Source organism: Synechococcus sp. N5 (genome assembly GCF_900473925.1).
Lineage (GTDB): Bacteria > Cyanobacteriota > Cyanobacteriia > PCC-6307 > Cyanobiaceae > Parasynechococcus.
Map to the genome: position 1 here is coordinate 52,401 of NZ_UCNI01000013.1, position 52,457 is coordinate 104,857.

Genomic DNA, 52,457 nt, shown 5'->3' on the forward strand with positions numbered 1-52,457 from the left:
AGCCACCCACAACGATCAAGACGGTGACCAGGCGGCCTGGAGGTGAAAGCGGGGCGACTTCTCCAAAACCGATGGTGCTGATGGTGATCAGCACCATCCAGAGGCAATCGCCCCAGTCCCATCTCTCCGTGATCCGATAACCGAGAGCACCCGCGAAGATCACAGCACTGAGGGCAGTGATGGGCCCCCGCCATGGAGCCGTGATCAGCTTCAGCTGTCCCCTGGCTCGGCGCCGCCTCATCGGACGTCTCCTCAGAAACCGAGGGCCGTCAGCACATCACTGCTCTGCAGCGTGGCGAGCTCCTGCGGGCGGCTGAGGCAGCGGATCTCCTGGCGCTCGGGAAGGTCTGCGGACTCGGCTCCGAGGGCAACAAGGGGGGTGCCGCAATAGATCGCCAGGCGCTGGGACACCGGGCAGCTGCTGAGCACGACATCGGCATTGGCCACCAAAGCCGCCCGTTTGGTCAGGCTGAGCTCGGCTGGCAGCACCATGCTGCGTAGCGCCGGTAGGCGGCTTTTGATCGTCTCAGGCAGCTGGTGCCATTCCGCTGCAGGCCAGTCATTCCCCTGGCCGGATGGCGACAGCAGCAGCAGGGGGCCGTCACCGCTGGGCAGTGCTTCACGGGCTTCCTCAAGCGCCTCTGCCGCCAGGGACAGGCGGAACTGATCGGCCTTGAGATCAAGGCCCAGGGCTTGAAGAAAGGGGTTGAGACGCTGCGCCGTCCAGCCGGGACCGACGCTGACCTGGTCGGTGCAGGCAAATCCCTCAACCGCCAACCGTTTGGGGATATGGCTCATCGACAGCATCAGGTTCACTTGCTGCCCTTCAGCGAAGTTGATGCAGATCTGAAAGTCGGGTTCGCGCACACAACCGAGCAGGTTTGCCCAGTCCGCAAGGGTGGGGTTGGCCTCGAAGCTGAACGGCAACAGCTTGTCCAGGCACGGCAGAAGCTTCCATGGAGCTGCCTGCTGGGGGTCACAGGCCACCTGCAGGCTGGCGTTGAGCTTCTGGCAGATGTCGGCCAGAGCCGGTAGACGGTCCAGCTGGTCTTCGAGCGAACCCGGGCTCAGGGCAAGAACTCGCATGCAGCGCCGCCATCCATGGTGCGAGCTGATTGTATGGAGGTCGTTTACGCCTGTCTGGGGCAGGAGTCGATTGTGCATCTGTTGATTGCTGCGGCGGGAAGCGGTCGGCGCATGGGTGCGGATCGCAACAAGCTGCTGCTGCCGTTGGCCGGACGCCCCGTCATTGCCTGGACCCTGGAGGCGGCCCTGCGTTCCGAGCGGATCGAATGGATCGGGATCGTCGGCCAGGAGGTCGATCGAGAGGCCATCCTTGCGGTGCTGGATGCACCCAGCAAGCCGGTGCACTGGATCCAGGGCGGCAGCACGCGGCAGGAGTCGGTGCTTTGTGGTCTTGCGGGGTTGCCGGAGCAGGCTCGGCACGTCTTGATTCATGACGGCGCCCGCTGTTTGGCTGAACCGGAGTTGTTTGATCGCTGTGCAGCTGTGGTGGAGGCCGGCACGGCGCTGATTGCTGCAACGCCGGTGAGCGACACGATCAAGCGCGTGGGATCTGATGGTGTGATTCGCGATACGCCGGATCGATCGGAGCTTTGGGCTGCGCAGACGCCGCAGGGCTTTGCCGTTGATCAGCTGCGTCGCGGCCACGCTGAGGCGGTTGCCCAAGGCTGGACGGTCACCGACGATGCGTCGTTGTACGAGCGTCTGGGGTGGCCTGTGCAGGTCTTGGATGCCGGTCCCTCCAACATCAAGGTCACCACACCGTTTGACCTCACCGTGGCGGAATCCGTGCTCGCCCTCAGGTCAGCAGGCTGAGCCGGCCGTTTTCGCCGTCCAGGCGTGCCATCGCCCCCATGGGCAGGGCTGCGTTTCCGGATCGGTGACCAACGGGCAGGTCCATCACCCTGGGAATGCCGAGATCGGCCGTGCGTTCCTCAAGAACCTGCTCAAGGTTGAAGCTTTCGGAGGCGTCTCTGGTTTCATCGGCGCACCCTTCGAAATTGCCAAATGCCAGGCCCGCCAGGCCCTGCAAGCTGCCATTCAGCCTCCACTGAGTCAGCATCCGATCAATGCGGTAAGGCGCTTCACCCACGTCCTCCAGCACCAGAACGGCTCCCTTAAGGGGGGGCACGAAACGGCTTCCCAACAGGTGGGTGGCCACGGTCAGATTGGCCACGAGCAGGGGACCGCTTCCCACCCCGCCGCCACCACCCCGACCTTGCAGGTCAGGAATGGTGTTGCCGAAGAGCAGGTTGCGCAAGCGGTCACGGCTCCATTGTGGTTCCTCCGCAAGTGTTGTGAGCAAGGGGCCATGGATGCCCCCCATAAACCCTGCTGCCTGGCGGGCCCAGAGCAGAGCTGTCACGTCGGAAAAGCCCAACAGCCAGCCACTCTGCCAGCGGATGGGCTGCTCCAGCAGCCGAGCAGCCCCCCATCCACCGCGGGCACAGGCGAGCAGCGCTGCCGGTTCTGCCGGATGCAGATCGGCATGACGCGTGTCATCGCGCCCTGCGAAGTAGCCCCAACGTCGGCTGGCCAAGGTCTGGGGTTGAACATCGAGGCCCCAGCTCTGCAGGACCGCAATGCCCTCCTGCAGCTTGATGTCGTCCTGCAGGGCTGAACTGGCGGCCACACAGGCCACACGGTCTCCAGTGCGGAGTGGAGGAGCCGGGGTGATGCGCATCAGGCTCCCCATCCCCTGGCCAGAACCAGGCCGAGCAAGAGCAGCGTCCCGGCCTGCACCTGCTGGGTAAAGTGCTTCCCGTAGGTGCCCATTGAGGCATCCTGTTTGTTCAAGGGGTTGCAGCTGAGCTGCATGAAGACGGCGGCAAGCAACCAGAGAGGCCAGAACGGTGCTGGGATCTGAGCCGAACGTGCCGCTATGGCAAGGGTGATGGCTGTCACGAGGTAACAGCCCCGAACCACAGGAACCACGCGGGATCCGAGGGTCAGGGCGCTGCTGCGCAGGCCGAGGCTGGCATCGTCACGTCGGTCGGCCATGGCATAGACCGTGTCGAAGCCGAAGGTCCAGACCACGGTTGCCAGCCAACTGCACACCAGGGCAGGACTCACGCTCAAGGAGGCCGTTGCTGCGGCCCAGGGGATCAGCACCGCGAAGCCCCAGCACAGCGCCAAGATCGCCTGGGGGAAGGCGAACCACCGCTTTGCCGATGGATAGCCGAGGATTGGCAGCACGGCCGTGCAGGCCAAGGCGAGACAGATCCCGAGGCTGGCGGCCGGCAGACTCAGCACAACAGCCAGGCTGAGGCCCAGCAAGATCAGCAGCAGAGCGAAGGCTGGCCCTCGCTGCAGCGCACCTCTGGCCAGAGGCCGATGTTGTGTGCGTTCCACCTGGCCGTCGAAGCGCTGGTCCCAGAGGTCATTGGCGATGCAGCCTGCTCCGCTCACCGCCAGGCCCCCCAGCAGGATCTGCAGGATCAGCACAACACTGGGCGGAGCGCTTGGATTCAGCCAGAGGGCCCAGCCTGCTGGGATCAGCAGAATCAGCCGGCCGGTGGGTTTGTTCCAGCGGAGCAGTTCGATCCAGGGCTGAAGACGTGCAGAGCTGCTGATCACAATCAACGGGATTTGAAGAACCCTAGTCAGGGCCTGATGGCCTCGGCTGTCAGTGTCAGAGTGGGTTTCATTGCCGCTCTGACGTTGATGCTGGATGCCAAGGCCCCAGCCCAGCCAACGGAACAGAACAACGGCGCGTCGCAGGCAGTGAACGCTGATCAGCGTCGGATCGCCGCCATCGATATCGGAACCAATTCCTTTCATCTTCTGGTGGCAGCCGTTGATCCGAAGCTGCGCACGTTTCGGATCATCCAGGCCGAAAAGGCCACCACGCGTCTGGGGGAGCGTGATCCCGAGACCGGTGAGCTGACCGCGGCGGCGATGCAACGGGGGCTGGACACCCTTCGCCAGTTCAGAGATCTCGCCGCCAGTCACCGGGTTGAGCAGATCGTCACAGCGGCGACGAGTGCCGTTCGAGAAGCACCCAATGGTCGCGATTTCCTCCAGAGCATCCTGGACGATCTGGGGATGGAGGTGGATTTGGTCAGCGGCCCCGAGGAGGCCCGGTTGATCTATCTGGGCGTCCTCTCAGGAATGCCGTTTGGAGACCGTCCGCATCTTCTGCTCGACATCGGCGGTGGCTCTACGGAACTGATCCTTGCCGATGGTCGTGATGCCCGCGCCCTGACCAGCACCCGTGTGGGGGCTGTGCGACTCCAGCGGGACTTTGTTCGGGATGATCCGATGCCCCCTCAACGTCGATCGTTCCTGCAGGCCTTCATCCAGGGGTCGCTTGAACCTGCGGTCGACAAAGTGCGCCGCAGGATCAAACCCGGTGAAACCCCTGTTTTGGTGGCCACCAGCGGCACGGCGATGGCGATTGGCTCCCTTGCAGCGAGTGAAGAGGAGCGCCCACCCCGCAAATTGCATGGGTATTGCGTCACCCGGCAGAGCCTGAACAAGGTGGTTGATCAATTGATCACGATGACCCCTGCGCAGCGACGGGAGTTGGCTCCCATCAACGATCGTCGGGCCGAAATCATCGTTCCCGGTGCGCTGATCCTGCAAACCACCATGAAGATGCTGGGTGTGAAGGAGTTCGTGCTCAGTGAGCGGGCGCTCAGGGAAGGTTTGATCGTTGATTGGATGCTTCGCCAGGGTCTTCTGGAAGACCGCTTCAGCTTTCAGAGCAGCATTCGGCAGCGCACTGTGCTCCATCAGGTGCAGCGCTTTGCGGTGAACCAGAGCAGGGCTGAACGGGTTGCCAGCCATGCCCTCAGCCTCTACGACGCCACGCGAGGCGTGATGCATGACGACAGTGGCGAAGGGCGTGAACTGCTTTGGGCTGCTGCCATGCTCCACACCTGTGGCCAGCACATCAACATCAGCGCTTACCACAAGCACACCTGGTACTTGATTCGTCATGGTGAGCTGCTGGGCTATTCCGAGGCGGAGCACTTGATGGTGGCGGCCATTGCCCGCTATCACCGCCGCAGCCTGCCGAAGAAACGCCATGAGTCCTGGCAGCTTGTGGCCACCCGAGACAACCGTCGTTGTGTTCATCAGATGGCCCTGCTGCTGCGCTTGGCCGCGGCTCTGGATCGCAGGCCTGAGCCGGTGATCTCAGCACTCCGCATTCATGCGGTGAAGGGAAGTCTGGATCTGGAGATCGTCCCTGAGCGGGTCAACCAGAACGTCAGCCTTGAACAGTGGAGCTTGGAAGGCTGCGCTGAGGTGGTGAAGGAGGCGGTTGGCGTGAATCTGAGCGTCAGGGTGCAGGGCTGAGCGGGATCCAGCGGATGTCATCCACAGCGCCAAGAGTGCGTGTCTCGGCATCCGGAGAACTCAGCTGCACCAGATCAGGCCGGCCGGCGTAGATCTCCACCAGGTCAGGATTGTCAATCCTGCGCTCACCGTTCAGCAGCCCTTCGAATTCCACAACTCCCTCACGCCGTAGGGCGATCCAGCTGGGTTCGCTGCTGCTGATCGTGAGGCCCAGGTCTGCCGTTGGTGGCGCTGGAACGATGAGGGCATCGCGCTCATCTGCAACCTTGGTCACCTCCAGATCGGTTTCGCTTGGCTCAAGGGTTGGATTGGCAGGCTTCAACCCCTGGGCGAAGCGCGTCAACTCGGAGGCGTTGCTCCACACAACAAAACCAAGGCCAGCAAGCCCGGCGAGGGCCACGAGGGGAAGTGGATTGAATGTTCTCCGGTTCTGAGGAGCGATGCCCCGCGTTGTTGCCCCGGGAGTCGACCGTTTGGGCGGTCTGGTGGTGAGGGGGCCGAGGGTCTGAACCATGGCGTCAGCATCCACACCCAGATGCGAACTGATCCGGCGCACCATGGCCTTGATGAACACGGGTTCAGGCAGTTCGGTTTGATCGCCCCGTTCCAGTGCTGCCAGTTGCTCCTCGCCCATGTGCAGCTGGCCGGCGAGCTGGTTCTGGCTCAGGCCCGCAGCAGCCCGCGCTTCGGCCAACTGTCGCCCTGCTTCAACCAGGCCCGTGGCTTTGCCTTGGTCGTCCGCAGGACTCCGCTCGTTCATCAATGGGTCGATCGACCTCGTTCAAAGCTGAACTTAGGCCGATCCAACAGTGCAGAAAGCACCAAAAGGATTAAATCCCACCAAAAAATATGGGCGATACTGGATTCGAACCAGTGACCCCTTCCGTGTGAAGGAAGTGCGCTACCACTGTGCTAATCGCCCGCACAAATCGATCTTAAACCACCGCCTATTGGGGTTTCGGACGGAACAGGTGGTCGTGGTCAGGCGAGTAAAGCCGTGAGCGCTGGGGACCACCGGCAAGGGCTGGACTCACCACATAAAGCGTTGTGCGAATCAGATTGCGTTCTCGACTCACCGCAGCCATCTCCCTGAGAGGGACAACGGTGAGCATCTGATCAGGCCAGCTCACCCGATGTCCTATGGCCACGGGCGTGTCGGCGGGGTAGTGCTCCAGAAGGGTGGTTTGCACCTCTTCAACGTGTCGTGCACTCAGATAGATGCAAAGGCTGGCGCGCAGGGCGGCCAGCCGATCCAGCTGTTCCCGTTCCGGCACGCCGGTGCGACCCCCAGCGCGACTGAGAACAATGGTTTGCACCACGCCTGGAAGGGTGAGTTCGCTGGCGAGTCCGGCGGCTGCCGCTTGGTAAGCGCTGATCCCGGGGATCACTTCCACAGGGATGTCGGCGTCACTCAGGGCGCAGATCTGTTCATTGATAGCGCTGTAGAGCGCCGTGTCTCCATCGTGGAGCCGCACCACCCGTTTGCCCTGGCGCTGCCGGTCGATGAGTAGCGGGATCAGCTCTTCGAGTGTGGTCGTGCTGGTGCGGATGCGTTCGCAATCCGCCGGCGCCAGATCGGCGATGGCTGGACAGACCAGGGAATCCGTCCAGATCAGCACGTCGGCTTTGTTCAGACGGTCAGCCGCGCGAAGAGTGAGCAGGTCTGGAGCACCGGGGCCTGCGCCGACGAAACTGACAACGTGACTCAACTGCGTTGGCCTGATGGATCAGGCAGGGGTCGCTTCCGTTGATATAGCCACCAAAGTCCCAGTACGCCGAGCGCGACCAGGGTGCAACTCATCAATTGGGCGATGCGGATTCCCCCGTCGCAAGCCGGTGGAAGCGAACCGATGCAGAGAGGATCAATCCGCAGACCTTCGATCCAAACACGGCCAAGGCTGTAGCCCACCAAGTACACACAACTCATGGCGCCCGATGGGAGCATCCCAGGAGCTTTGAGTCCGCGGCGAAAGAGCAGCATCAACAGTCCGAAGAGCAGCAGGTTCCAGATCGATTCGTAGAGGAACGTCGGGTGGAAAAATTCCGACGTGCTGTACATCACAGGGCGGCTCTGCGCCGGGATGAACAGCTTCCACGGCAGGTCAGTTGGAACCCCGAAGGCCTCGGAATTGAAGAAATTCCCCCAGCGACCGATGGCCTGTCCCAAGGCCACGGAGGGAACCAACACATCCAGCACATCCCAGAAGGGTTGCCGGCGCCAGCGGCAGAACAGGATCAGCGTGATTGTTCCCGCCAGCAAAGCACCGTGGATGGCGATCCCTCCTTCCCAGATGGCCAGGGCCTTGAGCGGGTTGGAGGCGTAGTTGTGCCACTCGAAGGCCACGTAGTAAATCCGTGCTCCGATCACGGCAAACAGCACGAGCACCGGCAGGAGATCGCTGACCAGGCCGTTCTCCAGCTGTCGAAGCTTGGCCAGTCGGCTGGAGAGGTTCAGTCCAATCAAGACGGCTGTTGCAATCAGCAGCCCGTACCAACGCAGGGGAAGGAACCAGTTTTGGGTGTGAGGCAAAAATTCCCCTGGCGACTGGAAGGTCGCCAGGGGAAACAGGGCTTCAACAGCCATAGCGATCAGACGCCCTCAGCAGCCTGAACTTTTTCGATCTGCTTCTTCTTCAGCACCAACATGATCTGGGCTAGAGCCACAGCCGCGAAGAAGGCGAGCAAGCCGTAGATCCGAACGGGGTTCTGCAGAACAATTTCTGCGTCCACCTGGCCGAAGCCGCCCACGTTGGGGTCGTTGGTCAGGGCAGCACCGGCTTCGATGCTGTCGCCAACGCTGACCAGAACTTCAGGACCAACCGGAATGGTCTCGCTCACGCTGCTGCCGTCAGCAGCCTTGATGCTGACCACGCTGGCGCCGTTGTCACCAGGTTCGATGGAGGCAATGGTGCCGCTGGCAGGAGCCGTATAGACGGTGTTGTTGCTCTTCTCGCCGGTGGGATAAACCTGGCCGCGGCCGCGGTTGCCACCCACGTGGATCTGGTATTTGCCGAAGTGGATGTTGCTGTCGGTGGCGGGATCAGGGGACAGCACAGGGAAGACGATCTCTTGGTGCTCATCACCAGGAATCGGACCCACCAGCAGGATGTTGGGCTGCTTGTCGCTGTATTGGGTGAAATAAACGCCTTCTGTTTCTTCCTTGATCTCGTCGGTCCAGCGGTCCTGAGGAGCCAGGGTGAAGCCGTCAGGAAGCATCACAACAGCGCCCACCTGCAGGCCCACATCGCTGCCGTCGGCACCGATCTCCTGGAGGCCATTTTCGTAAGGAACCTTGACGCTGGCGGTGAAGACGCTGTCGGGGAGGACCGATTGGGGCACTTCAGCCTGGGTCAGCTTTTTGGCCAGGTGGCAGTTGGCGCAAACAATCTTGCCGGTGGCTTCCCTGGGGCTGTCGTAATTCTGTTGAGCCCAGAAGGGATAGGCCCAGCTGGCAGCCGGAGCAATCAACAGAGCCAGTCCGATGACCAGCGATCCAAGGAAAAGCGAGAGGTGACGACGCATGGGACGGTGAGGGGGATGCAGGCGTAGGGAAGGGAAAAATCAGGCCCACCAGGGCTTATCACCAGTTCGGAAGTCGGTCTCGGTCCACTGGCTCACGAACACGTTGTCGTTCTCCACGCTGACGTTCGCCAGGGCCAGGGAGAGAGGGGCAGGGCCACGGACCACTTTGCCGGTGGCGTCGTACTGACTGCCGTGACAGGGGCACATGAATTTGTTGGCGCCGCTGTTCCAGGGAACAACGCAACCGAGGTGGGTGCAGATGGCGTTGATGCCGTAGCTGCCGATGGCGTCTTCGCCTTCAACGATCAAATAGGTGGGATCGCCTTTGAGGCCCTGCACCAGGCTGCGATCGCCCTCGGGATGGCTGGAGAGCCAGCCGCTGGCTGTGATCGGGTTGCCCAGCTCATCCTTGGCGCTGGTGCCACCGCCACTGCCCGCGGCCTTGGGGGGGATGAAGTAATTCGCCACCGGGTAGAGGGCTCCCAGGGCCACACCGGTGACGGAGCCGAACGTCAGCAGATTCATGAACTGCCGACGACCCATTCCGGGCACATCGCTCGAGGAGAGTTGGGTCATGGCGGACGTTCATCCAGCTCAGAATGGCGTCCATTATGGATGCTTAAGTGCCTGTCAAGCTTTGCAACGACAGGCGTCTACCTGCCCCTGCCGCCCCTGCTTCTGTGCTTTATATCGCCAAGGCCGTGCCCGAGCCGCCGCTCAGTGTTGACGAGGTGATGGCCTGCTTACGCCAGCGCTGGCGGGCGACTTACGACCTTCAGCTGGTGGTTCGACGCCGTCGTTTGTACCTCCAGGTGATGTGGGCCTATCTCGAGCAACAGTCGTTCCCGATGGACCTTGAGGCCTATCGGCAGCATCTCGGTGAGGTGCTGGATGTTGTGAATCGTCTTGGTTTGGCGGGTGAGGTGCGCCAATGGCTCGGTTCCACCCGCGACAAACCCCGTCTTGGTAAGGCGTTGAGTCTTCCGCTGGAGGCGACAGGGCCGGAAGCGGAAACGCTGATCAAGGAGTTTCTGGTCTGAAGGATTCGGTCAGGGCCACCAGGCCGACGCCGATCAGGAACAGTGCCGTGATCGCTCCAGCCAGCAGCAGCATCGTGATCGGATCGGTGGATGGCGTCAGCACAGCTCCAGCCAGGGCTGAACCCAGCACAACCCAGCGCCAGGCCCCAAGCATCGGCCGCCAGCGCACCAGCCCCAGGGCCCCGAGGAGCAATTGCAGAACAGGGAGCTGAAACGCCAGCCCGGTGGCCAGCATCAGCAGCAGAACAAAATCCAGATAACGCTCGATCGACCAGAGCGGCTCCACCACATCGGCGCCGTAGCTCACCAGAAAACGAAGGGCGGCTGGTACCAGGGCCCACCAGGCAAAGGCCAGGCCCGCCATGAACAGAACCGCGGAGCCAGCGACGGCAGGGGCGATCAGGCGTCGTTCGCGGATCGTCAGGCCCGGCAGCACAAAGGCCAGGATCTGAAACAGCACATAGGGCAGGGCCAGGGTGAGGCCGGCGTAGCCGGCTACCTTCAGCGAGACGAATAAAAACTCTCCCGGTGCCAGTTGAAGGAAATGAATTCCGCTGGCTGGCGCTTCCAGCAGGCGCACCAGAGGTTTAACCCCCAGCAGGCAGGTCAGCGCTGCAACAACAACGGCCAGCAAGCTGCGCAGAACCCGTTGACGCAGTTCCTCCAGGTGATCCACCAGAGGCATCTCCACCTCATTGGGCAGATCTGCATCGCCAGGTGCCCTCCCAATGCGAATGGGCGGTGGTGGCTGCAGAGCTGGGGGACCTTCGGGGCGCTCAGACACGGACGCAGGACGGGCGGCGCAACAGGTCAGCCCGAATGTGGGCTCAGGCTAGGGGCAAGCAGCCGCTCTTCCGCGCCCTGGGGATCCCCCCAGCGGATTTCAGCTTGTCCATGGCGCACGGTGCCCGGGCTGGCACCGGGAATGCGCTGCAGCTGATCGGTGGGCACCATCACCACCGCCACCCGCGTGTTGCCCCGCGCGCGGCTGAAATAGGCCGCCAGATCCGTTGCCATCGCCAGGTCGGATTCCTCGGCCAGCCCGTTGGAGCTCTTCAACACCACGTGACTGCCTGGGCATTCCTGGGCGTGAAACCAGAGGTCACCACTGCGGGCCTGGCGCAGCGAAATCCAGTCGTTCTGGCGGTGATTCCGCCCCACCTGCACCTTGAGACCTCCGGGAGTGTTCAGTTCCAGCGGCTTCGGCTGGTCCCGTTGACGCTGCTGACGCATGCTGCGACGGCGTTCCTTGGGCTGCAACAGCTCATCGAGTTCCTCCCGTAGATCATTCAGGGCGGCCAGGCGCGCCGGGCCGTCCTGCCAGATGGCACTCAGTTGATCTTCGATGAAGGTTTCGCTCGCGCTGATCAGCTCCAGCCGTTGCTGATGGTGCTCCAGCCGCTGCTCAAGGATCGGGCGCGATCTCCGCAGTTTTTTGGCCATGCGATAGAGCGACTGGGCTTCATCGACCTGGTCGCGGCTTGGGTTGCCAAGGCAGAGGAGAGCGTCCGCCTGACGTTGAAGAGCCTCGTGCCCTTCGGTGGCCTTCAGGCGCTGGTGTTGGTCCTGCTGGGCTGCCTGTTCTTTGCTGCGCCAACGCTCCAGGCGTTGACGCAGGTCTTGGCTGACCCGTGCCAGGGCCCGTTGCTCTTGGCATTGCTGGTGCAGGGATCCCAGGGTGAGCGCCAGAGCGGGCTGTGGATGCACTTCACCCCGGAGAGCCCCCCAGACCCGGTAACGACCGTCGTTTTCCACCACCAGGGTGAACTGCTCACGCTCGAGCTGGTCCAACCAGAGCGACCAGCGTTCAAACAGGTGGCACCAGTGGCGTGCATCCAGGCTGTCCACCGGGGTGTTCAGATGGTCGCCGGCGAGCTGTAGAGCAAGGGCTGGGCTGATCCCCTGATAGGTCTGCTGCAGGGCCTTGCGCAGGGGGACCGGCACGAGAGAGAGCCGCTCCTTCCAGCGCTCAAAGCCCTCCGTTGGATCCGGTGCCAACCCCTGCAGCATCGGGGGTGGGCTGTAGGAATCACCGGTGGAGAGAGGGCGCACGCGGGACTGATGGTCCCGGACCTGTCGCCCCAGGGCAATGATCCGGCGCTGCTCATCCAGCAGCAGCAGGTTGCTGTGCCGTCCCATCAGCTCCAGCACGAGCACCCGCTGGATCGGTTCCCCAGGGCGTTGGGCAAACCGGAATTCCACCACCCGTTCAAAACCGCTCTGGTGGAGCTCCACCAGAGCCAGCTGGCGGAGGCTGTGTTGCAACTGCTGGGCGAAGGTGCTGCCGCTGCCGCTGCGCGGGGGAGGGTTGACCTCCACCAGCCGAGGGGCTTCGGCTTGCCAGCTCAGTTCCAGCCACACCATCCCCTTGAGGCTGCGGCATCCCAGCTGAATCGTTGCCGAATCCGGTTGTTGGGCCTTCTCGAAGCGGCTGGGCACCAGCTTTGGGCGCAGATCCCAGAGCACCGCGCGCAGCGTGGTGAGATCCATTGGCTGCAGGCTGGTGGAGGCGATCACCTGGAGCAGAGGGCGAGGCATCGGGGCTTCCTACTCTGCTGACCCACGCAGACGCCGCGATGTCCACCAGTGGAAAGCTCACCTTGATCACCGGCCCCAGTGGAGTCGGCAAGGGAACGCTGGTGAACCAGCTGCTGGAACGGCATCCCCAGATCTGGCTGTCGGTGTCGGCCACCACCCGTTCTCCGCGCCAGGGGGAGCAGAACGGCATCAACTACTTCTTCCACAGCCGTGCGGGTTTTGAGGCCTTGGTGGAGCAGGGAGGTTTTCTCGAGTGGGCGGAATTCGCGGGGAATTGCTACGGCACCCCCCGAGGTCCTGTGGAAGAACAGATGGCGGCAGGGCGCCCCGTGCTTCTGGAGATTGAGTTGGAAGGTGCCCGCCAGGTGCGTCGCAGTTTCCCGGACGGTTTTCAGATTTTTCTGGCTCCCCCAAGCTTTGAAGAATTGGAGCGCCGGATCCGTGGGCGCGGAACCGATGCGGAGGACGCCATTCAGCGCCGCTTGATTCGCGCTCGCGAGGAGCTCGAGGCCCAACAGGAATTCGACGCTGTCGTGATCAATGACGATCTCAAAGCAGCGTTGAACCAGGTGGAGACGCTGATGGGGCTGGGATGACGCGGAGCTGCTTTTTGCAACGCTGATCGTCGCAACCAGGACTTTCGCAACCCTGACTTTCGCAACGGGGGCAGACACAAAAAAGGGAACCCGAAGGTTCCCTTGCTTCTAGAAAATCAAACCAGATTCACATCGGGTGGAAGAGAAGATCGGGGAAGAAGCGGTTCCACTCGATCAGGATTCCGGCGGTGGCAGTGAACCAAATGGCTGCAACTACTGGAGCTGCGGTCAGAAACTTGTTCATTATTGAGGGGGCAATGTTTGAAGTCCTTTGAATCAGCGTGGTGAAACAGTCACCTTGCTGTCGTCTTCGAGCAGCTTGCCGCTGGTGAATTCACCGAAAGCAGCCAGAGGCCAGGTGGCAGCAGCTAGAAGGCTCTTGATGGCGATGCTGCGATCGATGAAGATCTCGTACTGGGCAGCATTCTTGCCGCGAGTTGCTTTCAGGTACTCACGACCGGCCCAGCCGATGCAGCCGGCGACGTACAAGAACATGATCCCGGGATAGACAAAATCACCGGCGTGGCTCCAGCGGCCATCAACGATCAGGTGGGGAAGGCCATCCTCACCACAGGAGGCCTGGCTGTACATCTCGAAGCGAGCTTTGGCCTGAGGCGTGGTGGCAGCGGCAGCACGCTGCTGGAAGCGAGCGCTTTCTGAGCAGGGTGTGAGGCCAGCCACATCCGCCTTGGCGACGGGGGCGAAGCCGAACACCAGGAGTGCTGAAAGCACGACGGCGAAGAGACGACGCATCGGAACAATTCCTCTGAACGGTGCCCCGAAAGGGCAAGATGTCACAAGTCGGACAGTAGGGGAGGCGCATCGCTTCGATGCACGCAGTGCTTGCCCTCGAAACAAGTTGTGACGAGTCCGCTGCAGCGGTCCTGCGCCGTCACGCGGATGGACGAATCGACGTTCTGGCGTCGCGGATTGCATCTCAGGTTGAGGAGCATGCCCGTTGGGGTGGTGTTGTGCCCGAAATCGCTTCGCGCCGCCACGTTGAGGCCCTGCCGGGGCTGGTGGAGGCCGTGGTTGACGAGGCGGGTGTCGCTCTGGGGCAGCTGGATGCCATCGCGGCCACGATCACTCCAGGTCTGGCCGGGGCTCTGATGGTGGCCTCGGTGACGGGTCGCACCCTTGCTGCGCTGCATCAGCGCCCCTTTCTCGGCGTTCATCACCTGGAGGGCCATCTGGCCTCGGTGATGCTTGGAGATGCCCCACCGCAGGCTCCTTATCTGGTGTTGCTTGTGAGCGGGGGCCACACGGAGCTGATCCTGGTGGCTAACGACGGCGGGATGACGCGGCTCGGCCGAAGCCATGACGATGCCGCTGGAGAGGCTTTCGACAAGGTGGCCCGCCTGCTTGGTCTGGGATACCCCGGAGGTCCTGCCATCCAGGCTGTAGCCGAAACGGGTGATGCAACGTGCTTTCGCCTGCCCAAAGGGCGGATTTCATTGCCGGGCGGCGGTTTTCACCCCTACGACTTTTCCTTCAGTGGTCTGAAGACCGCCATGCTCCGCACTGTGGAAACTTTGCGGCAAAACACCGATCCGCTGCCTCTTGCCGACCTGGCCGCCAGTTTCGAACAGGTGGTGGCCGATGTTCTGGTGCAGCGCAGTCTTCGCTGTGCTGAAGACCACGGTGTTCAGCAACTTGTGATGGTTGGAGGCGTCGCAGCGAACCGTCGCTTGCGCCAGAGCATGCTCGAACAGGGGAAGCAGCGGGGCATAGCGGTCTCCATCGCTCCCCTGGCCTTCTGCACCGACAACGCCGCCATGATCGGAGCTGCGGCCTTGCTGCGTCTGGGCCAGAACGCGGCTTGCACGTCTCTTGAATCCGGCGTAGCCGCCCGCTGGCCCTTGGATCAGGCCAATGCGCTTTACACACCAGACCCACCCTTTTAGGAAAGCCTTTTAGGCTTGAAGGCACTGTTCGGTCTATGCGTCGTGGACCAACCGGAAACCAGATCAGATGCACCGGAGCCCGTGGAGGCTGATGAGCTGAACGCTTGGAAGCGTGGCTTCACTCCACAAGCCGAAATCTGGAACGGCCGTCTGGCGATGATCGGCCTCTCCGCAGGCATTGCCGTCGTTCTTTTGGTGCGTGTGTTCAGCGGTGGCTGATCAGCTTCGGCCCCGCAGGGCCTGAGCCAGCTCGTTGGGTTTGAGGCTGACGGCAACCAGCTTGATCGCCATCAATGCGACCTGCCTCCACCAGTGCCAGCAGCGATTGATTGGTGGTCACCATCCCATCGAATCCGCTGCGCTCCATGATGTCCTCCACCTCATCGAGCGCCCCCCGCTGGATGTAGTCCTTGCAGGCGTCGGTGTTGATCAGGATGTCGTGATAGGCCGTCCGTTTTGCATCTGTTGTCTTGATCAATCCCTGGGCGATCACCCCCAGCAGCGACTCGGACAACGAACGGCGCACATTCTCCTGCTCTTCAGGTGGATACATGCTGAGGACCCTTTCCACGGTCTTCACCGCTGAATTGGTGTGCAGCGTTCCGAACACCAGGTGGCCGGTCTGGGCCGCTTCCAGGGCTGTGGACAGGGTTTCCTGATCCTGGATTTCGCCGACCAGAATCGCATCGGGGTCTTCCCTCAGGGCGTTGTGGAATCTGAGGGTGTGCAACCCCACTTTCCGGTGCCGGATGAGGGACTTGCGGCTCTCGTGGACGAACTCGACGGGATCTTCGATCGTGAGGATGTGGCGTGCCTCGTTGCGGTTGATCCAATCGATCATGGCCGCCAGGGTTGTGCTTTTGCCGGACCCTGTCGGACCGGTCACCAGGATCAGTCCCTTCGGACGGGCCGCGAGGCTCTCCAGCACGCTGGGGAGATTCAGCTGCTCCATGGTGAGGATCGTCTGCGGAATCAGGCGTAGCACCATCGCCGGGCCCCGCAGTGAATCCATCAGGTTGATGCGAACGCGCACGAAGGGGAAGGCATGGGAGCCGTCAAATTCCTTGTCGCGGTTGAAGCCATCGATCTGCTGTGGCGTCAGGATTTCCTGGAGCCATCCCTGAAAGACTTCGGCGCGGGGGACTGGCCAATCCGTGCCCTGCATGTCTCCCCGGGCCCGGTAGCGCGGCACTTCCCCAACCCCCAGGTGGACATCGGAATGGCCGGCATCATGGGCGATGCGCACGATCTCCTCGAGGCTTGGAGAGCCATCTGCAGCGGATCGGGGCGCCGGGTTGTGAACCTCCCGAAGTCCTTCTGAACTACGGGAGGCGGCTGGGCGCGGCGGGAAGCTGGGGGGGAAACCGGCTGAGCCACGTTGATGGCGAGGGATCTGTATTCAGGATCGTCTCGATGCCGGAACTGGCAAGGATTTCTCACTGTTCTCTCCGGGTTAACGCCCGTAAACTCCAGCGGTCCGTCCGGATGGAATGGCTGAACAGCCCCGCGTCACGATCGTTCTGGGAACGCGTCCGGAGGCGATCAAGCTGGCTCCGGTCATCCGGACGTTTCAATCCTGTGATGCATTGCAGACCCGTGTCGTCCTGACCGGTCAGCACCGCGAAATGGTGGGCCAGGTGATGGATCTGTTCCATCTCCAGGCGGATCAGGATCTCAATCTGATGGCACCCCGTCAGACCCTGACCCATGTCACCTGTGCTGCGCTGCAAGGGCTGCGGGAAGACTTTCAGGCCTACCCCCCGCAGTTGGTTCTGGTGCAGGGCGACACCACCACGGCGTTTGCCGCTGGTTTGGCTGCGTTTTACGAGCAGATCCCGGTTGGTCATGTGGAGGCCGGCCTGCGCACTGACAATCTTTTGGATCCCTTCCCAGAAGAAGCCAACCGTCGGCTCCTTTCTCAGATCGCAACCCTTCATTTCGCTCCGACGCTCAAGGCTGAATCCAACCTGAAAGCATCCGGGGTGGTCGGGGAGATCGCCGTGACCGGCAACACCGTGATCGATGCCTTGTTGTTGATGGCGGAATCGGCGCCGGATGTTCAGTTCGATGGCCTCAACTGGGATCAACAGAGGGTGATCCTCGCCACGGTGCATCGCCGTGAAAACTGGGGTGAGCGGCTGCACGACATCGCTGCAGGAATGCTGCAGGTGCTTGAGCGCTACCCCGATACGGCGCTGCTGCTGCCGATGCACCGCAACCCGACGGTGCGTGAACCGCTGCAGGCCCTGCTTGGAAGCCATCCCCGAGTCGTTCTGACCGAACCTTTGGACTACGACCGTCTCGTTGCAGCGATGAAAGGTTGCTGCCTGTTGCTAACCGATTCCGGTGGTCTCCAGGAGGAGGCCCCTGCGCTCGGCAAACCCGTGCTGGTTCTGCGGCGAACCACAGAGCGGCCGGAGGCCGTTGATGCGGGCACTGCCCGGCTGGTGGGCACCGATCCCGATGTGATCCTGGAGGAGACCTCGCGGCTGCTTGGGGATGCCACGGCCTATCAAGAGATGTCCCGCGCCGTTAACCCCTTCGGCGATGGTCACGCCAGCGAACGCATCCTTGAACGCTGTCGGCGACAGCTCGGGGTCTGAAGCGTCCTTCAGCAGCGATGGCTGTTACCGCTGGTGGCTGCGGCGATGCCTGGGTGCCGGCGAAGGGTGCCTCCTTTTCGTGGGTCTGAATCCCTCGAGAGCTGATGGCCAGCGTGATGATCCGACCCTGCGCCGTTTGATCGGCTTCGCCAGGCAATGGGGATATCGGGAGTTGCTGGTGCTGAATCTGTTCGCCCGGATGTCGCCGTCTCCGGCGGCGTTGCTGCGGGTGAAGGACCCCATCGGTGAGCAGAACGACGCGATCTTGAACCGCTGGTTCAACCACTGGTCCCGAACATCTGGGGTTGATCTCTGGTGTGGGTGGGGGGCGAATGGGGCGCGATGGGACCGGACTCAGCTGGTTCTTGGAACCATTCAGCATTTGCTGCCGCACCGCCGACGCTCCGTTCCCGACTCGCCGCATCCTCTGATGCTCGGGCAGACGGCCTCGGGGCAACCGCGCCATCCGCTTTATGCCCCGCGTAACGCCTGTCTTCGCCCTCTTCTCTGGGCAGACCCGGAACCGATCCGTCATCCTGTGGGGACCGTGATGGATGTCTTTCCGCGCTGATGTCCCGTACGCCCCGTCGCTACGCCGTCCATCTCCACCTTGTGGGAGGGCAAACCGAACGGGTGTTTTTTCCGAAACTCGAGACCTTCCAGGAGTGGTACCAAGGGGTGGTCAATGCCGAGAACCAGGGCGGTTTCGTCAACGTTCCCCTCAGTGACCTGGAGGGCGAGTATCTGGTCGTACGCCCCCAAGCGGTGATCGGCGTGCGCGTGGAACCTCAGTTCTCCTCTGTCGATGACGCCTGAGCGTCTGGGCCTCCTCTGGGGCGTCACGGTTTCCTCGGGTGCTGCAGCCCGTTTTCTGGCGGCCAAGTCGGAATTTCCTGGGGTGGTGTTGCTGCTCCTGTCGGGGCTGCTGATCGGTCGCTCTGGTCTGGGTTGGGTGGAACCCCTTGATCTCGGCTCCGGGCTTGGAACCGTGGTGGGTCTTCTTGTCAGCCTGGTGCTGTTCGATGGCGGACTGAATCTGCGTCTGCCTGGAGACACGATCAAGGCCACGGTGCAGCGCATCGCAGCCCTGCGTCTGTTGATCTCCCTGGGAGGCGGTCTGTTGGCGGCCCATTGGCTTGCTGGCCTCAGCTGGTCGCTTGCGGCTGTGTTCAGTGCCATCGTGCTGGCCACGGGGCCAACGGTGGTCACACCCCTGGTGCGTCAAATTCGGCTCGCACCTCCTCTGGGCGAAGTCCTGGAGGCTGAGGGACTGTTGCTTGAGCCCATCGGCGCCGTTTTAGCCCTGCTGCTGTTGGAGCTTGTCCTTGGCAACCTGCATGGCTGGCGGGAGGTGATGCTCGGCCTGCTGTATCGATTGGGCGGTGGTGTGCTGATTGGCGCGAGCGTCGGCTGGCTGCTGTCAGAACTGCTGCGACGGCTCAAACCCGATCAGTTGAAGGGGCTCCCGCTTCAGCTCAGTCTGGGTTTGCTGTTTCTGATGTATGGCGTCAGTGAGTGGCTTCTGCCGGAATCCGCCCTGCCTGCTTCGGTGGCGGCGGGCATCGTTGTCGGTCGACGTCCAGGCCCCCACACCGCTGAATTGGATGGTTTGATTCAGGAACTGGCGCAGTTGGCGATCACGATGCTGTTTCCGCTGCTGGCTGCTGACGTCTCCTGGGCTGAACTCAGTCCGCTGGGTTGGGGCGGCATCCTCTGTGTGCTGTCGTTGATGCTCGTGGTGCGTCCGATCGGCGTAGGTCTGGCCACCATCGGGTTGCCCTACAAGCTTGAACAACGGCTGTTTCTGGGTTGGCTCGCTCCTCGAGGCATCGTCACCGCAGCGGTGGCCTCTCTCTTCGCGATTCGCTTGGAGCAGGCCGGCATCCTGGGGGCAGGACGCCTTCAGGGGTTGGTGTTCCTCACCATCCTGATGACCGTTGGCTTACAGGGCCTCACGGCTCAGCCGTTGGCTCAGGCTCTTGGCCTAGTTAAAGCCGAGGATGACGAGCCTGCCTCAGCCGAGGCAGCGGCGCAGACGCGGCAGGTCCTCACCGATTCGGGCCAGCAATGACCAGGTGGTGATCAGATCGGGGCCTTGAAGACGCCCCAGCAGAGCGGCGCGCAGTGACTTCATCACAACCCCTTTCTTCACACCGGCTGCTTTGGCGGCATCCCCCAGCCAAGTCTTGGCTTGATCGACGTCGCTGCCGTCCCAAGGGTTGTTCTCGAGCCGCTGAAGCAGGTCCGCAATGGCTGCCTTGGCTCCTTCGATCGCGAGTTGCTCGAGGGCATCGTCCTGGAGCTCCGGACGATCAAAGAACGGTTCCGCCTGATCGACGCCATCTTTGAGCAAGGTGAGGGATGGCCCCAGCAAGGCGCAGAGGTCCAGGCACCAGCTCTTGTCGCTCGGAGGGGTCCAACCGCGTTCGGTCCACAGAGGCGTCAGTTCATCCAGAAGATGGTCCGCCGTCCAGCCATGCAGAACCTGGGCATTCAGCCAGTTGAGCTTGTCCCAGTCGAAACGCGCCCCGGCTTTGTTGACGCGGTCGAAACCAAAAACGGCTGCGGCCTCACGCAAGCTGAACCGTTCCTCCATGCCCTCCGGTACGGACCACCCCAACAAGGTCATGTAGTTGGCGATGGCGTCAGGGGTGTAGCCCATGGCGCGGAAGTCGTTGATGGAGGTCACCCCATCCCGTTTTGAGAGCTTGCGTCCCTCGGCATTGAGGATTAGAGGAGCGTGGGCAAAGGTCGGCAAGGGCAGGCCCAGCGCTTCGTAGAGGAGCAGTTGCTTGGCGGTGTTGGCAATGTGATCTTCACCGCGGATCACATGGGTGATGTCCATCGCGGCGTCATCCACCACCACAACAAGGTTGTAGAGGGGGTCGCCGATTTGATCCGCCGGGGCGCGACGGGCAATCACCATGTCTCCGCCAAGGTCTGAGCCTCGCCAGCTCATGGCGCCACGCACCAGATCATTCCAGCGAATTTCGGCAGCGTCATCGATGCGAAAACGAATCACCGCTTCACGGCCTTCTGCCTGAAACGCCTGCTCCTGCTCGGGGGTCAGACACCTGTGGCGGTTGTCGTAGCGCGGGGCTTGATTGGCCGCTTTCTGCGCATCGCGCATGGCCGTGAGTTCCGTTTCGCTGGCGTAACAGCGGTAGGCCAGTCCCCGATCGAGCAGGGTCTGTATGGCATCACGGTGCTGCCCCACCCGTTCGCTCTGGATGACGGGTTCCTCGTCCCAGTCGATCCCGAGCCACTGCAAGCCTTCGAGAATGTTCTGGGTGTACTCGGGCTTGGACCGCTCCTTGTCGGTGTCTTCAATGCGCAGCACGAACGCGCCTTGCTCGTGCTTGGCGTAGAGCCAATTGAAAACAGCGGTTCGCGCCGTTCCAATATGGAGCGTGCCCGTCGGGCTGGGGGCCAATCGAACGCGCACCATCGTGGCTCTTGGTGGTGAGAACGGGACCGACGGGATTCGAACCCGCAACTTCCGCCGTGACAGGGCGGTGCTCTAACCGGTTGAACTACGGTCCCAGATCTGATTCAGAACTCGCGAGACGCGCTCCGAAGAATCTGATCTGTGTCGCTTGCGCGACCTAATCAGTATCAACTGTCGCCCTGCCCTCCGTCAACAACTGAGCCATGGATCAGCCTGGATTTGTCATGCTGGCGCCACCACAAAAAAATCCCGACGACAGAGTCGCCGGGACATGAGGGAAAACATCAGCTCAACGCTCAATAACCAACAATTCAGGGACGGAATCCTGCAGGTTCGATGAGCCGAACCTGATTGCCGCGGGCTGTGAATTCACGCCCTTGATCACTCTGAACGACCACACGGCCGCCGGACTTGACGCGTATCACTCGGGCACGGACCCAGCCGAGGGCGGCTGACTCCAACACCTTCACAACATCACCAGGTTGAAGATCCAACTCCATGCTCAGAACCGGGAAACTGCACGAGGGGAACATCGGACGCGCCGTGGAGGACTCGAACCCCCGACATCAGGTTTTGGAGACCTGCGTTCTACCAACTGAACTAACGGCGCAAGGCGATGTACCCCTCAGCCAACGTTGAAGTTGGCAACTGATTGAACGAGGTCGAAACCTCAGCGATCGAAGCGCTGCTTCACGCGGGTGGCCTTGCCCACCCGTTCCCGCAGATAGAAAAGCTTCGCCCTGCGTACTTTACCGCGCCGTTCCACCTTGATGGAAGCCACCTGGGGGCTGTGCAGCATGAACACCCGCTCAACGCCGATGCCCTGGAAAATCCGGCGCACGGTGATGGTCTGGTTAAGGCCACCATGGCGCTTGGAAATCACCACGCCTTCGTAGGGCTGAACACGCTCCTTGTTGCCCTCGCTGATGCGAACACCAACGCGCACGGTGTCGCCCACGTAGATCTCAGGGAGATCATCCTTCTGCTGAGCCGACTCAAAGGAGCGAATCAGAGCTTCAGGACTCAGTTTCTTGGCAGGGGCACCGGAAGCATTGCTGGCCTTCGCCGCTGCCTTAGGTGCTGTTTCCACAGCCGTTTCGGTGTTGTCGTCGGTCACCGCTGTGTCCTTCGAATCGGCTGCCATCCCAGCTCCGCGTTGAATCGCCAAACTATGAGTGTACCTTTCGACGCCATCGCTCCATTAGGAGCCCTATGCCTGTGATCAGCATCCACAGCAGGCCGATGGCGTTGAGAAGAACGACGACCGGTTCCAAGGTGGAACCAAGCCATTCTCCCTCGTGCACGACCATTAACCAGTGAACCTGGTCTCGGCTGGCTCCGAACCAGTCCCGTGCCAGGCGGTAACTAACACCGGAGAACACCGTCACCAGCAAAGGCGCCAGAACGAAGGGTGCAACGCTTCGATGCAGTTCCCGCAAGCGCGCAAGCAGCGACATGACCGGCATCAATTCGGTTGCTGTTGATAGCGTGACGGATATTGGGCTGAGCCATGAATCTCTTTGCTGATCTTCTGGCATCCACCCAGGCAGCGCAGGGGCAAGTGACGGCGACGGGCCCGCGCATTCAGAGGCGTCGCGGCGTTGAGATCAAATCAGCCCGTGAAGTGAAGATCATGCGCCAGGCCAGCCACATCGTCGCCACCGTGCTGCGGGAGGTGATGGGAATGGTGGAGCCAGGTCAGACGACGGGAGATATTGATGCCTATGCGGAAAAACGCATTCGAGAGATGGGGGCGACCCCAAGTTTCAAGGGCTATCACGGTTTTCCGGCGAGCATCTGCGCCAGCATCAACAACGAAGTGGTGCATGGCATCCCCAGTCCGAAGCGTGTGATCCGCCAGGGCGATCTACTGAAGGTGGATACCGGCGCCTATTTCGAGGGCTACCACGGCGACAGCTGCATCACGATCTGCGTGGGAGATGCACCCCAGGAAGCACAGACCTTGAGCCGTGTTGCCAAGGAAGCCTTGATGGCTGGTCTGAGCCAGGTCAAAGCAGGTAACACCTTGCTGGATATCGCTGGAGCCGTTGAAGACCACGTCAATGCCAACGGTTTCAGTGTTGTGGAGGATTACACCGGCCACGGTGTCGGCCGGAACCTGCACGAAGAACCTTCCGTGTTCAATTTCCGCACCGACGAGCTCCCCAATGTCACCTTGCGTCCTGGCATGACCCTGGCGATTGAGCCCATCCTCAATGCCGGCAGCAAGGCCTGCCGCACCTTGCGGGATCAGTGGACTGTCGTCACTCGCGACGGCTCTCTCTCGGCGCAGTGGGAGCACACCGTTTTGGTGACCAGTGATGGATGCGAGATCCTTACCGATCGGGGCGACTGAGGATCCGGCTGTAGATCCGCCGTCCAAGCTCGGTCAGAGGCATCAAGACATACGTCAGTGGGTTTGGTGTCACGATCACCAGGCGAAACCCCCAGCTCGCCTGGCGAACCACTTGGTCTGCGACGAAATCGGCGCCCATCACCCCAATCGGATTGAGCGATGAGCGAAAGGGGCCGAGCACCAGCTTGCGCAGGATCAGGGCTTCTCGTCCGGTGGCATCAAGCACCGCACCGCGGATGCTCACCAGTTGCCCCAGCATTCGCTTGGTGAGTTCATACACGGGACTGACGGCAGGCTGAATTTCAGCCTCTGAGGTGTTGATCCACACCTCCCTCGGATCAGCCTGCGGCGATGCTCTGCTGATGGCCTCAAATCGCTGCATCAGCCTCCAGCTGCTCAAGGTGTTGATCTCCAGCGCCTGATTGATCACTTCAGGGCTTTGGCCGCCTTGAGGATTGATCCCGTGGTTCAGCACCAGAACATCGAGCTCCTCCAGATCGGCGTCCAAGCTGGCTTCGTCTCCGCAGCTCCAGCTCACCCAACGGTGTGGGCCGTCCGCTTGCTCTGGAGGTATAGATCCGTGGGTGAAACCGACGACGTGGGCGCCTGCGGAACGGAAGCAACGGGCCAGGGCTGCGCCGAGGGCTCCACGAGCGCCTGTGATGCCGATCCGTTTGCCGAGAAAGGGGGACTGGGCCATGGGGCCAGCTTGGGGCATCCTTGAAACGAGCGGGGCACGAATCAAGCACCAGCTGTGTCAGATGCCGCCCAACTGGTTCTGTTCGCTCCCTACTGCGGTGGCGTCAGTCGCGAGCAGGATCTATCCGCAGCCCTGCAGATCCTGGGGCGGGGCGCATTGCAGGGGCGGCGTCCGGTGGTCGGAAGCGATGGACACCCCTACGAACTCCGCTGGAATGGGGTCGCTGCACCGATGGAGAGGCTGGACTGTCAGCTTCGTTTTCCCGGTCATCCCGAGGGAGATTTTGATTTCGCCATCACCACCCATCAGCTGGTGGTCTGGTTGATGGATTGTTCCCATCTGCAGCCATCGGAGCCCGATTTGCCCAATGGGTTCTGGCAGTGGTTGTTGATCGAGCGCGGAGATGCTCCTGAACAGGCCTAGATTCAGTGGTGTCAGGCATCACCTCCATGGGAACGACACTGTTGATCGGATCGTGTGAGCCGTTCAGTGGGAAGTCGGCCCTTGTTCTTGGAATTGCTCAGCAGCTCGCCCGTGCCGGACAGCAGATCAGGTTCGGAAAGCCCCTGGCCACAAGCCTGGACTGGGATCCGAACCAGGGGGCGTTGCCTCAACCACTCATCGACGACGACGTTCGATTTGTTGGTGAAACGCTGAATCTGCCGCCTGAGCGTTTGATTCCTTCGATGCATCTGCTGTCTCCGACCACAGCTGCCCAGCGGCTTGGCCAAGGCGAGTTGGATGCTGGCCAAGGTTTTGCGGAGCTGCGCCAGTGCATTCAGTCTGATGATGGACTCACACTCTTGGAATGTGCGGGAAGTCTCCAGGAGGGTTTGCTGTACGGCCTCAGCCTTCCGCAGCTGGCCACAGGTCTCGATGCCAAGGTCGTTCTGGTGCACCTCTGGCAGGACAGCCGCAGTGTGGATGCGCTGCTCGCGGCCAAGCAGACCCTGGGTGACCGTCTGGTTGGAGTGGTGCTGAACGCCGTCACTCCAGAAGAGGTCGACAGCTTGGAGCGACAGGTGGTTCCTGCCTTGCAGGGCCTGGGCTTGCAGGTGTTTGGCGTTATGCCCCGTTCTCCTTTGCTGCGAAGCGTCACGGTCGGCGAGTTGGTGCGGCGCCTCAATGCCCGGGTGATCTGTTGCCAGGAACGGCAGGAACTGCTGGTGGAAACCCTGAGCATCGGCGCGATGAATGTGAATTCCGCCATGGAGTTCTTCCGCAAACGACGCAACATGGCTGTTGTGACGGGAGCTGATCGCACCGACATCCAGCTGGCCGCCCTTGAAGCTTCAACCCAATGTTTGATTCTCACTGGGGCTGGGGAACCTCTCCCTCAATTGATCAATCGCGCCGAAGAATTGGATGTGCCTTTGCTCAAGGTGGAGCACGACACCCTGGCCACGGTGGGGGTGATTGAGCAGGCCTTCGGCCATGTTCGCCTGCATGAAGCCGTGAAGGCCACCTACGCCTTCCGTCTTGTGGAGGAGCATTGCAAGCTTGATCAGCTCTTCAATGCATTGAATCTGACGGTTCAGCACGCTTGATGGTTGCTAACTTCCGATGAAATCAGGCGGCAAGTTTTCCTTGGGTCAGTCACTGGATCTGCCGGCTCTTGATCGGGTTGACACGCTTGCGCAGGAACTCGCTCTGCTGCAGGACAAAAGCCAACGAAGGATCGCCATTCTCGGTAGCCGCCATGTGCCCGTTGTGGCGGTTCACCTGATCGAATTGGTGGCTCGCTCATTGGTGCAGGAAGGCCATTCTCTGATCACATCCGGATCTCAGGGGGTGAATGCAGCAGTGATTCGCGGGTGTCTTGAGGTGGATCCCTCCAAGCTCACCGTGCTTTTGCCCCAGAGCCTCGATCGGCAGGTTCCTGAAATCCGAGATCTCTTGGATCGGGTGTTGCACCTTGTGGACAAGCCCGAGCAGGACGACCTGCCCTTGCCGATGGCCAGCAGTTTGTGCAATCAAGAGATCATCAACCGTTGTGATCAGTTGATCTGTCTCGCATTTCACGACAGTGAAACCCTGCTGGCGAGTGCACGAACTGCTGAGGACATGGGGAAGGTGGTGAGCCTTCTGTATTTCGACTGATCAGCCGGCGGCGCTGATCACGGCCCGCAGTCCCTCCACGTAGCAGATGCCAACGGCAGTCACCCCCGTAGCCCAGCAGAGTCCCCTCAGGGGTGGGACGTTGCTGACATAGGCAAACAGATAAACAAATCGGATGCCTGGCCAGATCCACGCTGCTGCGATGGCTGTGGGGCTGCTGACTCCGCTAATCAGACACAACAGCATGGCCGGTGCCCCCAGGGTCAGTGCTTCCCAGCTGTTCTCCTGTGCCCACACGGCGCGCTGCCCGAAGGCGGGCAGCCGTTCAAACATCGCCCGAGGCGCCTGAAGATCCGCCATGGTGAAGTCGGCTTTGGCCCGTCCGGCACCGGTGAGCACGATACTCACCATCACGACGGCTCCCATCAGGCAAAGGGCCCAGGCAAACGCAGGAGTCATGACATCCAATCAATCCCCGGGACCCTAACGGGCTCAGGTGGGCCACACCCTGCTGGAGATCGATGGGTTTCTAAACTGGAGGATCGACAGGTTTGCGACATGGCCAGCACTTATTCCTTCGATGTGGTCTCTGACTTTGATCGTCAGGAGCTGGTGAACACCCTTGATCAGGTTCGTCGTGATGTTGGCAACCGTTATGACCTCAAGGATTCCGGCACCGAGATCGATCTTGAGGAAACGGAGCTGGTGATCACCTCGGCCAGTGATATGACGCTTCAGGCGGTGGAGGATGTGCTGCGAACCAAAGCGACCAAACGCAACCTCTCCCTCAAGATTTTCGATTTTCAAACACCTGAAACCGTCGGAGGCAACCGGGTAAAGCAGGTGGTGAAGCTGCGTAAGGGCCTCAGTCAGGAGATTGCGAAGAAGTTGAGCAAGATGGTGCGCGATGAGCTCAAAAAGGTGACGGTGGCGATCCAGGGTGAAAGTGTGCGGATCACCGGTAAGAGCAAAGATGACCTGCAAGCCGCGATTCAGCTCGTCAAGAGTAAGGAAGATGATCTTGATGTTCCTCTGCAGTTTGAGAACTATCGCTGATTAAAAGAAAGACTTGTCGGTGATCAACAACGAGTTTTTGAAATTCTCCGGCATGATTTTTAGCCTCGTCACATATGGTTGGTACGTTTTTTCGATGAGAGCTGACGTTTAATTGCTCTGGTCCCGGGCCCGTCGGGCATCGATGATCTTTGCCAGTTCCAGCACATAGCCGGCGGTGCACCAGCGCCCATGGCTGCGGGATCGGTTTTCAGGGTCCGAACGGATTTCAGCGGTCTCGGCCATCACGAGATCCAGCTCTCCCTGCGGCAGGTCATAGAGCTCCTGTAATTCCAGTTCCCGGCTGAGCAGATGGCTGCGAAACCATTTGCGGTTTTGTTCTTGGGGCGGGATGTCTTGGCTCAAGGGGCATCACTGCGTTGATGTAATTCAGTTTGACGCCGCGAGTCAGGAAGGGAGTCGCAATGCCTTGTACTTGCAGTGGTTTTGAAGTTGACGCTCATGGATTCTCAGGACTCTCCTGACTCCATAAGCCAGAACCCAAGCCAAAAGGGCACTGGATCTTGTGTTGAGAGGTCTAGGGCTACGAAGGGCTACTGGATCAATGGATCTGGCTTGGCTTTTGAGGGGCGTCAGCTCTAAGCCCGAGCCCCATGTAAGGGAGAGGGATGCTGAAGAAGCCACCCAGGGTGAGGGACAACAACGGTGCTCTCCAAGTCAGGTTGAGGTTGGGTGGTCGAGACCATTTCATCAATCGGATTGGTCGTTTCGAAGATCCAGTCGCCCAAGCAAGGGGGCAAGCCATCTGTGCCGAGATCTGGAGAGATGCCCAGCAAGGGGATTTGGACTTATCCCTGAATCGATACCGCCCACTGGTGAAGGGTCGAGACCAGGACTTGCTCGATGCCCTCAGGTCATTGGCAGAGGAGAAGAGGCAGGCAAGGGTTACGCATGCCTATCGAGTGGTGAAGAGGTTTGGCTTGCCGATCAGAACCAAAGCCGAGGTTGATCGCTTTCTTGCGTGGATGAAGGCAGAGGGGTTAGCGGCATCCACTCAGTCCACGATCCTTTGCACGATTCGATCTGTGCAACCAGGCAATGAGCCATTGCGGTCGGTTCAGGTCAAGGTGCCAGCCAGGTCAGTGCAGGCGGAGGTGCTGAGTAGGGAAGAGATCAAGAGTGTGCTGGACGATCTCAGAAGCAATGAGGAGTGGTTTTACCCCTGCTTTGCCTTGTGGCTCGGCACAGGTCTCAGGAATGCAGAAGTGATTGGTCTGACCTGGGACTGTGTACGCCTTGAGGAAGGCGAGCTGTTGATCAGCAAGACGCTGAGGCGTGATGGCACTGCCACACTTCAACGGGTGTGGTCAGGCACCAAGACAGGCAAAGCACGTGTTGTGCCGTTGAGTCAGCAGGTCGTTGAGGTGCTCAGTCAGCACAGAGAGACCATGAAGTGCTTGGGGCTGAATACGAAGAATGGCTTGGTGTTTGTGACGCCAAGAACCCATGGGCATTTGTATGACGCGGGGTTAGAGAAGGTCTGGAAGCGATCGCAGCGTCGTGTTGGACTAGCTCCAAGGCGTCTGTATGCCCAAAGGCATTCATTCCTGAGCCATGCCTTGGCGATGGGGAACAGTCCTGCTGATTTGGCAGCAGTGGCAGGACACCGCACTGAGGAATTGCTCAGGACCTATGCCAAGCCCACAGGGCGAGTGAAGGTGCCGACATGGTGAGGCAGAGCAAAGACCAGTGGATTGAGGAAAGGAGGGAGAAATTCAGATGTCCTCATTGCGGAGACGTCATTGCCTGCTCTGAGGAGGGAGACCTTGGTTTGTATTCAGCCAAGATTTTCAGAAGGCACCAGCAGGCGTGTGAGCGAGAAAAGATGAGCCACTAATGATTTGACCAGTGCCCTTGCTGAAGGGGTCTTCTACTGGCATATAAGGCAGGATGTGTGCCAATTTTTGCGGCTATATCAGGGGTCTTAAGCTTGCCGATTTTTTGGCTCAAAGCCATTGCTAGCACTGGCTTCTGAAAGCCCTTTTTTGTCTAGATATGGGGTGGAAACTAAGTGTCCCACGCTAGCCAGTTTAGGCGTCTATTTGCCATATAATATGTGTATCGAAACGAGGGCAGGACGCCTCCTCTGCGATACACAAATAAAATATTCGCCACTGCATATGTGCTCTGGCGAAGACGATAAGCCGTCTTTAAACCCTATCGGTGAGAAACACCGAGAACAAACAATCTGTACTGTATGGAGTCTGCTATGAAAAGCTATCAGAAGTTGCATGAAGCGCTGAGCGGAAGCAATAGTCTTATTAAGACGAAGGTTTCTGGGACTGGTTTTGCCTTTACTTGTTTTAGTAAAGATTGCCTGAGTTATCGATCTGTTGCTACTGCGATGCGTGTTTGGCTGGAAAGTGAATCGATCAATGTGAATGTTGGCGTTGCATCTAGTTGTACGTTTGCCGATGTTGAATCTTTTGTCGCGAGCCAACCAGACAAGCATGTGCTTACTTTCCCTGGCTACCTATTTGTGGTTGAAGCAATGCCCCTCTTGACTGGTTTTGATCTATTTATGGATGGTGTTGTTTTCAGCTGGAATCGACGTGCAGCCCGCCTTGCAGGTGCTGCCCGTTGATGCACTCCCCAGAGCAACTGCTGCAGGATCTCTCAGTGACCTTGCAGCATCTGGGATGGAGAAAGACTGACAGTGGGGTGTATCGCTTTCGGTGCCCCTACTGCCAACACGACAGTCATGCCCCTGGTTACGTCCACAAGGGGTATCTCCATCCTGATAAGGGGTCACCAGATCGATGGCGCTTTAAGTGCCATCGCTGCGGCACGGCAACGACCTTGCTGGACTTCGTGAGGGAGCATGCAGCTCACCTCCTGCTGCCTTCCCCAGAGGTCTTAGAGGTGCCCTCACCAGAGGATGTTGATGCTTGTGGTGATGAGGAGAGGGTTACTCGCCTTCCACCTCAGAAGGGCATCTCGGATGCTCTCTGGAGGTCACGGCATCTACCGAGACATCTCTATAGGGGTAATCGAAGGATCCTTAGTGATGAGTACCAGTAGTCCTTATTCCCTTGAAATAAACCTCAGTTGAATATGACAGCAGGCTACGCATAACTGTTTCTGACTGAAAACTCTTATACATAGTGGTGAAGGTATACGAAATTTAGATTCAAGACTCTTTTGAGTTTGAATCGATTGGATCATGGCTTATGAGCTTTGATTCCGCACTGCTTCCGCTTTAAGTGCGCTTGGGTCCTCTTTGGAGTACTTCTTGATTCAAAAGTGATTGGCTTTAAGGTTGAAAACATATAAATAGATTCAAATGCTTTCTAGAAGTCAAGTGTGCTTGTTGCCTGAGGCTTTACTCTCATAGATCCAGCTGTATCGATGATCAACTGACATCACTATCTTTTCTGTTCAAAAAACTATGTATATCACTAAGACCCCTTCTACTAATGTCTCCTTCAATCGAAGAGAAGTCAATGCTTTTCGTCAGATGGAGGAAGCCTTGATGCGTAAGACCAGACTAACAAGGTCTGGTTGCTACAAGGTGGCAATGGAAGACTTTTATTTCAAGCACTTTCCAAGACGATGAATATCAAGTTAGATAAGAAGAGTGAGGCTCTTCTCAAGGAGATGCTTAGAAAGAACTCTCGTTATGGATCTGTAAATCTCATGCTCAAAGAGGCAGTAGGACTGTTCTATGCTTCAGAGAGGAAGAAAGGATTTCGTTGAGTTATGAGTAGGCATAAAAGAATTCTTCAAGTGTAAATTCAGTCCATGCAGGAATCCTCGACCAACTCATCCATAGATGACTTGGTAAGTCTTTCGAGGTACTGCTCCTCGGTCTCGTCAGTGTCCCAGTCGCCTTCTTCCTTGTTGTACCTGTAGGTAGCGGTCAGGGCATCGATGAACTGCTCTCTGCTGTATTCAGCCTTATCGCTCATCTGAACAGTGCTTCTCGATAAGGGCTTGAGAATTCTGATTCCCTAGGCTGGCACCTATTGTCCAATATTCACACGCTTTCTTATTGTTTCCTAAGTCAAAGTATATTGATCCAATATTGTGAGCAGCAGAGTTTAAAGAAGGATTGATTTCATAGGATTTTTTGAAATCTCTAATAGCACCCTCAAGGTCACCTGATTCTCTTTTTATGACACCACTGTCGTACCAAATTTCAGCTGAGGTTGGATCTAAGGATTGCGCGCGAGTAATTGCTTCCTGAGCTTTCTCACTATCTTTGTTGCCGCTGTATAGGCAAGCTGCCAAACGTAGAAACTCAGCATTAAATTTTGAATACTCTTCTTCGCTCCAATCCCACATGTCGAGGCATTTTTCATAAGCGTTAATGCCTAACTTATACTCACCAAGATTTAGGAAAGAGTTGGCTAAATAATATGATGATTTAGCCAGCATAGCAAGATCGAACGATTCGTTTGAATCATCTCTTTTCTGCATATTTATGGCAATTGCCTGCAATAGATGGGTGGTAGATGCTTCGAATTCGCCTAATGAATTCTCGATTTTGCCTAAATCAAAAAAGTCCTCGACATACGTCTCTTCTAGCTCGATGGTTTTAAGATAAATTTTCCTTGCTTGCTTTAGCTCTCCGAGAGAATAATGAAGCAAACCCTTTAGCCTTATTGATTGTCCATGGCTGTTGTTGATTTCAAGTGCCTTGTTGCAGTTGCTTAAAGCACTTCTAAGGTCTCCAGCTTTCCACTCTGAAAGCGCAGTATTGAAATATTCCCTGTAGCCAATATTTTGCGGCAAGTCGGATTTTATTGGTGAATTTCTTAAAAGGATTGTGCCGCCTTCATTTGTTTGTTCATAAGCTAGCTCTGCAAATTCACATTTGTCTATCCAGACTTCTATGTAATCAACTAACTCGTCTGCTTTGAAAGCGCTCGTTTCGATTACACTTGTTTCTGATAGCAACTCTTCTCTACTCATTGTCGCGACATCCTTCTTGAATTGTTGCAAAGATGTTTCGTCAGGCTTTGTGCCGCCATCCTCATGGCAAAGGTATGCATAGTCATTGATTACAGCCTGTCGGAGTTCCTTGATTCCATATTTGATTTGTGAAGCTTGTCCCCATCTATTCAAGAATTCACGCATCTCTAATGGAGAGTCATTTCCTGCAGCCTCTTCGGATAATTGAGTGTCAGTCATCGAGAAAACCTTCTCCTTGTAGCTAGAAATTGAAAATCCCTTTGCATCTTCAAATATCTGACATTCCCACTCTTTTCTCTGGATAACTGCATCGATAATGTCTCCTCTTTTATATGGACCATTGCCATACTCAATTCCATACTTATTTGTACTTGATAAGAGCTTAAATGCCTTGACCTCGAAGGCATCAGAATCTTCTGCTGACGTTACAAGATCTACATTAGTGGATGCAATAGTCCAAATCATTGCTTCTCGCACAACATAAATCTCATCCACCATTTTCTTGCTTTCGATAGAGGATTGAATCTCTAAAAACTTGTCGTAGTTCTCACCCTTGTCGCGTTCTTCACGTGTGCCACCATCGATTAGGTTGAGTAACTTGTTGCAGTAAAGACTGCATCCATAGACAATGTATTGCTCAAGCTCATTCGCTCGGTCGAACTGCTTTTGAATATCTTCCTCTCTAAGTCTCTTCCGCAGTCTTGTGTCAGTTTCATCGAAGATAGGATGCAGGAAATACTTTCCAAACGCATCCTTGTCTTCAAGGCTTTGACCATGCATATTTACCGCCATGCATGCAGTAGTTAGATTTCTAAGTCGAAATAGCATGTATTCATCTTTGTATTTGCTTGCAACCTCAAGCTGTGTGAAGTATTCGATGCCAAGCTGATCTTTAAGTTTTTGAAACTCTTGAAGAACTTTATTGTCGTCGAGTATTTCAATGTATCTTTCATAGGCTTGAATATAGGCAGCATTGCGGGCAAGTAGAGCCTGGGAAATTCTCCATTCTTCTAAGTTGTCTGCAGGATTAAGTAATGAAATCTCGGGCTTTGCCCGACTTATTGATTCCAGCATATTGATGGCGTCTTCGTAGCCTAGTTCTGCTGCCTTCCTTATATCCTTTTCGTACTCTTCATCATTGCTATTGCTTCGAAACTTAGCGTAGCCTCTTGCATAATATCCTTTGCCTTTTGATGGGTCGATTTCTATTGCAGCTGTGCAGTCCATGATTGCTTCATCGTACTTATTAAGCATTAATCGTGAACCTCCACGCATTACATATGCTGAATAAAGATTTGGGTTGTCCTTTAGATTTGATCCTGCCGCGAGTCCTTTATTGATATAGTGAATTGCCTTTTTGAAATCATCTGAGCTGTAGCTTTTTGCTGCCTTTTTGCAGTAATATTCAAGTCCAGTGGCGTCTTGTCGTCGATATACCTTGACAATCTTCTCTCCTGAAAAATATAGAAGCAAAAGGAAGATGCCCTTGGTAAGCCAGCCCTCACCGCTCACGACTAATTTGCCTAAATAGGCTGTTAAGGCAAAATTTCCATAATCTTGCCATCGGAATCTTTTTAAGAAAGCCCAGTACTGTTGCGCCGAGTTTCTCGTTATTAGGTTCATCTCACTCACCTGCCTGGATTTCTCTGACAACGCTATCAATAGCATCGCTTAGCTTTGCTTCCCCGCTTTGCCCAGCGAGTTCTGAGAAGCGTCTGCCCTGAGGTATCAACCTGCTCTGTGCTGACCCAACCGCCTCGTTGTAGCTCTTGTTGAGTCGAGCCAGGTTGCTGCCGACTGCATTGAACTTGTCGATGAAGGTCAGGAACCGCTTGTGCAGCTCAACAGCGTTGTTTTGAATCTCCTCGATGTTGGTGGCGATCTCAGCCTGCTGAATGGACATCGCCAGACCCTTCAGGATCGCCAGCAGGCTTGTTGGGAAGGTCAGGATGATGTTCTTGCTGAAGGCGTACTCCAAGAGGTCTGGATCGCGTTCCAGTGCCATCGAAAGGGCACCTTCCACTGGAATGAACAGCACCACTCCATCCACAACCTGACCCAGGGAGCTGAGTTTGCTGGCGTAATCCTTCTTGCTCAGCAGGTCGACATGGCTACGCACCTTCCTCAGGTGCTCCTTCAGAGCTGCCTCGCGTTGTGTCTCATCGCTTGCCTGCAGAGCATCCAGGTAGCTCTCAATCGGTGCCTTGGAGTCAACGATCAGTCGTCTGGACCCAGGGATGGTGATGACGCAGTCGGGTCTGTAGGCGCCGTCTTCTGTCCCAACGTGCACCTGCTCGTCAAAGTCGCAGTAGCTGATCAGCCCCACAAACTCCAGGATCCTTCGGAGGTTGACCTCTCCCCATCTCCCTTTGACGTTTGGAGACCTCAGCGCTGAGGTGAGCTGTTGGGCTGCTCCCTGGACGTCTTCGCTGCGCTGACGCAGGTCCATGGTGGTTTGAGCAAGCACCCCAAGCTTTTCGACTGATTCCTTCTGCAGCACTTGCATCTGCTGGCGAAGCTGCTCCATCTGCTTCGAGAAGGGCTCGCTGACGGTCTCTTTGGTGCTCTTGAGCAGGGCTTCCCTGGACCCATCCAGCATCTGCCCGCTGAGGGAGCGGAACTGGGTGAGCAGATCGGCTCTTGCTTCCTCCAGGAACTTTGTCTGACTCTCCTGAGACCTCAGCTTTTCCGCTGCTTCTGCTGCCTGCTTGCTGAGACGCTCTTTCTCTGCCCTGATCTCCTCAAGAGAAGTGTTGGTACTTGCCTGGGCAGTCCTTAGTGCGTCTCTCTCTTGGATCGCACCCTCGAGTTGCGTTCGACTGATGGCAGCAGCCTCGCGAGCTTCCTGTAGCTGTTTCTGCTGGCTCTTGAGCTCCTCGTTTTGAGCCTCTAACTGCCTGCTGAACTGCTCTAGCCCTGCATCCGCCTTGCTGAGACGGTCTTCCAAAAGGCGTTCACTGCTGCCGTTGGGTGCGGAGGAGCCTCTGGTGCGCCTTGCGAAGAGGAATCCAACGATGATCCCCGTCAGCACTCCAGTGATGAAAAGGAGGGTTTGAGCCATTCCCAATCAGCTCCAGTAGGTACGTTCAAGGCTTCAAGCCATTTTGATTTTGCCCTTCACCTGGCTCTAAGCGCCTCTCCACAGCGTCCCCGCAGTGGATTCTTTAACGGATGAGTTCGCTCGGAGATGCTGTGTGATGCCCAGCTCATCATGCCCTGGAGGGGATTTATCTCACATATGAGGGGTTGAGAGAGTTGGGGGAGCACTTCCAAGATGGATGTCAGATCAAACAATCAAATAGATAGGAAGGTGATGCCCCGTCGGATGGTCGATAATGTGGATATTGAGCGAGAGCCCTCAACCCAGTGCACGAATCTAATCAGCCTTCAATGCTAATCAAGAATAAATTTGCAAGAGCTATTCTCTTCACTGTTTCTGGCTTGATGATTGGTTACGCGAACTTTTCAGTTAAAGATGAAGCAAAAGCATGGACAATGATGGCTACGGGGGCTGCGTTGCTTATGCCTCTTCTTGTCCAAGATGTTAATCAAAAATCTGGATAGAGGGTTGTTATCTAGTCTTTGCAAAATCACCTGGCTTGTTTGGGGATGGCTGGAGCGCATTTATTGTTATTATTTTGATGAGAATATTTCAACGAAGCTGTCCTGTCAAAGCGGTGTTTTTGCTTGAATAGGTAGGTGGTAGAGCAATTTTGACTCTCGCTGCAAGTCCAGATAGCAAAACTTCCTACATTGCCCTAAGATGCCAGTACTAACTTCTGGGATCCAGCATCCTGGTCTTTACAAGTAATCAGAGGTTTCATGATGAGAAAAAGATCAGTCGGCATGCTGTTGCTGTCATCTGTCTGCTCCTATCTATCGATAATTTGGCTTTTAGCCTATTTTTTTAAGAAGGAGATATTGCTTGCTCCTGCGCTTTTAGCGTTGGCATGCTTGCTTATTATTTTATTAGTTTCATTTACTATCAAAGAGGACTAATGTCAGTCTCTTGATGTGTTCTAGGCGGCGCTTATCGGCTCTATGGGAGTTAATATCGTATGGGGGCTGCTGCCTCTGCTGCCCGTCAATGATTTGCATTGATGGTGAGAGTCGAGTCTTCTTCACGTTGCTTTTCTAAGGATTTGCAGGCAAGGGCTTGAGCATTGTTGGCGGCAAAGCGGTGAGGGTGTTGAAAACATGAAAATAATGAATAAATTTTAGACCTATTGTTTTTCAGTCATATATTGCTTGAAGCTGAGACTTGCACTTGTATTCAATGATTGACTATTTGCCTTGGTGGCTAGACCCACGGCTCCCTATGGGGCGCTCGAATTACTTCTGGTCATGCATGGGCGTCGGAATTGCCATTGCGATTCCATACATCTTTATTGTGATTGCTTGCTACTCGTTATTCGGGCAAGATCTCCCCGACGATCCGAATGAATATTTGGGGTTGTTTTATATCATCGCCCTTGTCCCTTCTCTTTTGTTGCAGCTTAGGCGTGCAAAGGCTGCAGGGCTTCCACTGAATGTTTTTTGGACTGTGCAGGGCGTTATTTTTGTTATGTCTTTTGGGGGGCTTGGTGATCACATCATCACAAATCTGTTTGCTTTTCTTCTGGGTGCTTACCTCTTGTTTGCGCCCAATAAAATAGATCCAGTATCTCAAAATCCAAATTCTCAATCTTCTTGAGTCTTGTTTCGAGCGCTCAGTCGCTTGATAAATCTCCTCGACTTAAAAAAGCTACGTTCTCAGGAATTGCTGTTTATGTCACCAACTGCTCTATTCTGGATTTCTGGGCTTGTCGCGCTCTTCCCGCTGACGGCTCCTATGGTGCCCCTCGTGAATCTGATTGGTGGCAGTATTTCTGTGTTGGCTTCAATAGGGGTTCTGATTTTTGATTCAGTAATCCCTTCATCCTATGTGTGGGTTGCAATTCTTATTTTCTTTGTTAGCTGTTTGCCTTTTGTGAGGATTGTTGGAAGATCTATCTCAGTAATGCTTATTGGGAGAGATCCTGGCGGGCGTGATGTCAATCTTGGGGATGCGCTGATTGGCTCGATAGTCACTATCTGGTACAACTATGGATGGCTTGATTTCGCATCCAATAATGATGGTACCTGGTTGATATATCTCAATTGGTTTCTTGGCTGGATTGGCTTATGGAGCTTTTTGGGTCTTGTTGTCTTGTCAAAGCTAATGAGAGGTCGTGAGTGATCGACCTGGTCTACCTGTAAGCAGTGAAAGTACTCCTACTAGTTGCAGGTGCTCTTGCGCCTATCGCGATTCCTCAGGACTCAGTGCTGCCTGTCTATGGGTGTGGCACGGGGTGCCGAGTCGAGACGGAACAGTTGTCTCTCCCTGAGCGGATGGATGACGGTTGGATCCGCCTCAAGGTTCGACGCAGGACCTGGATCAACAGATGCGACTGGGAAACGAAGGAATGTATTGATGAACCAGCGTCAGGTCGTGCAGGTCCCCCTGTTGCCGATGTCTGGTTGTTCGCTGACTGCAAGGGAGAGCAGTTCGCCAGCAGTTCGAGTGCTAATAGGTCAGATGCCTGGACCCAGGACGTTTATTGGCGCGAAGGCAATGCAGCGGGAGAACCAAAGTTCCAGACCGTTGCTGGTAACCCGTTTATGCAGTGGGCAAAGTTATGCCCCGCGGAGGGGATCGAGGGCATCAAGTTCATCGACGGATTTTGGAGCGGTTCCGCCAGGAACTCCAAAACCTGAGGCGGGATTCGACCCTCTGATCAGCTCTTTCTTCCCGTTGAACTCCCTTGTTCGAGCGTTCACGCATTCTCGCGCTTCCTGGAAAGCCAGCTCTTAAGCCCAAAATCTTTTCTCAACCCCTCTCTGTCGTCCCCGTACTCGATATTGACCATCAACTTTGCGTTGGATCCGTCTCGAGATCCCCAGCTCAGAGGTGGACCAGCACCCGCGACTGTGGGATCACGAGATCCAGCTCTCCCTGCGGCAGGTCATAGAGCTCCTGTAATTCCAGTTCCCGGCTGAGCAGATGGCTGCGAAACCATTTGCGATTTTGTTCCTGGGGCGGGATGTCTTGGCTCAAGGGGCATCACTGCGTGGATGTGTCATTCTCCGGCTATGCAGGTACTGAGCTGGGCCCAATTCGATCAGGCGGTGCAGCAGTTGGCTTCACGCTTTGCCGGTTCTGCGGTGACCGGCGTTTATGGGGTCCCCCGTGGGGGCCTGTGCCTTGCCGTAGCGCTCAGCCATGCCATCGATCGCCCCTTGCTCTCAGCACCTGAGCCATCAGCCCTGATTGTGGATGATGTCTATGAAACCGGACGCACCTTGCAGGCGTTGAAAGGTCAGGTGCCGCAGGCATCCTTTGCTGTTTGGGTCAGCAAGGTGCGTCCTGATTGGTGGGTGGCAGCCGAGGTTGCCGCGTCGTCGGAATGGCTGGTGTTTCCTTGGGAGAACCTTGAACAGGCCCGTGCCGATGAGCAGGCTTACCGCGCCTCCCGGGGCCTGTGATGAACAACAGCGCGCGCACGATTTATTTGGCGTCTCCTTATGGCTTCTCGGAGCAATGGAAGCGGCTGTTGTTGCCGGAGTTCATCGAGGCATTGGAAGCCCTGGGATTGGAGGTCTGGGAGCCCTTTGCTCGCAATGGTCAGGTGAATCTGGCGGAACAGGGATGGGCCTATCGCGTCGCGCAGCGGGATCTGCAGGATGTGCGTGATGCCGATGCGCTGTTCGCCATCGTGAATGGAACGCCTCCCGATGAGGGGGTCATGGTGGAGCTTGGTGCCGCCATTGCCCTGGGTAAACCCACCTTCCTGTTTCGGGATGATTTCCGCAGGTGCACCGATTCCGAGCAATATCCGCTCAACCTGATGGTGTTTGCCGGTCTCCCTGAGCGGGAGTGGCAGAAGTACGTCTACAGCGATGTGTCTGACATCACTGATCCCGACAAAGCCCTGGCCTGTTGGGCCCGATCCTGATGTTCGGTTGAATCGTGGTCTTTTGATGCTGTGCGCTCTTGGATGAGCGCTTCAGGGCTGTGATGGTGTTGATCAGTTGATGTTTGCTTGCCTCAGTTCAAAGGGAGCAGGAAGAAGTTGTTCGAGTTGCCTTGTGCCCACACCATCGATGCTCACCTTGGCCTTGCTTGGCAGCAATTCCTGCATCACCTGACGGCAGGCGCCGCATGGCATCCGGGACCCTGGGGCTGCATCGCTCTGGGCATCGATGCAGCTCACGGCCAGTTCAATCGGTTGTTTGCCTTGGCTGATCGCCGTGAAAAGGGCGACCCGCTCTGCGCAGATGCTCAGGCCATAACTGGCATTTTCCACATTGCAGCCGTCGATCACACTGCCGTCATCACACCGCACTGCGGCCCCCACGTGGAAGTTCGAGTAGGGGCAATGGGCACGTTCGGCGGCCCGACGCGCTCGCGCCAGTAAACACTCAGCGTTGTTCTCGGCAGGAGCCATGGGCCGTTTCCAAAAGGCTGCTCAGGGTTTTCGTCCCAGCTGCTTGGGTCAGCCGGGACTGTTGGCTGAGTTCGAATCCCTTTTGATCATCAATGACAAGATCTCCGCTCACAGCGACACGACTCTCCTTGGCAGGACCGCTGGAGGCGCCGGAGTCATTGAATGTGAGCGCTCCTAAAGGGGCTTCGTAGGACCAGTGATAGGTCATGCGAGAGCCCGCGATCTGTTCAACACCGGAACTGCTGAAGCGCTCCACCAGGGGGGTGAGTCTGCTGTCTATCACTGTCCGAGGTTTAATCGCAGGCTTCTCACCCCGCTCAACCCGAAACTGCTGCTGCTTGAGTTGTCGGATGCCTGCAATCGGATGGCCAGACCACCGGGCCTCCACGGTCTGAATGGTGCAGACCAGTGGAGGTGGAGGTGGTGCTGAGGCCAGCACGGACTGATCAGGCCACAGCCGCGAAGCTTTCGCGGAAGGCGTTAATCGTCGCTTCGATGTCGGCGTCGGAGTGAGCCAGGGACGTGAAACCGGCTTCGAAGGCTGACGGTGCGAGGTAGATGCCCCGCTCGAGCATGGCGCGATGCAGTTTGCCGAAGCGTTCCGAATCCGTGCTCTTGGCTTCTTCGAAGTTGCGCACGGGTCCCTCGCAGAGGAAGAAGCCGAACATGGCGCTGACGCTGGCAGCTGTGATCGGCATGCCAGCGGATTGGGCGGCGTCCTTGATGCCCGCCACAAGCTTCTGGGTTGTGGCCGTCAGCTTCTCGTAAGTGCCGGGCTGCTTGAGCAGTTCCAGGGTCTTGATGCCGGCGGTCATCGCCAGGGGGTTTCCACTGAGGGTTCCGGCCTGATACATGGGTCCAGCCGGGGCCACCATTCCCATGATGTCGGCACGGCCGCCATAGGCGCCCACAGGAAGGCCGCCACCGATCACCTTGCCCATGGTCGTGAGATCTGGGGTGACGCCGAAATGTGCCTGGGCACCGCCGTAGCTGATCCGGAAGCCGGTCATCACCTCGTCAAACACCAGCAGAGCGCCGTGCTCTTTGGTGAGTTCCCGCAAACCTTCAAGGAAGCCGGGTTCGGGTTGAATGAAGCCGGCGTTGCCGACGATCGGCTCGAGGATCACGCCTGCGATGGCGTCGGGGTTCTCGGCGAACAGGGCCTTAACGGCTTCGAGGTCGTTGTAAGGCGCCGTGAGGGTGTTGGCCGTGGTGCTGCGCGGGACACCAGGGGAGTCGGGCAGGCCGAGTGTGGCCACACCGGAACCGGCTTTCACTAGGAACATGTCCGCATGGCCGTGGTAGCAGCCCTCGAACTTGATCACCTTGTCGCGGCCGGTGTAGGCACGGATCAGGCGCAACACAGCCATGCAGGCCTCGGTGCCGCTGTTGACGAAGCGCACCATCTCAACGCTGGGTACAGCGTCGATCACCATTTCGGCCAGGGTGTTTTCCAGGGCACAAGGTGCTCCGAAGCTGGTGCCCTTCTCGATCGCTTCCTGCAGTGCTGCGATCACCTCGGGGTGGGCGTGGCCGCAGATGGCCGGTCCCCAGCTGCCGATGTAGTCGATGTACTTATTGCCATCCACGTCCCAGGCATAGGGACCCTTCACCCGATCGAACACGATCGGCTGACCGCCAACCGACTTGAACGCCCGCACAGGGGAGCTGACACCTCCGGGCATCAGGGCCTGTGCTGCGCCGAAGATGGCCTGGGAGTGGCTGGTGTTCAACGCGGGAGCTGTCACTGGAACCGACGCCAAAGGGCTGATGCAAACCGTGCAACATCCTGACTCAGGAACGACCGGTTCCGTTTGCTGTGTTTCTTAATTGCCCACTTCCCACGCATTTTGATGCGTAGTCTTTGATCAGATCGAGATCGATGTGGCCCACGACTGGTCAGTGCTGGAGCGGTATCTGCGCCGATGTCTGCCCCCTCGGGCCATCGTGGCGAAGCGTCAGGAACTGCTTAGTTACGACTGTGACGGACTGACGCTTGAGCGCCACTGTCCGCCCCTGGCGGTGCTGCCGGAGACCACCGAGCAGGTTGCTGCGGTGTTGCAGTGCTGCCATCAACACGGTGTGCCGTTTGTGGCTCGTGGAAGCGGCACCGGCCTCTCGGGGGGAGCGTTGGTGGATCAGCAGGCGCTTCTGGTGGTGACAAGTCGCATGCGTCGGGTGCTCGACCTTGATCTGGCCAATCAGCGGGTCACGGTGCAGCCCGGGGTCGTCAACAGCTGGGTGACGCGCGCCGTTGCAGGAGACGGGTTCTATTACGCCCCGGATCCCTCCAGCCAGGTGGTTTGCAGCATCGGCGGCAATGTGGCGGAAAATTCGGGCGGGGTCCACTGCCTCAAATATGGCGTGACCAGCAATCACGTTCTAGGGCTTGAGGTGGTCCTGCCCGACGGAACCATCACGCAGTTGGGCAACGGGCTGGCCGAATCCTCCGAACTGGACCTACGTGGTGCGTTCATCGGCAGCGAAGGAACGCTGGGCATCGCGACGGCCATCACCCTTCGCCTGCTTCGGGCTCCGGAGTGCGTGAACGTGCTGTTGGCGGATTTCGCCACGATGGAAGCGGCAGGGGAAGCGGTGCGATCTGTCACCGCGAGCGGCCTCCTGCCTGCAGGGATGGAAATCATGGACAACGTCACCATCAACGCCGTCAATGATTTCTTCGGCTACGACGAGTACCCCCGTGATGCAGCGGCCGTTCTGCTGATTGAGCTTGATGGGCAGGAGGCTGAGGTTCAGGCCTCTTCTGAGCGGGCCGAGGCCCTTTGTCGCGCGGCAGGAGCCCGTGGGCTGCGTCGGGCCCAAGACCCCACGGAATGCGCGGTGCTCTGGAAAGGCCGCAAATCTGCGTTTTCAGCGGTGGGAAAAATCACGCCGACCTATTACGTGCAAGACGGTGTCGTTCCCCGCAGCAGCCTTCCGTCGGTGCTTGCGGCGATTGAACGGCTCAGCCAGGAGCACGGCCTGCCGGTGGCCAATGTTTTCCATGCCGGCGATGGCAACCTTCATCCACTGATCCTGTATTCACTGGACCAGCCCAATGTGGAGCGGAGCGTGAAGGAGCTCGGTGCCGCAATCCTGCGGGTGTGTCTTGATGCCGGTGGCAGCATCAGCGGAGAGCACGGCGTCGGCGCCGACAAGCGCTGCTACCTCGACTGGATGTTCAGCTCGGACGACCTGGAAACGATGGGGCTGTTGCGGTCTGCCTTTGATCCAGACAACCGTGCCAATCCCGGCAAGGTGCTGCCCACGCCGCGCACCTGCGGTGAATCGGCCAAACGGATGGTGACGCTCCCCGCCGGCGTCGAGGTCTACTGAACAGGATCAGAAGAACGGTTCATCCCCGTCGTCGTCGGTTGGAGGCCAGTCCAGGTCGACGCTGACAGGGGCATGGTCGCTGGGTTGTTGGTTACCGCGCATGCCTTTGTGGATGATGCAGCTGCGGGCGAGTCCCAGCAGCTCGTCGCATAGATAGATGTGGTCGATGCGCCAACCGCGGTCCCGATCCCAGGCACCGCTCCGGTAATCCCACCAGCTCCAGTGACCGGAATCCGGTTCGAACACGCGGAACACGTCCTGAAGCCGTTCACCGAGGGCATCACGAAGGGCCTGGCGTTCGGCATCGCTCGCCATGATTCCGCCGGTTTGGCGGTCGGGGTCAGGAAGATCGCGTGCTTCGAGGCCGATGTTGAAGTCGCCGACCATGCAGAGCGGCTCGCCGCGTTGCTCTTGAGCAACGAGATAACGCTTCAGGCAGCCGAGCCAGGCCAATTTATAGGGGTATTTCTCCGACTTCAGGCTTGATCCATTCGGGACATAAAGGTTGAGCACGCGAACGCCATTCAGCAGTGCGCTGATCACGCGCTTCTGTGCGCCGAGCTCGTTCGCTTCCGCATCATCCGGGAGCTCCCCAACAAAGCCGCAGCGCACATCCTCTAGGGGCTCGCGGCTGATCAGGGCGACGCCGTTGTAGGCCTTCTGGCCATGGATGTGCACGTGCCAACCAGCAGATTTGAAGGCTTCCAGCGGGAACAGGGGGTCATCCACCTTGGTTTCCTGCAGACAGAGCAGATCCGGTTGCTCGCTCTCCAGCCAGCTGAGCACCTGATCCAATCGCGTGCGGACCGAGTTCACGTTCCAGGTGGCGATCTGCACGGCTGATCCAGTGGCGTCAAAGACCCTTAGCATCAGCCAACTTCGGATTCCGCTGATGTCTCGCCGTCTTGCGGCTGTCGCTCAGTCTGTGCTGTCTTCCCTGGTGGTGACGACGGTTCCGATGGGTGCAGGGGCCCAGGTTGAAGCTCCTTTTCAGAACCGCGAGGAACGCGAGATCTACGGCGATACCAATGGCAGCGGCTCAATTCTGGATGCCGCCAATCCCATGGATTTGTTGAACCAGATCCGACGGGCGACGGCCATGGACGACGCCACGCCACCCTCCGATGCCATTGATGCGGCCCTCAAGGCCTATCAGAACCCTCCAGCGACGCCTTAGCGCTGGAGGGTTCTGATCCGGTGCTGCGGGCTGCGCTCAATCCCAGTTGTGCTGCCACAACATCAATCAAGGGATGGAGCCTCCCATTGGCATCCCGCCGTTCTCCGGCCTGTTTGAGCAGGGTTTGAACCGCCTCTGAATTGCCTTGCTCTTGCCGCAATAGGGCCAAGGCCAGCAGGGGCCTTGCATCTGTCTTGTTCTCTGTGGCCAGCTGGCTGTACAACCCCATCGCGGTCTGATCAGATCCGCTTTGTCGCAGCAGATCAGCCAAAAGCAAACCTATCTCCAAACGCTGGCCAGGTTCCAGGCCCTTGAACCGGGCCGTGAGCTCTGCTGTCACCTGATGCTGACGTCCCTGCTCTTGGTCCAGGAGCACCAGCAGTTGCAGAACCTGCAGATCATTCGGATGCAGCCGCAGCAGATGTTGGAGGCTGCGCCGGGCGGCCTCGGGCTGGCCATTGCGACGTTGCAGATCGGCTTTGAACAGGGTGAGTTCGCGCGGCGTCGAGCGGCCAGACAGCCACGGTTGCAGCACCACTTCGGCCTCTTGCAGGCGCTCCAGTGTCACCAAGCGTTCCAGCAGCAGGCCCCGTTCTGCTTCGCTGAGTTCCTCCTGGTCCTGAAGCTGCTGCATCAGCAGCTCAACCTGCAGATCTTCAGCCTGGCGAGTGCTGCGCGCTCGCGTTTCCGGGGCCATGGATGCCGCGGCGACCCAACCGACCAGTGCAGCCCCCACGATGGATGCCAGCAGCAACAGAATTCGGCGCGGGCTGGGCATCCGATCTCGAATCAGCCACTTCAGTCTGAGGAGATTGCAGTGGGCTGGCTACAGTCTTTACAAGGGCTTTTGACTCCGCCCGGTTCAGCATCAATGCGCGCCCATCCGATTCCCCCGGTCACAGAGCCGTTGCAGTACCGGGCCATCGGTCTTGTGCGCGGCACTTACGCCCCAACCGACCCCGAGCAACTCACCCGTGGCACCTTGACCGATGCCCAGGGGGTCCCCCTGGAAACTGTCGTGCTCGGTCGTGTGCTCACCCTGATGCGGCGGCATCTGCCCCTTGATCAACCCCACCTCTGGGTCGTGTATCCCAGAAGCCGTGAAAGTGATCATCTGCATCTGCAGATAGCTGGGGTCTGGGAACCCAGCACCCTGGCTCCAGACCAAGCCGATGCCTCCGACACCCTGCCGGAAGGGGACGACTTCTTCTCCGTTCGAGGCGAGTTGATCTTCACCAAGCCTGAAACTGGCGAAATGGTGGTGAAAGTGCGGCAGCAGTCCCGTGCCGACGGCCACCGTCCGCTTCCTTTCAAGCTCCAGATCAAGGGAGAGCTTCCGCTCGAAAACCTGCGTCACTTCGTCAGCCTTGACCTGCGCCGCCAGGGCCAGGAACTGCACCTCGAAAATCACGACGTGATTGCTCCCATGCCGACGCGTGGCGGCAAATCCAAGGGAGGTCGTGGCCGTGCCACCTCCCGCGCTCGCAGCTGATGGCCGAGGGGGGGCAGGGCTCCACGGGGGCACTTCGGGCCGGCATTGCCGTTGCCGGCATCACTGCCTTCGGCGCTTTTGGTCCTGCCCTGGGTCTGTCTGCTGCCTGGATCGTTGTGGCGGTTGGGGGTGCCCTGGTCACCCTCAGCGTTGATGCCGCTACCTGGGAAGGCATGGGTGGACACATCCTTGCCGAAGCTTTGCCCGGTGGGCAGGAGCGTCTGCGTCGGATTGCGGTGCATGAGGCGGGCCATGTTCTGATCGCGGAAGCGGAGCAACTTCCGGTTCAGCAGGTGCTGGTGGGAACCCTGGCCTGTGTGCGTGCAGGACTGCGCAGCAGCGGCGCCACGGAGTTCGCCGTGCCGGACAGCGTCCGCATGCCGCTTGAGGATCTACGTCGTTGGAGCCGGGTGCTTCAGGCCGGCATCGCCGCTGAGACCGTCGTTTTCGGCAAGGCCCGTGGTGGGGCCGATGACCGCGCTTTGCTGGGCCGGCTTTGGGGACTGTCGGGCCATGACGTGGCCACCGCCCAGCGGGAGCAGCGCCGCGCCCGGAGGGAGATTGAGCAGCAGTTGCGTCAGCAGCGGGAGGTGCTTGATCAGCAGGCCGTTGTTCTGTTGGAGGCGGCTCCGCGTCTAGGGCGATGAGCGCGCTTTGGATTGATGCACCAACAGGGTTGGCAGGGGACATGCTCCTGGCCGCACTGTTGGATCTGGGTGTGGACCAGGCCGTGGTGGAGTCGCCTCTGGCGGCCCTCGGTTTGACGGGGCGCTATCGCCTCACCCAGCAGGAGGCGCGCAGTGCTGGTCTCCGAGGTATCCGCGTTGATGTGGAGGGTCTTGAGGATCAGCCGCCCCATCGCCATTGGTCGGGAATCCGTGATCAGATCAATGCAGCTGCTCTAGCGCCATCGCTGAAGCAACGGGTGCTCGCCGTGTTCACCCGTCTGGCGGAAGCCGAAGCCACCGTGCATGGAACTCCGGTGGAGGCCGTTCACTTCCATGAGGTTGGAGCCATCGATGCCCTCGTGGATGTGGTGGGTGTCTGTGCGGCGATTGACGACCTCAATCCAGCCAGGATCGTCTGTTCTCCGTTGCCTGCGGGGAGTGGAACGGTGGCCACCGCCCATGGCCTATTGCCCGTGCCCGTGCCCGCCGTGCTTGAACTGGCACGACGTCACCGCATTCCTCTGCTTCAGGGCGGAGATCTGCCCACAGGAGAGTTGGTGACGCCCACGGGCCTCGCCCTGGTGTCGGTTCTGGCGGATCAGTTTGTCGCTCCTGAACGTTTGGTGGCTGACAAGGTTGGTGTTGGCCTCGGCCACCGCCAACTGGATCGCCCCAACCTGGTGCGCCTTGTGCTGCACACCCCAGCCGTTACTGCGGAGGAAGATCCCCGTTGGGAGTCGTTGGTGGTGCAGGAAGCCTGGATCGATGACGCCACTCCAGAGGAGATTGCGGTGTTGATGAATCGCTTGCGTGATGCGGGAGCGATTGATGTTGCGGTGCAGCCGTTGCTGATGAAAAAGGGCCGCAGTGGTCAGTTGCTCACGGCGCTGGTGCGGGATGGGGATGCCGACCAGCTCCGCAGCCTCTGGCTCAGTGCTGGCAGCAGCATCGGCCTGCGGGAGCGGCGCCAGGGACGCTGGGTGTTGCCGAGGCGGCAGGGTGTGCTCGAAACCCCCTGGGGTCCCGTCGCTGCCAAACAGGTGCGTCGCCCCGATGGCCGTTGCACCGTCAAAGCCGAGGCGGATGCCCTTGAGGCTCTTCAGGCCAGCACTGGGTGTTCCTTTGATGAGCTGCGGGCTGCTGTTGCAGTAGCGCCGTTCGTCAGCACGGACGATTGGGCCTAGTGGGCAAGGTTCTCCGGCAACCCAAGCTCTGGATCACGCTGGCCAGCCTGATCTTCATCGCTGTGGCTTTGGCCCAGCAGGCGGGCCAACTTCGCCAGCTGAGCTTGGTGGCCAACAGTTGGTGGTGGCTGGTGCTGGGGCTGGGCCTCACCTGGCTCAGCATCCTGATCAATGGTTTGGCCTGGCGCGACCTTCTGATCTGGTTGAGACATCCTCCCCAGGGGGTTGCGGTGGTGCCGCTGTTTGTGCGGAGCAACCTTCTCAAGTACCTGCCGGGAGGGATCTGGCATCTGGTGGAGCGGGTCCGCGTGCTGCGTCCGGCGATTGGCGGCGGCCCTGCCCTGGCTGGGGTGATCCTTGATCCACTCCTGATCGTGGCGGCGTCCGTTCTTGTTGTGGTTGCTGGTGGATGGCAGCAGGGCCTTGCCCTGCTGGCTCCGTGGCCTGCGCTGTTGATCATGTCCCGCTGGCGCGAGCCCCTTCTGCGTCGACTGGAGCGTTCCAAGGCAGCGCAATTGCAGTCGGTTGGAAGTGGGCCCCTGGAAAGTGAGGGAAGCGGCCGCGGCGGCTATCCCTGGCGGCCCCTCAGCCTTCAGCTGCTGTTTGTGTTCTGCCGCTTTGCCGGGTTCTGGTGCAGCGTGCAGGCCTTCGGCATTCAAAGTCCGGCACCGTTCACCTGGCTTGCGGCCTTTGGTCTGGCCTATGCCGTTGGGCTGGTGGTGCCTGGTGCCCCCGGGGGGCTCGGGGTGTTTGAGGCCACCCTGCTGCTGCGTTTGGGTGCTGCCGTACCAGAGGCGCAGTTGCTCGCGGTGGTTCTCAGCTACCGACTTCTCTCCACCTTGGCCGATGTTGTTGCCAGCGGGGCCCTGGTGGCCGATCGGATGCTGGGCCAACGTTTGAAACGCCACCGCTGACCCCCGTGCTGTTGTGTTGCTGAGTCGTCGCCGGATGCTGCAGTTGGTGCTTGGCACCGGTCTTACGGCAGCGGCCCTGCCCTTGAGCGCCGCCAGGGGAGTTGTTCAACGGGTTGGGCTGATCAGCGATCTCAACAGCAGCTATGGCTCCACCCGCTACATCCCTGCCGTGGATCAGGGACTTGATCAGCTCATTGGCCTGCAGCCGGATCTGGTGGTGTGTGCTGGCGACATGGTGGCGGGTCAGATGCGAGGCCTCACTGTTCAGCAGCTGGATGCGATGTGGCGGGGCTTTGAGACGTCGGTTCTGCAGCGGCTTCAGGCGGCGAAGATTCCACTGCTGCCAGCGATCGGGAACCATGACGGTTCACCGGGGTTTCCCGCGGATCGTGCCGCTGTGGGTCGGTTCTGGAACCCGATCCGTTCACGGATGGGATTGGCGTTTGTGGATGCCTCGCAGTTCCCGTTTCGCTACTCGGTGCTGCAGGACGGGATCTTCTGGCTGGTCTGGGATGCCAGCTCAGCCCGTGTTCCTGAGGATCAGCTGATCTGGGCACAACGGCAGTTGGCCAGCATCGAGGCACAAAAGGCTCGTGCTCGGTTTGTGGTGGGTCATCTCCCCCTGGCTGGGGTTGGTCTGGGCAAGGATCGCCCCGGTGAGGTTTTGGAACGGGGAGGTGCACTTCAGGCCTTGATGGATACCGCCGGCGTGCAGGCCTACATCAGTGGTCATCACCACACCTGGTTCTCCAGTCGTCGTGGCCAGCTTGATCTGATCCAGCTCGGCGCCTTGGGCAGTGGCCCCCGGCGCCTGTTGCGTGGTGAAGCGCCAGCACAGCAGACCTTCACCTTGTTGGAGATCGATGGGGGCAGGGGCATCCTGCGGGAGACCACCTACGCCGTGTCCACGGGACGGCCGATCTCCTGGTCCACACTCCCGCTCCGTCTCAATACCCGTGCTGGCTTGCTCCAGCGCAACGCATCAGAGCGGTTGCTGCGGGGATGACGAGCCTTCTCGTCTGGAGGCGTGATCCAGGGTTGGCACCAAGGCCATGGCGGCGACCAGCCCCAGAACGAGGATCATCAGGGCCGGCAACATCGCTTCGGCCAGCCGTTCATCGCCGGCGTACTGGAACACGCGCACCGAGAGCGTGTCGAAGTCAAAAGGCCGCAGGGCAAAGGTGAGGGGAAGCTCTTTCACCGTGTCCACGAACACCAACAGCAGTCCGACGGTGATCGGTCCGCGCAAGAGAGGCAGATGCACCCGTTGGAGCACGCGCTGAGACGGTGATCCCATCCCCGTCGCCGCCTCATCGAGGCTCGGGCTGATCCGTTCCAGGGCTGCATCCAGGCCTCCTTTCGCCACCGCCAGAAATCGATCGCTGTAGCCCCACAGCAGCAGAAGCAAGGGGGCGACCTGCCAGGGGGCGCCCGTGAGCAAAAGGGCCAGAGCCAGGACTGTGCCGGGGATGGCGTAGCCCGTTCCGGCCAGGAAGGTGAGGCTTTTCAGCCATGGGGCGTTGGACCAGCGTTTGGCGATGGCCAGCACCAGCGCTGCCGTTACCGCCAAAACAGCAGCGACCAGAGCCAGCAAAAGACTGCGGCCGCTCAGGCTGATCAGATCGTCGTTCCAGCTGGTTTGGAGCTGGTCCAAGTTGCTGGCGGCCCACAGCAGTGGGGTGCCCAGGCTCACGATCGGAGGGATCACGGCGAGCAGTTGCGCCACCCCAGCGCGGAATCCATGCAGGTGCCACGCGGTTGCATCCCCGCCGGCCACGCCATCGCTCCAGCGCCGACTGCGCCTGCGCAGGCTGCGTTCACACACCACCAATGTCAACACGATAACCAGCGTGATCAAGGCCAAGCTGATGGCGCCTGCGGGATCGCCGTTGGACTGCCAGGTTTCCAGGATGCCCGCGGAGAGACTCGGGATGCCGAGAAGCTGCACGGCACCCAGCTCATTGACCACTTCCATGCCCATGAGAGCGACGCCGGCTCCGATCGCGGGCAGTGCAATGGGCAAGGCCACACGCCGGAAGGCTGACCAGGGACCAACCCCCAGGCTCCGGCATGCCTCCAGCTGACGCTGACCGCTGACGGAGAAACTTTCCGTGCTCAGCAGGAACACATAGGGGTAGGTCGTCAGGGCCATCACAGCAATGCCCCACCCCATGCCGTGAATGGTCCAGCTGTGGCGACTGCCCAGATCAACGAGGATCGCCGAGAGGAGATAGGCCGGCGTTGCCAGGGGAATCAGCTGGGCGATGCGCAGCCATGCCCGACCGGGAAAACGGCAGTTGCACAGCAGCCAACCGTTCGCAGTGCCAAGCAAGGTGCCAAGCGTTGCTGTTCCGAGCAGCAGCTGGATGGTGCCAACGATCTGGCGCATGCCATCGGGGCCAAGATCGCTGAAGCCGCTGTGCAAAGACGTCAGGGCCTCCCTCACCAGCGTCAACACCGGCCAGATCGCAACCAGGCCCGTGATGGAGGCGATCAGGATCAGGGCCAGCCGGGTTGGGCTTGGAACAACACTCCGGTTGGGCAGCAACTTCACTTCAGCGATGGGCCGGACACCGTTGTCGCGACGTGGTGTTGCGACATTGCCATGGAACGAGTCTGGCGATGAACGATGGGGATCTGATCGAGGGCGTGCAAACCGCACACCGGCTTCGATCATTTGTCACACTCATAAGCTCGGTCGGTTCCCAAGCTTCATCTGATCTGTGGAACAGCTGCTCCCGATGGAGCCAACGGTTGCTTTAAACGGGGTCTGGCACAGCTACGGCGACCCCTCTGACGGCTGGACCCTGAAGGGGGTGGATCTTCAGGTGGCGCCAGGGGAGCTGCTCGGCCTGCTGGGCCCCTCCGGCTGTGGCAAGACCACCCTGCTCCGCTTGATTGCCGGCTTCGAACGCCCCCGGGGCGGCACGGTGCAGCTGGATCAGCGCATGGTGGCTGGAGATGGGATCTGGATGGAACCGGAACGTCGGGGCGTTGGCATGGTGTTCCAGGATTACGCCCTCTTCCCTCACCTGAACGCTTGGCAGAACGCCAGTTTCGGTTTGCCCCGGCGGAATCCCAACCGTGAGCGCGTGGCCTGGTTGTTTGCACTGCTGGGGCTGAAGGGGCTCGAGCAGCGCTACCCGCACCAGCTCTCCGGTGGTCAGCGGCAGCGGCTGGCGTTGGCACGCGCTCTGGCCCCAGCGCCCAGGGTGGTTCTGCTTGATGAGCCTTTTTCAAGCCTGGATGTGGAGGTGAGGCTCCGCCTGCGCAGTGAGCTCTCCTCCGTACTGGACGCCTGCGGTGCGAGCGGCGTGATCGTCACCCATGACCCCGGAGAAGCTCTGGCGATCTGCGATCGCGTTGCCGTCATGCGGGACGGCGTGCTGCATCAATGTGCATCGCCCCCCGAGATCGTGAGGTCACCGGCGACGCCTTTTGTTGGATCCTTTGTGCTTCAACGCAATTTGATTCCAGTGCAGGACCATGGCCAAGGCCAGTTGTCTTGTCTACTGGGAGATCTGGATGCATCGGCCCCATGGGTCCAGGCGGACCGCGAAGCCTCCGGTGACTGTTGTGTGCTTGTGGATCCGCACGACATCACTGTCGTCGCCGATGCCGAAGGAGAGGCCAGCGTCCTGGGCCGTGAATTTCTGGGGGATGCATGGGAGTACCGAATCCGTGTCGCGGATGTGCTGGTGCGGGCCCACTGTCCGATCGAACAGGAGCATCCTCCCCACACCCGTTGTCGCCTCAGCTTCAGGGATGGGGCCAGAGTCACGCTGCTTCCGCTTGGCCAGGCGCTGACATAAAAAATCCCCCGCCGCAGCGGAGGATTGGGAAAAAAGAATTGATGGTTTCAGCGTTGGTGGTGACGCACCGGGATGGGAACAAGTACTGGCTGGCGTAAGCCACCACCGCCGTTGTCATCATCGGAATCAGCCAGAAGCAACAGCAGCAGGCTGGCGAGAACAAAAACCGTTCCAAGCAGCAGTGGTTCGACCATTGAGGTTTCTCCCATGGCACGCACAATAAGCACCATTCCTGGGTTCTGCTGAATCAGCTGAAACCTTTTCCTGCATCCGGTGCCACACAGGCTTGTAGTTGTTCCCGCAGGGTGGTGTGGTCGATGTCGCGGCCGA

61 protein-coding genes, 3 tRNA genes and 1 pseudogene (1 of these 65 only partly in view) are annotated in these 52,457 nt (G+C 58.9%); 30 read left to right on the forward strand and 35 right to left on the reverse strand.

All coding sequences use genetic code 11. The annotated features are described in order from the left end of the window. A protein-coding gene (locus tag DXY03_RS10545; RefSeq protein WP_115010376.1) for a TrkA family potassium uptake protein crosses the window boundary here: on the reverse strand, positions 1-241 show its 5' portion. It extends 815 nt beyond the left edge of the window; the window shows 241 of its 1,056 coding nt (coding positions 1-241); it begins with the start codon at positions 239-241; its stop codon lies off the left edge, out of view. 11 nt (positions 242-252) lie between these two features. After that, complete coding sequence (locus DXY03_RS10550) at positions 253-1,086, reverse strand: glycosyltransferase family 9 protein (protein ID WP_115010377.1); 834 nt, start codon at positions 1,084-1,086, stop codon at positions 253-255. Positions 1,087-1,158: 72 nt separating this feature from the next. Between DXY03_RS10550 and ispD the strand changes: the two genes are divergently transcribed. Then, complete coding sequence (gene ispD, locus DXY03_RS10555) at positions 1,159-1,839, forward strand: 2-C-methyl-D-erythritol 4-phosphate cytidylyltransferase (protein ID WP_115010421.1); 681 nt, start codon at positions 1,159-1,161, stop codon at positions 1,837-1,839. Here ispD and DXY03_RS10560 read toward each other — a convergent pair. Together DXY03_RS10560 and DXY03_RS10565 are read right to left on the reverse strand one after the other, a co-directional pair. Then, on the reverse strand, positions 1,823-2,707 hold the full coding sequence (locus tag DXY03_RS10560) for an LD-carboxypeptidase (protein WP_115010378.1): 885 nt from the start codon (positions 2,705-2,707) through the stop codon (positions 1,823-1,825). The two genes, ispD and DXY03_RS10560, sit on opposite strands and share 17 nt — an antisense overlap. Continuing rightward, entirely contained in the window at positions 2,707-3,600 is an 894-nt protein-coding gene (locus DXY03_RS10565; protein WP_115010422.1) for a 4-hydroxybenzoate polyprenyltransferase, read from the reverse strand. Before DXY03_RS10565 ends, DXY03_RS10560 begins: the two co-directional genes overlap by 1 nt. Positions 3,601-3,687: 87 nt before the next feature. Between DXY03_RS10565 and DXY03_RS10570 the strand changes: the two genes are divergently transcribed. Further along, positions 3,688-5,325, forward strand: coding sequence for a Ppx/GppA phosphatase family protein (locus tag DXY03_RS10570; RefSeq protein WP_115010423.1), 1,638 nt, complete (start codon positions 3,688-3,690; stop codon positions 5,323-5,325). Here the strand turns inward: DXY03_RS10570 and DXY03_RS10575 are convergent. From DXY03_RS10575 to petC, 6 genes are all read right to left on the reverse strand, one after another. After that, positions 5,309-6,085 (reverse strand): RodZ family helix-turn-helix domain-containing protein, encoded by a 777-nt coding sequence (locus tag DXY03_RS10575; protein ID WP_115010379.1) that lies wholly within the window; start codon positions 6,083-6,085, stop codon positions 5,309-5,311. The two genes, DXY03_RS10570 and DXY03_RS10575, sit on opposite strands and share 17 nt — an antisense overlap. Before the next feature lie 90 nt (positions 6,086-6,175). Then, positions 6,176-6,247: transfer RNA gene (locus tag DXY03_RS10580), tRNA-Val, on the reverse strand. Between the two features lie 25 nt (positions 6,248-6,272). Then, a complete protein-coding gene (gene cobM / locus DXY03_RS10585; RefSeq protein WP_115010380.1) occupies positions 6,273-7,034 on the reverse strand; it encodes a precorrin-4 C(11)-methyltransferase in 762 nt (253 codons plus the stop codon). Next, positions 7,031-7,909: a prolipoprotein diacylglyceryl transferase gene (gene lgt, locus DXY03_RS10590; protein WP_115010381.1), complete on the reverse strand. Its 879-nt coding sequence runs from the start codon at positions 7,907-7,909 to the stop codon at positions 7,031-7,033. The genes cobM and lgt overlap by 4 nt, the downstream gene beginning before the upstream one ends. A 5-nt stretch (positions 7,910-7,914) precedes the next feature. Then, positions 7,915-8,847 (reverse strand): cytochrome f, encoded by a 933-nt coding sequence (petA, locus tag DXY03_RS10595; protein WP_115010382.1) that lies wholly within the window; start codon positions 8,845-8,847, stop codon positions 7,915-7,917. Positions 8,848-8,886: 39 nt separating this feature from the next. After that, the gene (gene petC, locus DXY03_RS10600) at positions 8,887-9,423 is read right to left on the reverse strand and encodes a cytochrome b6-f complex iron-sulfur subunit (RefSeq protein WP_006850760.1); all 537 of its coding nucleotides are present in this window, start codon (positions 9,421-9,423) and stop codon (positions 8,887-8,889) included. A gap of 47 nt (positions 9,424-9,470) precedes the next feature. Here petC and DXY03_RS10605 point away from each other — a divergent pair, with 47 nt between their 5' ends. Further along, positions 9,471-9,887 (forward strand): DUF3067 family protein, encoded by a 417-nt coding sequence (locus DXY03_RS10605; protein ID WP_115010383.1) that lies wholly within the window; start codon positions 9,471-9,473, stop codon positions 9,885-9,887. On the opposite strand, the gene tatC is transcribed toward DXY03_RS10605, so the two are convergent. Further along, on the reverse strand, positions 9,868-10,572 hold the full coding sequence (tatC, locus tag DXY03_RS10610) for a twin-arginine translocase subunit TatC (RefSeq protein WP_170950543.1): 705 nt from the start codon (positions 10,570-10,572) through the stop codon (positions 9,868-9,870). The genes DXY03_RS10605 and tatC overlap by 20 nt on opposite strands. A 125-nt stretch (positions 10,573-10,697) precedes the next feature. Next, complete coding sequence (locus DXY03_RS10615; RefSeq protein ID WP_115010384.1) at positions 10,698-12,425, reverse strand: NFACT family protein; 1,728 nt, start codon at positions 12,423-12,425, stop codon at positions 10,698-10,700. A gap of 38 nt (positions 12,426-12,463) precedes the next feature. Between DXY03_RS10615 and gmk the strand changes: the two genes are divergently transcribed. Beyond that, positions 12,464-13,021 carry a guanylate kinase gene (gmk, locus tag DXY03_RS10620; protein ID WP_115010385.1) on the forward strand — a complete coding sequence of 186 codons (558 nt, stop codon included), beginning with the start codon at positions 12,464-12,466 and terminating at the stop codon, positions 13,019-13,021. A gap of 127 nt (positions 13,022-13,148) precedes the next feature. Here gmk and psaJ read toward each other — a convergent pair whose 3' ends face one another. Together psaJ and DXY03_RS10630 are read right to left on the reverse strand one after the other, a co-directional pair. Further along, entirely contained in the window at positions 13,149-13,265 is a 117-nt protein-coding gene (gene psaJ / locus DXY03_RS10625) for a photosystem I reaction center subunit IX (protein ID WP_006850741.1), read from the reverse strand. Positions 13,266-13,297: 32 nt separating this feature from the next. Beyond that, complete coding sequence (locus tag DXY03_RS10630; RefSeq protein WP_114988265.1) at positions 13,298-13,774, reverse strand: Photosystem I reaction center subunit III; 477 nt, start codon at positions 13,772-13,774, stop codon at positions 13,298-13,300. Positions 13,775-13,851: 77 nt separating this feature from the next. Between DXY03_RS10630 and tsaD the strand changes: the two genes are divergently transcribed. Continuing rightward, positions 13,852-14,925 carry a tRNA (adenosine(37)-N6)-threonylcarbamoyltransferase complex transferase subunit TsaD gene (tsaD, locus tag DXY03_RS10635; RefSeq protein ID WP_115010386.1) on the forward strand — a complete coding sequence of 358 codons (1,074 nt, stop codon included), beginning with the start codon at positions 13,852-13,854 and terminating at the stop codon, positions 14,923-14,925. Between the two features lie 42 nt (positions 14,926-14,967). Further along, on the forward strand, positions 14,968-15,144 hold the full coding sequence (locus DXY03_RS10640) for a chlorophyll a/b-binding protein (RefSeq protein ID WP_115010387.1): 177 nt from the start codon (positions 14,968-14,970) through the stop codon (positions 15,142-15,144). Here the strand turns inward: DXY03_RS10640 and DXY03_RS10645 are convergent. Beyond that, positions 15,145-16,324: pseudogene (locus DXY03_RS10645) on the reverse strand (type IV pilus twitching motility protein PilT). It abuts the gene before it with no gap. Between the two features lie 91 nt (positions 16,325-16,415). Here DXY03_RS10645 and wecB point away from each other — a divergent pair. Genes wecB through DXY03_RS10665 form a run of 4 tightly spaced genes read left to right on the forward strand, consistent with a single transcriptional unit; the run spans position 16,416 to position 19,599 of the window. Beyond that, the gene (gene wecB, locus DXY03_RS10650; protein WP_115010388.1) at positions 16,416-17,528 is read left to right on the forward strand and encodes a non-hydrolyzing UDP-N-acetylglucosamine 2-epimerase; all 1,113 of its coding nucleotides are present in this window, start codon (positions 16,416-16,418) and stop codon (positions 17,526-17,528) included. Then, the gene (locus DXY03_RS10655; protein ID WP_115010389.1) at positions 17,497-18,099 is read left to right on the forward strand and encodes a DUF1643 domain-containing protein; all 603 of its coding nucleotides are present in this window, start codon (positions 17,497-17,499) and stop codon (positions 18,097-18,099) included. Before wecB ends, DXY03_RS10655 begins: the two co-directional genes overlap by 32 nt. After that, a complete protein-coding gene (locus tag DXY03_RS10660; protein WP_115010390.1) occupies positions 18,099-18,344 on the forward strand; it encodes a hypothetical protein in 246 nt (81 codons plus the stop codon). The genes DXY03_RS10655 and DXY03_RS10660 overlap by 1 nt, the downstream gene beginning before the upstream one ends. Beyond that, the gene (locus tag DXY03_RS10665) at positions 18,334-19,599 is read left to right on the forward strand and encodes a sodium:proton antiporter (protein WP_115010391.1); all 1,266 of its coding nucleotides are present in this window, start codon (positions 18,334-18,336) and stop codon (positions 19,597-19,599) included. The genes DXY03_RS10660 and DXY03_RS10665 overlap by 11 nt, the downstream gene beginning before the upstream one ends. Here DXY03_RS10665 and gltX read toward each other — a convergent pair. The 6 genes from gltX to DXY03_RS10695 form a co-directional block, all read right to left on the reverse strand. Continuing rightward, the gene (gene gltX, locus DXY03_RS10670) at positions 19,543-20,976 is read right to left on the reverse strand and encodes a glutamate--tRNA ligase (protein WP_115010392.1); all 1,434 of its coding nucleotides are present in this window, start codon (positions 20,974-20,976) and stop codon (positions 19,543-19,545) included. The genes DXY03_RS10665 and gltX overlap by 57 nt on opposite strands. Before the next feature lie 21 nt (positions 20,977-20,997). Then, positions 20,998-21,071: transfer RNA gene (locus DXY03_RS10675), tRNA-Asp, on the reverse strand. Positions 21,072-21,287: 216 nt separating this feature from the next. Beyond that, positions 21,288-21,476 (reverse strand): hyperconserved protein Hcp, encoded by a 189-nt coding sequence (locus DXY03_RS10680; RefSeq protein ID WP_006043540.1) that lies wholly within the window; start codon positions 21,474-21,476, stop codon positions 21,288-21,290. A 37-nt stretch (positions 21,477-21,513) separates the two neighbouring features. Continuing rightward, positions 21,514-21,586, reverse strand: a tRNA-Trp gene (locus DXY03_RS10685). A gap of 60 nt (positions 21,587-21,646) precedes the next feature. Beyond that, on the reverse strand, positions 21,647-22,120 hold the full coding sequence (gene rplS, locus DXY03_RS10690; protein ID WP_115010393.1) for a 50S ribosomal protein L19: 474 nt from the start codon (positions 22,118-22,120) through the stop codon (positions 21,647-21,649). 25 nt (positions 22,121-22,145) lie between these two features. After that, positions 22,146-22,433, reverse strand: coding sequence for a PepSY domain-containing protein (locus DXY03_RS10695; RefSeq protein WP_115010424.1), 288 nt, complete (start codon positions 22,431-22,433; stop codon positions 22,146-22,148). Positions 22,434-22,486: 53 nt separating this feature from the next. Between DXY03_RS10695 and map the strand changes: the two genes are divergently transcribed. Further along, positions 22,487-23,332 (forward strand): type I methionyl aminopeptidase, encoded by an 846-nt coding sequence (gene map, locus DXY03_RS10700; protein ID WP_115010394.1) that lies wholly within the window; start codon positions 22,487-22,489, stop codon positions 23,330-23,332. On the opposite strand, the gene DXY03_RS10705 is transcribed toward map, so the two are convergent. Next, positions 23,313-24,050 (reverse strand): SDR family oxidoreductase, encoded by a 738-nt coding sequence (locus DXY03_RS10705; RefSeq protein WP_115010395.1) that lies wholly within the window; start codon positions 24,048-24,050, stop codon positions 23,313-23,315. The two genes, map and DXY03_RS10705, sit on opposite strands and share 20 nt — an antisense overlap. Before the next feature lie 36 nt (positions 24,051-24,086). Between DXY03_RS10705 and ebsA the strand changes: the two genes are divergently transcribed. The 3 genes from ebsA to DXY03_RS10720 are packed head-to-tail and all read left to right on the forward strand — an operon-like array spanning position 24,087 to position 26,132. After that, positions 24,087-24,455: a type IV pilus biogenesis protein EbsA gene (ebsA, locus tag DXY03_RS10710; RefSeq protein WP_115010396.1), complete on the forward strand. Its 369-nt coding sequence runs from the start codon at positions 24,087-24,089 to the stop codon at positions 24,453-24,455. Positions 24,456-24,481: 26 nt separating this feature from the next. Continuing rightward, entirely contained in the window at positions 24,482-25,579 is a 1,098-nt protein-coding gene (locus DXY03_RS10715; RefSeq protein WP_115010425.1) for a phosphotransacetylase family protein, read from the forward strand. Positions 25,580-25,595: 16 nt separating this feature from the next. Further along, on the forward strand, positions 25,596-26,132 hold the full coding sequence (locus DXY03_RS10720; RefSeq protein ID WP_006851763.1) for a hypothetical protein: 537 nt from the start codon (positions 25,596-25,598) through the stop codon (positions 26,130-26,132). On the opposite strand, the gene DXY03_RS10725 is transcribed toward DXY03_RS10720, so the two are convergent. Then, entirely contained in the window at positions 26,133-26,549 is a 417-nt protein-coding gene (locus DXY03_RS10725) for an MAPEG family protein (protein WP_170952046.1), read from the reverse strand. A 99-nt stretch (positions 26,550-26,648) separates the two neighbouring features. On the opposite strand from DXY03_RS10725, the gene DXY03_RS10730 reads away from it, so the two are divergent. Then, positions 26,649-27,146, forward strand: coding sequence for a YajQ family cyclic di-GMP-binding protein (locus tag DXY03_RS10730; RefSeq protein ID WP_115010398.1), 498 nt, complete (start codon positions 26,649-26,651; stop codon positions 27,144-27,146). A 108-nt stretch (positions 27,147-27,254) separates the two neighbouring features. On the opposite strand, the gene DXY03_RS10735 is transcribed toward DXY03_RS10730, so the two are convergent. Next, on the reverse strand, positions 27,255-27,509 hold the full coding sequence (locus DXY03_RS10735; protein ID WP_115010399.1) for a hypothetical protein: 255 nt from the start codon (positions 27,507-27,509) through the stop codon (positions 27,255-27,257). Between the two features lie 491 nt (positions 27,510-28,000). Here DXY03_RS10735 and DXY03_RS10740 point away from each other — a divergent pair, with 491 nt between their 5' ends. Beyond that, complete coding sequence (locus tag DXY03_RS10740; RefSeq protein ID WP_371637741.1) at positions 28,001-28,837, forward strand: tyrosine-type recombinase/integrase; 837 nt, start codon at positions 28,001-28,003, stop codon at positions 28,835-28,837. Between the two features lie 524 nt (positions 28,838-29,361). Then, complete coding sequence (locus DXY03_RS11935; protein WP_206749734.1) at positions 29,362-29,748, forward strand: hypothetical protein; 387 nt, start codon at positions 29,362-29,364, stop codon at positions 29,746-29,748. A 1,150-nt stretch (positions 29,749-30,898) separates the two neighbouring features. On the opposite strand, the gene DXY03_RS12385 is transcribed toward DXY03_RS11935, so the two are convergent. The 3 genes from DXY03_RS12385 to rmuC are packed head-to-tail and all read right to left on the reverse strand — an operon-like array spanning position 30,899 to position 35,139. Next, positions 30,899-31,072: a hypothetical protein gene (locus DXY03_RS12385; RefSeq protein WP_170952048.1), complete on the reverse strand. Its 174-nt coding sequence runs from the start codon at positions 31,070-31,072 to the stop codon at positions 30,899-30,901. Next, positions 31,062-33,701, reverse strand: coding sequence for a tetratricopeptide repeat protein (locus DXY03_RS10745; RefSeq protein ID WP_244272444.1), 2,640 nt, complete (start codon positions 33,699-33,701; stop codon positions 31,062-31,064). The genes DXY03_RS12385 and DXY03_RS10745 overlap by 11 nt, the downstream gene beginning before the upstream one ends. Position 33,702: 1 nt before the next feature. Further along, positions 33,703-35,139: a DNA recombination protein RmuC gene (rmuC, locus tag DXY03_RS10750; RefSeq protein ID WP_115010401.1), complete on the reverse strand. Its 1,437-nt coding sequence runs from the start codon at positions 35,137-35,139 to the stop codon at positions 33,703-33,705. A 1,287-nt stretch (positions 35,140-36,426) separates the two neighbouring features. On the opposite strand from rmuC, the gene DXY03_RS11940 reads away from it, so the two are divergent. The 3 genes from DXY03_RS11940 (at position 36,427) to DXY03_RS10760 (ending at position 37,814) form a co-directional block, all read left to right on the forward strand. Continuing rightward, complete coding sequence (locus tag DXY03_RS11940; protein ID WP_136987681.1) at positions 36,427-36,771, forward strand: hypothetical protein; 345 nt, start codon at positions 36,427-36,429, stop codon at positions 36,769-36,771. 3 nt (positions 36,772-36,774) lie between these two features. Then, on the forward strand, positions 36,775-37,296 hold the full coding sequence (locus tag DXY03_RS11945) for a hypothetical protein (protein ID WP_136987682.1): 522 nt from the start codon (positions 36,775-36,777) through the stop codon (positions 37,294-37,296). 152 nt (positions 37,297-37,448) lie between these two features. After that, the gene (locus DXY03_RS10760; protein WP_244272432.1) at positions 37,449-37,814 is read left to right on the forward strand and encodes a hypothetical protein; all 366 of its coding nucleotides are present in this window, start codon (positions 37,449-37,451) and stop codon (positions 37,812-37,814) included. 187 nt (positions 37,815-38,001) lie between these two features. Here DXY03_RS10760 and DXY03_RS12390 read toward each other — a convergent pair whose 3' ends face one another. After that, entirely contained in the window at positions 38,002-38,154 is a 153-nt protein-coding gene (locus tag DXY03_RS12390) for a hypothetical protein (protein ID WP_170952043.1), read from the reverse strand. Between the two features lie 35 nt (positions 38,155-38,189). Here DXY03_RS12390 and DXY03_RS10765 point away from each other — a divergent pair, with 35 nt between their 5' ends. Together DXY03_RS10765 and DXY03_RS10770 are read left to right on the forward strand one after the other, a co-directional pair. Then, a complete protein-coding gene (locus DXY03_RS10765; RefSeq protein WP_115010404.1) occupies positions 38,190-38,582 on the forward strand; it encodes a phosphoribosyltransferase in 393 nt (130 codons plus the stop codon). Continuing rightward, positions 38,582-39,052, forward strand: coding sequence for a nucleoside 2-deoxyribosyltransferase (locus tag DXY03_RS10770; RefSeq protein WP_115010405.1), 471 nt, complete (start codon positions 38,582-38,584; stop codon positions 39,050-39,052). Before DXY03_RS10765 ends, DXY03_RS10770 begins: the two co-directional genes overlap by 1 nt. Before the next feature lie 72 nt (positions 39,053-39,124). On the opposite strand, the gene DXY03_RS10775 is transcribed toward DXY03_RS10770, so the two are convergent. The 3 genes from DXY03_RS10775 to hemL all read right to left on the reverse strand — a co-directional run bounded on the left by DXY03_RS10775 (position 39,125) and on the right by hemL (position 41,292). Further along, positions 39,125-39,544, reverse strand: coding sequence for a cytidine deaminase (locus tag DXY03_RS10775; RefSeq protein ID WP_115010406.1), 420 nt, complete (start codon positions 39,542-39,544; stop codon positions 39,125-39,127). Next, complete coding sequence (locus tag DXY03_RS12510) at positions 39,519-39,827, reverse strand: hypothetical protein (RefSeq protein WP_244272434.1); 309 nt, start codon at positions 39,825-39,827, stop codon at positions 39,519-39,521. The genes DXY03_RS10775 and DXY03_RS12510 overlap by 26 nt, the downstream gene beginning before the upstream one ends. A 163-nt stretch (positions 39,828-39,990) precedes the next feature. Then, a complete protein-coding gene (hemL, locus tag DXY03_RS10785; RefSeq protein WP_071823045.1) occupies positions 39,991-41,292 on the reverse strand; it encodes a glutamate-1-semialdehyde 2,1-aminomutase in 1,302 nt (433 codons plus the stop codon). A gap of 136 nt (positions 41,293-41,428) precedes the next feature. On the opposite strand from hemL, the gene DXY03_RS10790 reads away from it, so the two are divergent. Continuing rightward, positions 41,429-42,880: an FAD-linked oxidase C-terminal domain-containing protein gene (locus DXY03_RS10790; protein WP_115010407.1), complete on the forward strand. Its 1,452-nt coding sequence runs from the start codon at positions 41,429-41,431 to the stop codon at positions 42,878-42,880. Positions 42,881-42,886: 6 nt separating this feature from the next. Here the strand turns inward: DXY03_RS10790 and xth are convergent, their stop codons facing one another. Then, the gene (gene xth, locus DXY03_RS10795; RefSeq protein WP_170952052.1) at positions 42,887-43,717 is read right to left on the reverse strand and encodes an exodeoxyribonuclease III; all 831 of its coding nucleotides are present in this window, start codon (positions 43,715-43,717) and stop codon (positions 42,887-42,889) included. A 55-nt stretch (positions 43,718-43,772) separates the two neighbouring features. Between xth and DXY03_RS10800 the strand changes: the two genes are divergently transcribed. Next, positions 43,773-44,057: a hypothetical protein gene (locus DXY03_RS10800; RefSeq protein WP_244272436.1), complete on the forward strand. Its 285-nt coding sequence runs from the start codon at positions 43,773-43,775 to the stop codon at positions 44,055-44,057. Here DXY03_RS10800 and DXY03_RS10805 read toward each other — a convergent pair. Beyond that, complete coding sequence (locus DXY03_RS10805) at positions 44,023-44,835, reverse strand: hypothetical protein (protein WP_244272438.1); 813 nt, start codon at positions 44,833-44,835, stop codon at positions 44,023-44,025. The genes DXY03_RS10800 and DXY03_RS10805 overlap by 35 nt on opposite strands. 93 nt (positions 44,836-44,928) lie before the next feature. Between DXY03_RS10805 and DXY03_RS10810 the strand changes: the two genes are divergently transcribed. From DXY03_RS10810 to DXY03_RS10830, 5 genes are read left to right on the forward strand one after another with little or no spacing between them, the layout of a single operon-like run. Continuing rightward, complete coding sequence (locus DXY03_RS10810; protein WP_115010409.1) at positions 44,929-45,549, forward strand: hypothetical protein; 621 nt, start codon at positions 44,929-44,931, stop codon at positions 45,547-45,549. Further along, a complete protein-coding gene (locus tag DXY03_RS10815) occupies positions 45,549-46,196 on the forward strand; it encodes a hypothetical protein (protein WP_115010410.1) in 648 nt (215 codons plus the stop codon). The genes DXY03_RS10810 and DXY03_RS10815 overlap by 1 nt, the downstream gene beginning before the upstream one ends. Next, on the forward strand, positions 46,193-47,401 hold the full coding sequence (gene larC, locus DXY03_RS10820; RefSeq protein WP_115010411.1) for a nickel pincer cofactor biosynthesis protein LarC: 1,209 nt from the start codon (positions 46,193-46,195) through the stop codon (positions 47,399-47,401). Before DXY03_RS10815 ends, larC begins: the two co-directional genes overlap by 4 nt. Continuing rightward, a complete protein-coding gene (locus tag DXY03_RS10825) occupies positions 47,401-48,315 on the forward strand; it encodes a lysylphosphatidylglycerol synthase domain-containing protein (RefSeq protein ID WP_115010412.1) in 915 nt (304 codons plus the stop codon). Before larC ends, DXY03_RS10825 begins: the two co-directional genes overlap by 1 nt. A 34-nt stretch (positions 48,316-48,349) precedes the next feature. Then, entirely contained in the window at positions 48,350-49,321 is a 972-nt protein-coding gene (locus DXY03_RS10830) for a metallophosphoesterase (protein WP_115010430.1), read from the forward strand. Here DXY03_RS10830 and DXY03_RS10835 read toward each other — a convergent pair. Beyond that, entirely contained in the window at positions 49,298-50,992 is a 1,695-nt protein-coding gene (locus DXY03_RS10835) for an iron ABC transporter permease (protein ID WP_244272442.1), read from the reverse strand. The genes DXY03_RS10830 and DXY03_RS10835 overlap by 24 nt on opposite strands. A 64-nt stretch (positions 50,993-51,056) precedes the next feature. Here DXY03_RS10835 and DXY03_RS10840 point away from each other — a divergent pair, with 64 nt between their 5' ends. Then, positions 51,057-52,127 (forward strand): ABC transporter ATP-binding protein, encoded by a 1,071-nt coding sequence (locus tag DXY03_RS10840; protein WP_115010432.1) that lies wholly within the window; start codon positions 51,057-51,059, stop codon positions 52,125-52,127. Positions 52,128-52,174: 47 nt separating this feature from the next. Here the strand turns inward: DXY03_RS10840 and DXY03_RS10845 are convergent, their stop codons facing one another. Next, positions 52,175-52,357, reverse strand: a complete 183-nt coding sequence (locus tag DXY03_RS10845; protein WP_115010413.1) for a hypothetical protein — start codon at positions 52,355-52,357, stop codon at positions 52,175-52,177. Positions 52,358-52,457: the final 100 nt, after the last annotated feature.

Coding starts and splice junctions, on each gene's coding strand:
- DXY03_RS10550 (WP_115010377.1), bottom strand. CDS start 1,086: ATGCGAGTTCTTGCCCTGAGCCCGGGTTCGCTCGAAGACCAGCTGGAC.
- DXY03_RS10560 (WP_115010378.1), bottom strand. CDS start 2,707: ATGCGCATCACCCCGGCTCCTCCACTCCGCACTGGAGACCGTGTGGCC.
- DXY03_RS10570 (WP_115010423.1), top strand. CDS start 3,688: ATGCTGGATGCCAAGGCCCCAGCCCAGCCAACGGAACAGAACAACGGC.
- DXY03_RS10575 (WP_115010379.1), bottom strand. CDS start 6,085: ATGAACGAGCGGAGTCCTGCGGACGACCAAGGCAAAGCCACGGGCCTG.
- lgt (WP_115010381.1), bottom strand. CDS start 7,909: ATGGCTGTTGAAGCCCTGTTTCCCCTGGCGACCTTCCAGTCGCCAGGG.
- petA (WP_115010382.1), bottom strand. CDS start 8,847: ATGCGTCGTCACCTCTCGCTTTTCCTTGGATCGCTGGTCATCGGACTG.
- petC (WP_006850760.1), bottom strand. CDS start 9,423: ATGACCCAACTCTCCTCGAGCGATGTGCCCGGAATGGGTCGTCGGCAG.
- tatC (WP_170950543.1), bottom strand. CDS start 10,572: ATGCCTCTGGTGGATCACCTGGAGGAACTGCGTCAACGGGTTCTGCGC.
- DXY03_RS10615 (WP_115010384.1), bottom strand. CDS start 12,425: ATGCCTCGCCCTCTGCTCCAGGTGATCGCCTCCACCAGCCTGCAGCCA.
- gmk (WP_115010385.1), top strand. CDS start 12,464: ATGTCCACCAGTGGAAAGCTCACCTTGATCACCGGCCCCAGTGGAGTC.
- psaJ (WP_006850741.1), bottom strand. CDS start 13,265: ATGAACAAGTTTCTGACCGCAGCTCCAGTAGTTGCAGCCATTTGGTTC.
- DXY03_RS10630 (WP_114988265.1), bottom strand. CDS start 13,774: ATGCGTCGTCTCTTCGCCGTCGTGCTTTCAGCACTCCTGGTGTTCGGC.
- tsaD (WP_115010386.1), top strand. CDS start 13,852: ATGCACGCAGTGCTTGCCCTCGAAACAAGTTGTGACGAGTCCGCTGCA.
- wecB (WP_115010388.1), top strand. CDS start 16,416: ATGGCTGAACAGCCCCGCGTCACGATCGTTCTGGGAACGCGTCCGGAG.
- DXY03_RS10660 (WP_115010390.1), top strand. CDS start 18,099: ATGTCCCGTACGCCCCGTCGCTACGCCGTCCATCTCCACCTTGTGGGA.
- DXY03_RS10665 (WP_115010391.1), top strand. CDS start 18,334: ATGACGCCTGAGCGTCTGGGCCTCCTCTGGGGCGTCACGGTTTCCTCG.
- gltX (WP_115010392.1), bottom strand. CDS start 20,976: ATGGTGCGCGTTCGATTGGCCCCCAGCCCGACGGGCACGCTCCATATT.
- DXY03_RS10680 (WP_006043540.1), bottom strand. CDS start 21,476: ATGGAGTTGGATCTTCAACCTGGTGATGTTGTGAAGGTGTTGGAGTCA.
- rplS (WP_115010393.1), bottom strand. CDS start 22,120: ATGGCAGCCGATTCGAAGGACACAGCGGTGACCGACGACAACACCGAA.
- DXY03_RS10695 (WP_115010424.1), bottom strand. CDS start 22,433: ATGTCGCTGCTTGCGCGCTTGCGGGAACTGCATCGAAGCGTTGCACCC.
- map (WP_115010394.1), top strand. CDS start 22,487: ATGAATCTCTTTGCTGATCTTCTGGCATCCACCCAGGCAGCGCAGGGG.
- DXY03_RS10705 (WP_115010395.1), bottom strand. CDS start 24,050: ATGCCCCAAGCTGGCCCCATGGCCCAGTCCCCCTTTCTCGGCAAACGG.
- DXY03_RS10715 (WP_115010425.1), top strand. CDS start 24,482: ATGGGAACGACACTGTTGATCGGATCGTGTGAGCCGTTCAGTGGGAAG.
- DXY03_RS10720 (WP_006851763.1), top strand. CDS start 25,596: ATGAAATCAGGCGGCAAGTTTTCCTTGGGTCAGTCACTGGATCTGCCG.
- DXY03_RS10725 (WP_170952046.1), bottom strand. CDS start 26,549: ATGACTCCTGCGTTTGCCTGGGCCCTTTGCCTGATGGGAGCCGTCGTG.
- DXY03_RS10730 (WP_115010398.1), top strand. CDS start 26,649: ATGGCCAGCACTTATTCCTTCGATGTGGTCTCTGACTTTGATCGTCAG.
- DXY03_RS11935 (WP_206749734.1), top strand. CDS start 29,362: ATGGAGTCTGCTATGAAAAGCTATCAGAAGTTGCATGAAGCGCTGAGC.
- DXY03_RS12385 (WP_170952048.1), bottom strand. CDS start 31,072: ATGAGCGATAAGGCTGAATACAGCAGAGAGCAGTTCATCGATGCCCTG.
- DXY03_RS10745 (WP_244272444.1), bottom strand. CDS start 33,701: ATGAACCTAATAACGAGAAACTCGGCGCAACAGTACTGGGCTTTCTTA.
- rmuC (WP_115010401.1), bottom strand. CDS start 35,139: ATGGCTCAAACCCTCCTTTTCATCACTGGAGTGCTGACGGGGATCATC.
- DXY03_RS11940 (WP_136987681.1), top strand. CDS start 36,427: ATGGGCGTCGGAATTGCCATTGCGATTCCATACATCTTTATTGTGATT.
- DXY03_RS10760 (WP_244272432.1), top strand. CDS start 37,449: ATGGATGACGGTTGGATCCGCCTCAAGGTTCGACGCAGGACCTGGATC.
- DXY03_RS10765 (WP_115010404.1), top strand. CDS start 38,190: ATGCAGGTACTGAGCTGGGCCCAATTCGATCAGGCGGTGCAGCAGTTG.
- DXY03_RS10770 (WP_115010405.1), top strand. CDS start 38,582: ATGAACAACAGCGCGCGCACGATTTATTTGGCGTCTCCTTATGGCTTC.
- DXY03_RS10775 (WP_115010406.1), bottom strand. CDS start 39,544: ATGGCTCCTGCCGAGAACAACGCTGAGTGTTTACTGGCGCGAGCGCGT.
- DXY03_RS10800 (WP_244272436.1), top strand. CDS start 43,773: ATGTCTCGCCGTCTTGCGGCTGTCGCTCAGTCTGTGCTGTCTTCCCTG.
- DXY03_RS10805 (WP_244272438.1), bottom strand. CDS start 44,835: ATGCCCAGCCCGCGCCGAATTCTGTTGCTGCTGGCATCCATCGTGGGG.
- DXY03_RS10810 (WP_115010409.1), top strand. CDS start 44,929: ATGCGCGCCCATCCGATTCCCCCGGTCACAGAGCCGTTGCAGTACCGG.
- DXY03_RS10815 (WP_115010410.1), top strand. CDS start 45,549: ATGGCCGAGGGGGGGCAGGGCTCCACGGGGGCACTTCGGGCCGGCATT.
- larC (WP_115010411.1), top strand. CDS start 46,193: ATGAGCGCGCTTTGGATTGATGCACCAACAGGGTTGGCAGGGGACATG.
- DXY03_RS10830 (WP_115010430.1), top strand. CDS start 48,350: ATGCTGCAGTTGGTGCTTGGCACCGGTCTTACGGCAGCGGCCCTGCCC.
- DXY03_RS10835 (WP_244272442.1), bottom strand. CDS start 50,992: ATGATCGAAGCCGGTGTGCGGTTTGCACGCCCTCGATCAGATCCCCAT.
- DXY03_RS10840 (WP_115010432.1), top strand. CDS start 51,057: ATGGAGCCAACGGTTGCTTTAAACGGGGTCTGGCACAGCTACGGCGAC.
- DXY03_RS10845 (WP_115010413.1), bottom strand. CDS start 52,357: ATGGTGCTTATTGTGCGTGCCATGGGAGAAACCTCAATGGTCGAACCA.